The sequence below is a fragment of the Burkholderia sp. RF4-BP95 genome (genome assembly GCF_001521985.1).
GTDB lineage: Bacteria > Pseudomonadota > Gammaproteobacteria > Burkholderiales > Burkholderiaceae > Burkholderia > Burkholderia diffusa.
Map to the genome: position 1 here is coordinate 1 of NZ_LOSX01000010.1, position 57,108 is coordinate 57,108.

At 67.2% G+C, this 57,108-nt stretch carries 41 protein-coding genes, 1 tRNA gene and 4 pseudogenes; 33 read left to right on the forward strand and 13 right to left on the reverse strand.

Annotation, left to right across the window (positions count from 1 at the left end; all coding sequences use genetic code 11):
* From WS46_RS02430 to WS46_RS02445, 4 genes and pseudogenes are all read left to right on the forward strand, one after another.
* Positions 1 to 582 (forward strand): annotated as a pseudogene (locus tag WS46_RS02430) (AMP-binding protein); the annotation flags it as partial.
* 85 nt (positions 583 to 667) lie between these two features.
* Entirely contained in the window at positions 668 to 1,012 is a 345-nt protein-coding gene (locus WS46_RS02435) for a DUF4212 domain-containing protein (protein ID WP_059535728.1), read from the forward strand.
* A gap of 3 nt (positions 1,013 to 1,015) precedes the next feature.
* Complete coding sequence (locus WS46_RS02440) at positions 1,016 to 3,031, forward strand: sodium:solute symporter family protein (protein WP_059689162.1); 2,016 nt, start codon at positions 1,016 to 1,018, stop codon at positions 3,029 to 3,031.
* A gap of 158 nt (positions 3,032 to 3,189) precedes the next feature.
* Positions 3,190 to 3,280 (forward strand) — tRNA-Ser (locus WS46_RS02445).
* 66 nt (positions 3,281 to 3,346) lie between these two features.
* Here the strand turns inward: WS46_RS02445 and WS46_RS02450 are convergent.
* The gene (locus WS46_RS02450; protein ID WP_059689163.1) at positions 3,347 to 4,714 is read right to left on the reverse strand and encodes a hypothetical protein; all 1,368 of its coding nucleotides are present in this window, start codon (positions 4,712 to 4,714) and stop codon (positions 3,347 to 3,349) included.
* A 335-nt stretch (positions 4,715 to 5,049) separates the two neighbouring features.
* On the opposite strand from WS46_RS02450, the gene WS46_RS02455 reads away from it, so the two are divergent.
* The 10 genes and pseudogenes from WS46_RS02455 to WS46_RS02500 all read left to right on the forward strand — a co-directional run bounded on the left by WS46_RS02455 (position 5,050) and on the right by WS46_RS02500 (position 22,749).
* Positions 5,050 to 7,992 carry a type VI secretion system Vgr family protein gene (locus WS46_RS02455; protein WP_059689164.1) on the forward strand — a complete coding sequence of 981 codons (2,943 nt, stop codon included), beginning with the start codon at positions 5,050 to 5,052 and terminating at the stop codon, positions 7,990 to 7,992.
* The gene (locus WS46_RS02460; protein WP_059689165.1) at positions 7,982 to 9,232 is read left to right on the forward strand and encodes a hypothetical protein; all 1,251 of its coding nucleotides are present in this window, start codon (positions 7,982 to 7,984) and stop codon (positions 9,230 to 9,232) included. The genes WS46_RS02455 and WS46_RS02460 overlap by 11 nt, the downstream gene beginning before the upstream one ends.
* Positions 9,217 to 10,017: a hypothetical protein gene (locus tag WS46_RS02465; RefSeq protein WP_257129909.1), complete on the forward strand. Its 801-nt coding sequence runs from the start codon at positions 9,217 to 9,219 to the stop codon at positions 10,015 to 10,017. The genes WS46_RS02460 and WS46_RS02465 overlap by 16 nt, the downstream gene beginning before the upstream one ends.
* Before the next feature lie 93 nt (positions 10,018 to 10,110).
* Positions 10,111 to 12,759: pseudogene (locus WS46_RS02470) on the forward strand (type VI secretion system Vgr family protein); the annotation flags it as partial.
* 43 nt (positions 12,760 to 12,802) lie between these two features.
* The gene (locus tag WS46_RS02475) at positions 12,803 to 14,023 is read left to right on the forward strand and encodes a hypothetical protein (protein ID WP_059689168.1); all 1,221 of its coding nucleotides are present in this window, start codon (positions 12,803 to 12,805) and stop codon (positions 14,021 to 14,023) included.
* A gap of 156 nt (positions 14,024 to 14,179) precedes the next feature.
* On the forward strand, positions 14,180 to 15,163 hold the full coding sequence (locus tag WS46_RS02480; RefSeq protein WP_059689169.1) for a hypothetical protein: 984 nt from the start codon (positions 14,180 to 14,182) through the stop codon (positions 15,161 to 15,163).
* A 105-nt stretch (positions 15,164 to 15,268) separates the two neighbouring features.
* Entirely contained in the window at positions 15,269 to 18,046 is a 2,778-nt protein-coding gene (locus WS46_RS02485) for a type VI secretion system Vgr family protein (RefSeq protein ID WP_059689170.1), read from the forward strand.
* 122 nt (positions 18,047 to 18,168) lie between these two features.
* Positions 18,169 to 19,038 (forward strand): DUF4123 domain-containing protein, encoded by an 870-nt coding sequence (locus WS46_RS02490; RefSeq protein WP_257129910.1) that lies wholly within the window; start codon positions 18,169 to 18,171, stop codon positions 19,036 to 19,038.
* Between the two features lie 12 nt (positions 19,039 to 19,050).
* Positions 19,051 to 21,900, forward strand: coding sequence for a T6SS effector BTH_I2691 family protein (locus WS46_RS02495; protein ID WP_059689172.1), 2,850 nt, complete (start codon positions 19,051 to 19,053; stop codon positions 21,898 to 21,900).
* Between the two features lie 129 nt (positions 21,901 to 22,029).
* Positions 22,030 to 22,749, forward strand: a complete 720-nt coding sequence (locus WS46_RS02500; RefSeq protein WP_156443063.1) for a putative type VI secretion system effector — start codon at positions 22,030 to 22,032, stop codon at positions 22,747 to 22,749.
* On the opposite strand, the gene WS46_RS35010 is transcribed toward WS46_RS02500, so the two are convergent.
* Positions 22,729 to 23,433, reverse strand: a complete 705-nt coding sequence (locus WS46_RS35010; protein WP_156443064.1) for a hypothetical protein — start codon at positions 23,431 to 23,433, stop codon at positions 22,729 to 22,731. The two genes, WS46_RS02500 and WS46_RS35010, sit on opposite strands and share 21 nt — an antisense overlap.
* A 97-nt stretch (positions 23,434 to 23,530) precedes the next feature.
* On the opposite strand from WS46_RS35010, the gene WS46_RS02505 reads away from it, so the two are divergent.
* Positions 23,531 to 24,151, forward strand: a complete 621-nt coding sequence (locus WS46_RS02505; protein WP_059535722.1) for an HAD family hydrolase — start codon at positions 23,531 to 23,533, stop codon at positions 24,149 to 24,151.
* A gap of 44 nt (positions 24,152 to 24,195) precedes the next feature.
* On the opposite strand, the gene WS46_RS02510 is transcribed toward WS46_RS02505, so the two are convergent.
* A complete protein-coding gene (locus WS46_RS02510) occupies positions 24,196 to 25,308 on the reverse strand; it encodes a fatty acid desaturase (protein ID WP_059689174.1) in 1,113 nt (370 codons plus the stop codon).
* Between the two features lie 226 nt (positions 25,309 to 25,534).
* Between WS46_RS02510 and WS46_RS02515 the strand changes: the two genes are divergently transcribed.
* Positions 25,535 to 26,572 carry an AraC family transcriptional regulator gene (locus tag WS46_RS02515; RefSeq protein WP_059689175.1) on the forward strand — a complete coding sequence of 346 codons (1,038 nt, stop codon included), beginning with the start codon at positions 25,535 to 25,537 and terminating at the stop codon, positions 26,570 to 26,572.
* 69 nt (positions 26,573 to 26,641) lie between these two features.
* Here WS46_RS02515 and WS46_RS02520 read toward each other — a convergent pair whose 3' ends face one another.
* The 5 genes and pseudogenes from WS46_RS02520 to cysD all read right to left on the reverse strand — a co-directional run.
* Positions 26,642 to 27,691 carry a beta-propeller fold lactonase family protein gene (locus WS46_RS02520; RefSeq protein WP_059689176.1) on the reverse strand — a complete coding sequence of 350 codons (1,050 nt, stop codon included), beginning with the start codon at positions 27,689 to 27,691 and terminating at the stop codon, positions 26,642 to 26,644.
* Positions 27,678 to 29,039 (reverse strand): MFS transporter, encoded by a 1,362-nt coding sequence (locus WS46_RS02525; RefSeq protein ID WP_059689177.1) that lies wholly within the window; start codon positions 29,037 to 29,039, stop codon positions 27,678 to 27,680. The genes WS46_RS02520 and WS46_RS02525 overlap by 14 nt, the downstream gene beginning before the upstream one ends.
* A gap of 278 nt (positions 29,040 to 29,317) precedes the next feature.
* Positions 29,318 to 30,505, reverse strand: coding sequence for a helix-turn-helix transcriptional regulator (locus WS46_RS02530; protein WP_059689178.1), 1,188 nt, complete (start codon positions 30,503 to 30,505; stop codon positions 29,318 to 29,320).
* Between the two features lie 122 nt (positions 30,506 to 30,627).
* Complete coding sequence (gene cysN, locus WS46_RS02535) at positions 30,628 to 32,541, reverse strand: sulfate adenylyltransferase subunit CysN (RefSeq protein WP_059689179.1); 1,914 nt, start codon at positions 32,539 to 32,541, stop codon at positions 30,628 to 30,630.
* Positions 32,541 to 33,461, reverse strand: a pseudogene (cysD, locus tag WS46_RS02540) (sulfate adenylyltransferase subunit CysD); the annotation flags it as partial. The pseudogene cysD and the gene cysN, both read right to left, overlap by 1 nt.
* A 190-nt stretch (positions 33,462 to 33,651) precedes the next feature.
* Between cysD and WS46_RS02545 the strand changes: the two are divergent.
* The 4 genes from WS46_RS02545 to WS46_RS02560 are packed head-to-tail and all read left to right on the forward strand — an operon-like array spanning position 33,652 to position 37,787.
* Complete coding sequence (locus tag WS46_RS02545; RefSeq protein WP_059689181.1) at positions 33,652 to 34,761, forward strand: DUF1214 domain-containing protein; 1,110 nt, start codon at positions 33,652 to 33,654, stop codon at positions 34,759 to 34,761.
* Positions 34,758 to 35,951 carry a sulfotransferase gene (locus WS46_RS02550; protein WP_059689182.1) on the forward strand — a complete coding sequence of 398 codons (1,194 nt, stop codon included), beginning with the start codon at positions 34,758 to 34,760 and terminating at the stop codon, positions 35,949 to 35,951. The genes WS46_RS02545 and WS46_RS02550 overlap by 4 nt, the downstream gene beginning before the upstream one ends.
* Positions 35,952 to 35,991: 40 nt before the next feature.
* A complete protein-coding gene (locus WS46_RS02555) occupies positions 35,992 to 36,783 on the forward strand; it encodes an SDR family oxidoreductase (protein ID WP_059689183.1) in 792 nt (263 codons plus the stop codon).
* Between the two features lie 17 nt (positions 36,784 to 36,800).
* Positions 36,801 to 37,787, forward strand: coding sequence for a hypothetical protein (locus WS46_RS02560; protein WP_059689198.1), 987 nt, complete (start codon positions 36,801 to 36,803; stop codon positions 37,785 to 37,787).
* Positions 37,788 to 37,856: 69 nt separating this feature from the next.
* Here the strand turns inward: WS46_RS02560 and WS46_RS02565 are convergent, their stop codons facing one another.
* Positions 37,857 to 38,336: an SRPBCC domain-containing protein gene (locus WS46_RS02565; RefSeq protein WP_059689184.1), complete on the reverse strand. Its 480-nt coding sequence runs from the start codon at positions 38,334 to 38,336 to the stop codon at positions 37,857 to 37,859.
* A 318-nt stretch (positions 38,337 to 38,654) separates the two neighbouring features.
* Between WS46_RS02565 and WS46_RS02570 the strand changes: the two genes are divergently transcribed.
* Entirely contained in the window at positions 38,655 to 40,133 is a 1,479-nt protein-coding gene (locus WS46_RS02570) for a deoxyribodipyrimidine photo-lyase (protein ID WP_059689199.1), read from the forward strand.
* Positions 40,134 to 40,184: 51 nt separating this feature from the next.
* Here the strand turns inward: WS46_RS02570 and WS46_RS36330 are convergent, their stop codons facing one another.
* The 3 genes from WS46_RS36330 to WS46_RS02590 form a co-directional block, all read right to left on the reverse strand.
* The gene (locus WS46_RS36330; protein ID WP_059689185.1) at positions 40,185 to 40,307 is read right to left on the reverse strand and encodes a hypothetical protein; all 123 of its coding nucleotides are present in this window, start codon (positions 40,305 to 40,307) and stop codon (positions 40,185 to 40,187) included.
* The gene (locus WS46_RS02580) at positions 40,298 to 41,530 is read right to left on the reverse strand and encodes an MFS transporter (protein WP_059689186.1); all 1,233 of its coding nucleotides are present in this window, start codon (positions 41,528 to 41,530) and stop codon (positions 40,298 to 40,300) included. The genes WS46_RS36330 and WS46_RS02580 overlap by 10 nt, the downstream gene beginning before the upstream one ends.
* A gap of 308 nt (positions 41,531 to 41,838) precedes the next feature.
* A complete protein-coding gene (locus tag WS46_RS02590; RefSeq protein ID WP_059689188.1) occupies positions 41,839 to 42,780 on the reverse strand; it encodes a LysR substrate-binding domain-containing protein in 942 nt (313 codons plus the stop codon).
* Positions 42,781 to 42,899: 119 nt separating this feature from the next.
* Here WS46_RS02590 and WS46_RS02595 point away from each other — a divergent pair, with 119 nt between their 5' ends.
* Positions 42,900 to 43,943 carry an alpha/beta fold hydrolase gene (locus WS46_RS02595; protein ID WP_059689189.1) on the forward strand — a complete coding sequence of 348 codons (1,044 nt, stop codon included), beginning with the start codon at positions 42,900 to 42,902 and terminating at the stop codon, positions 43,941 to 43,943.
* 100 nt (positions 43,944 to 44,043) lie between these two features.
* On the forward strand, positions 44,044 to 44,796 hold the full coding sequence (locus WS46_RS02600; RefSeq protein WP_059689190.1) for a 4'-phosphopantetheinyl transferase superfamily protein: 753 nt from the start codon (positions 44,044 to 44,046) through the stop codon (positions 44,794 to 44,796).
* A gap of 21 nt (positions 44,797 to 44,817) precedes the next feature.
* Here the strand turns inward: WS46_RS02600 and WS46_RS02605 are convergent, their stop codons facing one another.
* The gene (locus WS46_RS02605) at positions 44,818 to 45,738 is read right to left on the reverse strand and encodes a glutamate/aspartate ABC transporter substrate-binding protein (protein ID WP_059689191.1); all 921 of its coding nucleotides are present in this window, start codon (positions 45,736 to 45,738) and stop codon (positions 44,818 to 44,820) included.
* Positions 45,739 to 45,964: 226 nt separating this feature from the next.
* Here WS46_RS02605 and hutH point away from each other — a divergent pair, with 226 nt between their 5' ends.
* The 10 genes and pseudogenes from hutH to WS46_RS35015 form a co-directional block, all read left to right on the forward strand.
* Positions 45,965 to 47,488: a histidine ammonia-lyase gene (gene hutH / locus WS46_RS02610; RefSeq protein WP_059689192.1), complete on the forward strand. Its 1,524-nt coding sequence runs from the start codon at positions 45,965 to 45,967 to the stop codon at positions 47,486 to 47,488.
* A 4-nt stretch (positions 47,489 to 47,492) separates the two neighbouring features.
* Complete coding sequence (gene hutC, locus WS46_RS02615; protein WP_044847652.1) at positions 47,493 to 48,188, forward strand: histidine utilization repressor; 696 nt, start codon at positions 47,493 to 47,495, stop codon at positions 48,186 to 48,188.
* A gap of 40 nt (positions 48,189 to 48,228) precedes the next feature.
* Positions 48,229 to 49,917 carry a urocanate hydratase gene (hutU, locus tag WS46_RS02620; protein ID WP_059535688.1) on the forward strand — a complete coding sequence of 563 codons (1,689 nt, stop codon included), beginning with the start codon at positions 48,229 to 48,231 and terminating at the stop codon, positions 49,915 to 49,917.
* 2 nt (positions 49,918 to 49,919) lie between these two features.
* Entirely contained in the window at positions 49,920 to 50,531 is a 612-nt protein-coding gene (locus WS46_RS02625; protein WP_059689193.1) for a HutD family protein, read from the forward strand.
* Positions 50,532 to 50,535: 4 nt separating this feature from the next.
* Positions 50,536 to 51,759 carry an imidazolonepropionase gene (gene hutI / locus WS46_RS02630; protein WP_059689194.1) on the forward strand — a complete coding sequence of 408 codons (1,224 nt, stop codon included), beginning with the start codon at positions 50,536 to 50,538 and terminating at the stop codon, positions 51,757 to 51,759.
* A 23-nt stretch (positions 51,760 to 51,782) separates the two neighbouring features.
* On the forward strand, positions 51,783 to 53,159 hold the full coding sequence (locus WS46_RS02635) for a formimidoylglutamate deiminase (RefSeq protein ID WP_059689195.1): 1,377 nt from the start codon (positions 51,783 to 51,785) through the stop codon (positions 53,157 to 53,159).
* 58 nt (positions 53,160 to 53,217) lie between these two features.
* On the forward strand, positions 53,218 to 54,015 hold the full coding sequence (gene hutG, locus WS46_RS02640) for an N-formylglutamate deformylase (RefSeq protein ID WP_059535682.1): 798 nt from the start codon (positions 53,218 to 53,220) through the stop codon (positions 54,013 to 54,015).
* A 735-nt stretch (positions 54,016 to 54,750) separates the two neighbouring features.
* Positions 54,751 to 55,557 carry a gamma-glutamyl-gamma-aminobutyrate hydrolase family protein gene (locus tag WS46_RS02650; protein ID WP_059689200.1) on the forward strand — a complete coding sequence of 269 codons (807 nt, stop codon included), beginning with the start codon at positions 54,751 to 54,753 and terminating at the stop codon, positions 55,555 to 55,557.
* A gap of 12 nt (positions 55,558 to 55,569) precedes the next feature.
* On the forward strand, positions 55,570 to 56,907 hold the full coding sequence (locus WS46_RS02655) for a glutamine synthetase family protein (protein ID WP_059689197.1): 1,338 nt from the start codon (positions 55,570 to 55,572) through the stop codon (positions 56,905 to 56,907).
* Positions 56,908 to 56,935: 28 nt separating this feature from the next.
* Positions 56,936 to 57,108, forward strand: a pseudogene (locus WS46_RS35015) (aspartate aminotransferase family protein); the annotation flags it as partial.

A 57,108-nucleotide genomic window follows, 5' to 3' on the forward strand; every position in this document is an offset into this window, starting at 1 on the left:
AACGGGCAAGGCGGCATTCTCGTCGTCAAGCGTCCGTGGCCGGCGATGATCCGCACGATCTGGGGCGACCCGGAGCGTTTCAAGAAGAGTTACTACCCGGAAGAACTCGGCGGCACGCTCTACCTCGCCGGCGACGGCACGGTGCGTGACAAGGACACCGGCTACTTCACGATCATGGGCCGCATCGACGACGTGCTGAACGTGTCGGGTCACCGGCTCGGCACGATGGAGATCGAGTCGGCGCTGGTTTCGCACGAGCTGGTTGCGGAAGCGGCGGTGGTCGGTCGCCCGGACGACACGACGGGCGAGGCGGTGGTCGCGTTCGTGGTGCTGAAACGTTCGCGTCCGGAGGGCGAGGAGGCGGCGGCGCTCGCGAAGACGCTGCGCGACTGGGTCGGCAAGCAGATCGGGCCGATCGCGAAGCCGAAGGACATCCGCTTCGGCGACAACCTGCCGAAGACGCGCTCGGGCAAGATCATGCGGCGCCTGTTGCGCTCGCTCGCCAAGGGCGAAGCGATCACGCAGGACACGTCCACGCTCGAGAACCCGGCGATCCTCGAGCAGCTCGCCGAAGTGCGCTGACCGCGCCTGTTGCGCACGTTGCGCGCACGAGCCCCTGCGCGGCAATCCCGATTGCCCGCGCAGGGGCTTTTTGCTAAATAACGGCATGACCGTTCCGTCCCGTCCGGCGCCTGCCGCGCCGCCGCCCGTTCCCGAGCCGCTCGCGCGTGCCCATGCGCGCTATTGGCGTTTCAACGTCGTGCTGATCGTGGTGCTGATGGCGATCGGCTTCACGGTGTCGTTCGTCGTGCCGTTCTTCGCGCCCGCGCTCGCGGGCATCCGCTTCGCCGGTTTCAGCCTGCCGTTCTATGTCGGCGCGCAGGGCGCGATTCTCGTGTATCTCGTGCTGATCGTCGTCTACATCGGCCTGATGCAGCGCGCGGACCGCGTGCTGCGGCGCGCGTACGACGAACATGCGGCGCAGGCGGGCAATGCGCACCATGCCCGCTGATCCATGCTGACGCATCGACTGATTCGCGCGTACGCGCTTTACACGCTCGGCTTTCTCGGGTTCGTGCTGCTGCTGTGGCGGATCGAGCGCGCGACCGGTTCCGGCGTGTGGATCGGCTACGTGTTCCTGTTCGTGCCGATTGCCGTGTATGCGGTGATCGGGCTGCTGTCGCGTACGTCGGATCTCGTCGAATACTACGTGGCCGGGCGGCGCGTGCCGTCCGCGTTCAACGGGATGGCGACGGCGGCCGACTGGCTGTCGGCGGCGTCGTTCATCGGTCTCGCCGGCTCGCTCTACGCAACCGGCTACGACGCGCTCGCGTACGTGATGGGGTGGACGGGCGGGTTCTGCCTCGTCGCGTTCCTGCTCGCGCCGTACGTGCGCAAGCTCGCGCGCTACACGATTCCCGATTTCCTCGGCACGCGCTTTTCGAGCACCGCCGTGCGCGCGCTCGCGGCCGGCGCCGCGATCCTGTGCTCGTTCGTCTACCTGGTTGCGCAGATTCAGGGGATCGGGCTGATCGCGACGCGCTTCATCGGCGTCGACTTCGCGATCGGGATCTTCTGCGGGCTCGCGGGCATTCTCGTGTGCTCGTTTCTCGGCGGGATGCGCGCGGTCACGTGGACGCAGGTCGCGCAGTACATCATCCTGATCAGCGCGATCCTGATTCCCGTGTCGCTGATCGCGATGAAGAACGGCCTCGGACCGGTGCCGCAGTTCAATTACGGCAAGCTGATGGAACGCGTGGCGGCGCGCGAGGCGCAACTGCGCGACGCGGCCGAGGAGCAGCAGGTGCGCGATGCGTATCGCCGGCAGGCCGCGGTCGTGCAGGCGCAGCTCGATCGCTTGCCCGCATCGTATGCGGACGCGCGCCGGCAACTCGTCGACCAGCTTGCTGACCTGCGGCGCCATAACGGGCCGCTGCGCGAGATCAATCAGCGCGAGCGCGAGCTGGCCGACTTCCCGCGCGACCCGACGGCGGCGCGCGTGACCTGGACCCAGGCGCGCGACGATCTGCTGGCACGCGCCGAGCCACCCGTGCCGATGCACGAGCCGTTTCCCGCGGCGAACGACGACGACCGCAAGCCGCGCGAGCGGAATTTCCTCGCGCTGCTGCTGTGCCTGTCGCTTGGCACCGCGAGCCTGCCGCATATCCTCACGCGCTACAACACGACGACGTCGGTGGCATCGGCCCGGCGTTCGGTTGGCTGGACGCTGTTCTTCATCGCGCTGTTCTACCTGAGCGTGCCGGTGCTCGCGGTGATGATCAAGTACGAGATTCTCACCAGCCTCGTCGGGCGGCCGATCGCCGAGCTGCCCGCGTGGGTCACGCAGTGGCACCACTTCGAACCGGACCTGATCAGCGTCGTCGAGGTGATTCGCGACGGCATCGTGCACTGGTCGGAAATCCAGATGCAGCCGGACATGGTCGTGCTGGCCGCGCCGGAGATCGCGGGGCTGCCGTATGTCGTGTCGGGGCTGATCGCGGCCGGAGCGCTGGCCGCGGCGCTGTCGACCGCGGACGGGTTGCTGCTGACGATCGCGAATGCGTTGTCGCACGACGTCTATTACTGCATGGTCGCGCCGGATGCGTCGAGCCAGCGGCGCGTGACGATCTCGAAGGTCTTGCTGCTTGGCGTCGCGCTGTTCGCGTCGTATGTCGCGTCGCTCAATACGGGGAAGATTCTGTTTCTGGTCGGGGCGGCGTTTTCGCTCGCGGCGTCGAGCTTCTTTCCGGTGCTGGTGCTCGGGGTGTTCTGGAAGCGCACGACGACGCGCGGGGCGATCGCCGGGATGGTGACGGGGTTGGCGGTGTGCGTGTACTACATCGTGTCGACGTATCCGTACTTCACGCAGCTGACGGGGTTCGCCGGGCGGACGTGGTTCGGCATCGAGCCGATCAGTTCAGGCGTGTTCGGCGTGCCGGCGGGGTTCGCGGTGGCGATCGCGGTGAGTTTGCTCGATCGACAGCCGGATGAATATACGAGGGCGCTGGTGGATTACATTCGGCATCCGTGAGTGGCGGTGAGTGCGGTGGTGGCACCTACGTCGGTGCGACATTCCCCGCGAGTGGGGCGTCCGGTACGTCGTCTATTTTGGGTCGTAACCCAGGGCGGCGGCGTTTATCAAGGGAGTGGCGGGACGCCGTGGAAGTTTGCTATACTCTCGCTCTTCCCGGAGAGATGGATGAGTGGTTTAAGTCGCACGCCTGGAAAGCGTGTATAGGTTAATCGCCTATCGGGGGTTCGAATCCCCCTCTCTCCGCCAGAATTCAAATGCCCGCGCAAGCGGGCATTTTTGTTTCCGTGGCGGGTTTGTTACCGCACGGAATGCTTAGGCGGTCAGCGCCGAATCGATGATGGCATCTGCCGGCGGCGTGACGAGCAAGGCGGCTTGCGACAGCGGGTCGGCCAGCGTTACGACGAAGGCCGGTTGTGACGCCTTCAGGCAGTGCTGGGCGGCCACGGCGACCGCCGCTAGCGTGAGAACTGCCCCGCTGTGCCCGTTGGCCAGCCCGAGATGCAGATCATGTCCGCTCCTGTCTGCGGCGGGCCATGTCGCGCTAATTGCGCTGGCGATTTCATTGCGCTGGCGAGCGCTTTGGCTGACGTCGCTGACCAGCGCACAGTTTTTCATTTTTACATTCGCATCGTCAGCGAGTCTCCGCGCGTCGTCGAGGAGCCGCTCGATAGGCCGGTCGTTGTGTTTCGTGGCGAACGCGATGCGATGTATGCCCGGTGCGGGAGCCGATTCCCCATTTCCCGGCGGAGCGACCAGCAGTGCACACGCGCCTTCGCCAGGGACGATTCCATCGACGTGGTCGCGGCCATACAGATTGCCCAGACGATCGAGGACATTCACGGCGCTTTCACTCAACCATGAATCGCAAGTCAGTACGATGTGCCGGTTCGGAAGCAGGTTGTGGTTGAGCGACCGGTTCAACTCATCGAGCACGGCCAGCGCCTCTGCCGGGTGCGTGACGATGTGCGTCCGTGCGGCGGCCACCGTTGAATGCCAGCTTGCGCGGGCGGCACGGCCGTCGAGCCACGAGACGAGTATCGGCGCGACCTCTCGCCAGCGCGCGGGCAACAGCACGTGCAGTTCGACGGGCGGCACGGTATCCGCGGCGCTTCGCATTGCGCCGCCGGCCGTGGCGTGGCGAGACAACAAATCGTCGAGCGCGCTGCCGGCCAACATCAGCGCGCGCCAGTGTTCGTCGTCCAGTTTTCCGGCAGATCCTGGGGGAAGCAGACTTTCGTCAAATTCGTCGAGCGAAATCGTGCTGTCCTCCCGCGCAAAGATGCGGCTTCCATCGGCTCGCTTCAATCGATCATGGAGATCGACCAGTGTGCCTCGGCGTGCGGCTGTCGCGACGTCGTCGATCGTGTGTCCGGCCGGGACGCGCAGGCTGCTGTCGAGCACGAAAAGGGTGGTGGCCGATTCGCCATCGTCGGCGGGGGGCGAGTTTGCCGCCGCGGCTGGCGGCTCGGACGCGCTCGACACAGGTGCACGCATGGTGCCGGTACGCAGGCCGACAAATGCGGTGATCACGAGCAACGGCAGGGCGATGCCGACCAGTACAAGATCGCGCGTACTGGGCGTCCTTCCGGCAAGCCACCAGTAAAGCAGTGCGATGGCCCATACCGACAGGAATAGAACAACGACGCCGAATGCATAGCGCACGGTAGGGCGCTGACTCATGCTTGAACCCCGTGTTTTGAACCCTTCCCTCCGCCGCGGGTTCGCGATCCATTCGCACGCTGGCCGCGGGGCCTGCTAAGCAACTGAACGATCGCGCCGGGCGACGTTGCCGGGAGCATATGACCCGGGTCGTCCGCAACCCACCATCCTGGGATCCAATCGTTCTGCGAATGGCAGACCATTTAAAATTAATTGCCGGGATTGAGGCGGGTGTGATTTATTTGGTAAAAATTACTGAACAAAAGATAACTGTACCGGATTTGGCTACATGATCCTTGTATTGTTGTAACATCGCAAGCAAACAAATCACGTTCCGGGAAAGTGGTGAGGGCCGCATGGACGTATTGACGTCAATCACGACATTATTCAGCGCCAATCGCCTTTATTCTCTTGAAGGTCCAGGCGCGATCGCGTCGCTTCAAGTCGAGCGCTGGACCGGGCGGGAGCGGTTGTCCGCGAATTTCGTCTGGGATGTCTACGCGTTGGCAAGCGATCCCGCGCTCGACCTGGAAACGATGCTCGGGCAACGTGCCGCGGTACATACGGCGTTGACCGACGGCAGTATCGCGACCCGCAGCGGCCTCGTCGCGGAGGCTGAATGCATCGGTTTCGACGCGGGTTTGGCCCGCTACCGCCTGCAGTTGGTACCTTGGCTTGCCGCGCTCGAGCATGGGCGTGACCAGCGTACATTCGTCAATCAATCGGTAGCCGATATTCTGGACCGGATATTCCGGGAATATGGCGATATCGCGCGCTGGCGATATACCGCCGACGCAAACCAGCGAATTCAGGCGGTGGGGACTCGCGATTACGTCGTTCAATATCGCACGCACAGCAATCTCGATTTTGTCCTGCACGTTCTGGCCGAGGCCGGGTTGGGTTTTTGCTTCGTCGAGGACGATGACGCGCCCGCCGGCCACACGATGATGGTTTTCGACGACAGCGCGCAATTGCCGGAAGACGATACGTCGACGCGTCGCGGTGGCGTGCCGCAGCGCATGAGCGGCGCGACGGTTGAACCGGATGATGCCATTCTCGGCATGGGGCAATCGTTCACGCTGATGGCCGATCGCGTGACGCTGCTCAGCAGCGATTACCGCGGAAATCAATCAGTCACGAGTTCGGCGAGTCTAGGTAACGCCGATGGCGCACGGGAACTGTATGACGACGTCGGCCCCGAGGCGTTTGACGGCTTTCGCCAGGCCGACGATGCCGCGCGGCGGCAGGCGGATGCAATTTTTTCGCAGGCGCGATTCTGGACAGGCTACAGCACCGTTCGCACCGCGCGATGCGGTCGGAACGTACGCGTGGCCGGCGCGGCATGGCGTCAGCATTTGCGCGATGAAGGCGCGGTACAGGATACGTTCCTGCTGACCGACGTCGCGCATGTCGGTGTCAACAATCTGCCCGAAACCGTGCTCGAGGCGCTCGAGCACCGGCTGGGGCCGCTGCGGTTACCTGACGTCGATGCGCGTACGCTGAAGCAGGCAGAAGCCGGGGGGTATGCGAATCGCTTCGAAGCCGTTCCGCGTGAACAGGTATGGCGCCCTACGCTTGACGACGGGACCGGCCAGCGGTGGAATCCGGCACCGACAGCCATCGGGGCGCAGACCGCAATCGTCGTCGGTGCGCGGGGGGAAGCCGAGCCCGGTGCGAACGTTCCGGTCCATACGGACGGGCAGGGACGTATCCGGTTGCGGTTTCACTGGCAGGCCGAAGGCGACAAGGGTACGTACCCGACGCGCGCGATGCAGCGTCTTGCCAGTGACGGACATGGCTTGCAGCAGACTCCCCGCATCGGACAGGAAGTGCTCGTGCAGTTTCATCATGGGCTGATTCATCGCCCGATCGTCCTCGGCGGCCTGTTCAACGGGCAGGGAGAAGGCGGCGATAAGCCCACGCCGGGCGGTGCCGTTGCGCAGCCGGCCGACGCTTCCGTTTATGCGCAGGCGACCGATCTCGCGGCCAGCGGGCAAGGTAACGTGGCCGGCGGCAATAGTCCAATGTGGCATGGCGTGGGTGGCGGGGCGGACCGCCATGCGCATGCCGGCGCGCTGTCGGGCTTCAAGAGCCAGGGTTTCGACGGCCAGGGTGCAAACCAGCTCGTCACGGACGACAGCGATGGCATGGGCCGCTTGCAGATGAGCACCACGCATGCGGCAACGCAACTCAATCTTGGCCATTTGCGTTATCAGGCGGACAACTATCTCGGCAGCTTCCGTGGACAAGGCTTTGAAGTGCGCACGGATGCGTATGGCGCGTTGCGCGCGACGCGAGGCGCATTGCTGACGAGCTATGCACTGCGCTCCGGTCAGCCGGCGGGGGAGGCGTCGGCGTTGCGGGCGCTTTTTTCGCAGCAGGCCGTGCTGGCGGAATCCCTCGACCGTGCGGCCGGGGAGCACGGCACCGTGCCACTCGCCGTGCAACGCGGTACGCGGCAGTCTGCCCGGTCGCGGCTCGACGCCGGGACCGCGCCGCTCAAGTCGCTGGAGCGAAGCCTGAAAACGACCGTCGGTCAGGACGGTTTTTCGCAGGCGCTCGGCGATGCGAAGGAACGGGCAGTCGGCAAACCGCTTCCGCATACGGGTGATGCCCTGGTGGGCGTCGCTGCGCAGGGCGGGCAGGGCATGCTGGCCGGACAGGGACTGCAATGGGTCGCGGGCGAAACGCTGACGCTCGGCAGCGGTGCCGACACGAACTTCGCGGTCAATCAGACGCTGCGGATTCACAGCGGACAGGGCGTCGGCTGGCTGGCCGGTGCGCGTGCCGCGAACGGCGCCGGCCTTACCGTGGTTTCAGGTCAAGACAACCTCGATCTGCAGGCGCAGCACGATGCGCTGGCGGTACGGGCGAAAGACGCCCTGAAGGTGGTGTCGGCCAACGCGAATGTCGAACTGACGGGCAAGACGACCGTGAATCTGGCAGTCAGCGGCGGCGCGCACATTACGATCGAAGGTGGCAACGTCACGTTCGGGTGTCCCGGCAAGCTGGTCATTCACGCCGCACAGCATCAGTTCGCCGGAGCGACCGATTTTCCCCGGGAGCAAGGGAAGTGGGGCGATCTCGGGCAGTACAACGAGTACTATCATCTGCACGACGCCGCGACGGGCGAACCGTTGAAGAACCTGCCGTACCGCATGGTGGGAGACGGCGGCGAAAAACTGGAGGGCATCAGTCGCGCGGCGGATGGACGGACGGCCACGTTTTCCACGCACTCGTCGTCGAAGCCGGTACGAGTCGAATACACGGGTAACGAGGACATCGACCATGGCTGGTGATCCCGTCGTCACGAAACCCGGCCCCAAGGTGCTGACGCAGACCAACAGCACGCAGAAGGAAATGCAGGACGGCCGTCCCACGCCGGTGGAGTTGGTGAAGCTGGTGAAATACGACATCAACGTTCGCTCGTTTCATCCCAACAAAAAGTTCGAGCCACTGGGTTTCCGGTTTCACGGCGACAATCGCGGCTTTTCCCTGGAAGAGAGTTTTCATGCGATTTATCCTGCTCGCCGGGCCGGGCGCGTGACTTCTCGGGTATGGCAGGTCTTCAGCCTGGATTTCGCGCAGGGTTCGCTCGCCGCCTTCAAGCAGCGACTGACGGACTCGGTGTTCACGGCGTCGAACACGTCGTCCGGTCCGACCGTGTTTTCGGATGGTCCGGAGCCTTACGTCGACCCGCTTTATCGGCCGGAAGGAAAAGCAACGGCGAATGCGTTTTCCCAGGAGCACGCCGGGGAGCAGGTCGCCGACATGAATTTCGTGTACGACGGGAAGAATTTCGCGTTCAGGGGTTCCCGTTTCTCGCTGCGCGAAGCAGGGCGCACGGTCGTTCCGTCGCTTGACGTGCACGGCCACCTCAATATCAAGATCGAGCGGGTGCGCAAATGGATGGATATCGTCATCCTGATCGATGGCGACGGATTTCCGAACTGCGAAGCCTTCATCGAGGACCCTGCGGGGAACAAGCTGTTTCTCGGTACCCATGTCCGGATCGGCACGCCGGCCACTCATCTGTTCGGCGACAATCGCCGGATCATGTTTGCTAACGTGATGCGGGTGGAATTGACGACCGAAGGCAATTTCGGCTCGCGGATGTGGCTTTTCGCCCAGGTACTCGGCGGCACACCCGATCGTCGGGACGACTACCCGGCGGAGCCGGACATCAAGGCGCCTGCAGGATCGCCGACCGTGCGGATGAGTGATGGCACCCAGTATCCGATGGGCGACATGCCGCCGCCGATCATCCTGCCCGGGATGGACCAGGTTGCATGGGCCGCGGATCCGATCACGAAGATCGGCGACGGCGTGAGCGGCGGCTTCGAGGTGCCGATGCATATTTCCGCCTATGAAGACGTCGGTCAGGTATGGCAGCGACTGCGAGACAGCGTGAAGAGCCCGCCCGTCACGCGTCATCTGACGGTGTCCGCGTGGAACGACTATCACCTGCATCGCGATCCGAACGAGGGCCGGTCGAAAGACGGCGAGGATCTGGATCCATCGTTATGGAAGAGGAAATAGTGTCGTCGAACAAGCCCGGACGCTTTTCGCGTGCCCGCTACGTATTGCTGGCCTTGTGTATCGCGGTTGCCGTTGCCGCCGCGTGGCCTGGTTTTGGAAGAGGTTCCCGTATGCCGCTCATTTTTCTGATTCCGTCCGATTACGTCGGTCCCGTCGTCGCATTGTTCGACCAGAAGGACGGTATCGACCTGGTTCATGCCAGTGATGGTTATGAAGTCAGCGTGCCCGCGAACGGCATTGTCAAGGTGAAGGGGCATCCGACTTTCGAGCGGGGCGGCGGCTATCCGTACAGCAGCATCGTGTTCCTGCTGGTGGACCGGGACGGGCGCCGGCACCCGTTGCGGGAGGCGATCAATCCGTGGCAGGAGTACGACAAGGACGACAACGCGCACTGGCTGGTGGGGATACGTGATGCACAGGGCAATCTGCGCAAGATCCCGCTTTCGAACGCGGGCGGGTTCGTATTCGACGATTTTTCGGAAGCTGAGAAGAGCGAGAAGATGGTTTTGTGGCACGACACGTGCCAGGACCGTGTGTTCAGCCCCGACTACCCGGCTTATCAGGCCGGCGAAAAGACGGCACGGGAACTGAACATTCCACCGTGTGGGGAGTTCGTCGTCGGCTCGGTCAATCATGTCCGTACGTGGCCGGAGTGGATGTTTTTACGCGGGAAGGGGAAGCAGGAGAAGCTGGGCATCCGGAATCCCGCGTATCGGTCCGTTCAGCAGTTGGTGGACGAGGCCAACGAACGCAACGCGAAGAAAAAGGCACTTGGCATCGAGTAGATCGGCGCCGGTCAATGCATTGACGCTCGGTCGGCAACCACGGCGAGCGAACGATTCGAACAAGCGGAATCCGCATGAGGGCAGGGGATTGAAATGGACGTCGTTGCGGCATTGAAGGGCTATTCACAAGCCACTCGCCACATCCAGATCGATACGGTCATGGCCGGAGCGTTCGCGGTCGAACGCTTCCACGGCCGCGAGGCAGTGAACGAATCGTTTCGCTTCGAAATCGATGTGCTATCGAGCGAACCGTTTCTCGATCTCGGTCCGCTGATCGGCAGTGCCGCGCGCCTGCGCCTCGCGACGGGGGCGGGCGAACGCAGTTGGAACGGCTACGTCACCCACGCGGCCTATGCCGATACAGACGGCGAGATCACGCGTTACCGGCTGACCTTGGAGTCGTGGCTCGCATTGCTGCATCTGCGTCGCAATTGCCTGTATTTCACTGATCTCGACCCGATGGGCATTTGCGATCGCGTGTTCGGCGACTATCCTGAAGCGCACTGGCGATACGACGTCAGCGATGCGCAGCGTACCTACGCGCTGCGTGGACAGTATCGCGAGACGGACTTTGCGTTCGTCCTGCGGCTGCTGTCGGAAGCCGGCCTTTCGTTTCACATCGAGCATGCTCAGGAAGCCAGTGGATCGAAGCCGTCCGGCAATCATACGGTCGTGATCGCGGACCACCGCGCCGAACGGAAGAACGGCACGTCGATCGGCTATCAAATTCAGGACGTCGGCGATCCCGACGGCGTCATCACGCAATTCACGGAACGCCACCAGTGGGTGCCCGACAAGGTCGTCGCGACGAGCTGGAAGGCAAGCGAAGTGCAGGCGCTGGCGGGTCACGCCGCGGCTGCAGCGGATGCGGATGCCCCGGTTCTTCCGGTGCGCGAAGTGTTCGACGGCCAGCGGGCCGGCCGTTTCGATACGTCGGCGCAAGCGCAGCGCTATGCCGAACAGCGGCTCGACGCGCTGCGCCTGCCCAAGACGATTCACTACGGCGCAGGTACGGCGCGCATGCTGGAAGTCGGCAAGACCCACACGCTGACCGGCTATCTGAACCGCTCGCACACGTTCGTGCCGCTGTCGATCGAACATGAGGCGGTCAACAACCTCGGGGCCGAGATCGGCGAACTGCTGAAGCGCGGGGAACTGACGGCCGGGCACTATCGCAATCGCTTCGTCGCCGTGCCTGATGGCGTGCCGATCATTCCGCCGCTCGTCGAGCGTCCGCTCGTGCACGGCGTGCAGACCGCGATCGTGGTGGGTGAGCCGAGCGCAAGCGTCAGTAGCACACGCGATCATCAGGTGCGTATCCAGTTTCCCTGGATGCGCGGTACGACACCGCTGCCAGGCGGGCTGACCGATACCGCGAGCCGGTCGAATCCGGCCGGGCATGCGCCCGGGGATCACCGGTCTGGGGTGCTGGCGCGAATTGCCGAGCAGGCGGCCGGTCCGAATTTCGGGCATGTCTTTACGCCGCGTGTTGGCGCGGAAGTCGTCGTGGGTTTCGATTCGGGCAACATCGACCAGCCCGTCGTGCTCGGACAGGTCTACGGCGGGCGCGTGAAGCCGCCTTTTGCGGCCGGCGATGGCAGTGGTGCCAATCATCCCGGCACGCTGACCGGTCTTCAGACTCAGACGCTGGACGGACAGCCGGGCAGCCGCTGGGTGATGGACGATGCGAGCGGCCAGTTGCGCCACGAACTCGGTAATTCGGTGGCCGATAGCCGCCTCGCGCAGGGCTATCTGATCGACCAGCAGGCATCGACACGTGGTGCGTATCGGGGAGAAGGCTTCGAGCTGTCCACGCAAGGCTGGGCGGTCGCGCGTGCCGGCGAAGGGATGCTGGTGTCCAGTACGGCCCGATCCAACGCCAGCTCCACGCAAATGGATCTGGCGGAAGGCGTCGGCCAGCTTGCGCGGGCCGTCGAGACGGCAAAGGGGCTCGACGCCGCAGCGACCGAGGCAAAGGCGGAAGGCCTCGGTGGCAACCCGGCGCAGGCGGATTTCCTCAAGGCGATCGATCCGGCCCAGGACGGCAAATACACGGGGGCAGTAAATGGTCAGGCCGCGACCAAGCCCGTGGGCAAGCAGCGCAGCGGCGGCGATCCGGTCGAGCGGTTCGCCACCGCCGCCGTCGTATTCGATTCGCCGGCGAATCTCGTCCTGTCCACGCCGAATAGTGCGGTGGCCTATGCGGCGGAACACGTACACCTGACCGCGCAAGGCGATGCGCACGTCGCCGCCGATGCAACGGTGGCGGGCATTTCCGGCGACGCTGCGAGTTTCTACGCGGCGACGGGGGGCGTGAAGATCATTGCGAACCACGGCCCGGTGACAATGGAGGCACATACGTCCACGATGGAGATAGTGGCCGACCAGTCGGTCCAGGTTTCATCGGCCGAGGACCGCGTCGACGTACTGGCGAAGGACACCATCGTGCTGCAGCAAGGCCCGAACAGGATCACGCTCAGCGGCGCGGATATCACGGTCGAAACACCGGGGCAGTTTCAGGTGAAGTCCGGATCGCACGTATTCGTCGGCCCGCAAAGTGCGCCGCCGAACCTTTCGCCATTGCCGGATTCCCGCGAACGTGCGTTCGACGAAGGTTTCATCCTGAAGGATCGCGACAGTGGCAAGCCGGCCGCGTTTCGGCCGTACCGGATCACGTTGGCGAACGGCGATGTTCAGCATGGCGTGACGGATGAACTGGGACACACGCATGTGGTGAAGACCCTGGCTTCCGAAATTCTCAAGATCGACGTCGAGGGCTGACAGCGTGGCGGACGACTTCAAGACGGCGGGGCGTTCACCGACGACGCCCGTCGATAACAAAAAACGCAAGGAATTGCTGGTCGAAAGCGATCTGCTCGAGATCCAGATCAACAACACGCCGGGCGTCGACGACGACTACGTACAGGTGAAGTGCGACTCGCCGGGCTGTCGCCATCGTGTGCGGTGCCGGATCCGCACGCGCAAGGCTGGCTCGGGGAACGTGCAGGTCGTGCTGACGAATCCGGACGGGCGCCTACGTTTCGCGGACGAGACTGACAAGACGAAATCACTCGAGGTGCCCGGCGACGGCTCCTGGGCTGACTTCGAGATTTCCGGCGAACAGGGCAGCAAGGCACTGAACGACGCAGTCATCGAGGCGCACGAGGCGACTGAAGACGGAAAGGTGCTGGCGAAGAAGAAGCTGACGGTGTTCTGGTTTGACGAGGCGAAGATCGACCTGACGGTCGGCGGGCCCTATGGGCTTGACGGGAAGACGATAACGGTGCCCGACGGATATGCGATCAAGCACTCGGCCCAGGCCCGGATTCGACCGGAGGGCGTGAATTGTGCTGCACCGCAAATTTCGGTTCTCAAGATCGGGGTCATGCAGAACGATCGTACGGTCGGACCCGGCGTCGAGACGATATGGGGCTCGCCGGAGATTTCGTGGGATCCGTGGATTGCGCCTGGCACTACCGTAATTGCGTCTGCCCAGTCGCGTGTTTCCAACATGTTGCCGGTCGTCGCCAACGACACTTCGCCGGCCAGCGCACCGCTGTATGACCAGCCGAAGGACCCGACGGCAAACCCCGACTCACTCAAACCGCCAATCGGTTGCAAAGGCGGTGCGCCAACGACGAGCTCCGACGCTCCTGCAGTCGATCTTAACGAGATCCTTGATATTGCTGCAAAAACGGCTTCCGGCGCGGTCGTCGGGAGGATCACATATTCGCAATGGCGCAGGACGCTGATCCACGGAAAATTCCTCTGTTGGGTCGTTGTCTTCAATACGTCGACGAATGAGTTTTGCACGCTCCGACAGAGGGCCTGGACCGTGGAAATCGATACCGACAAGGGCGCCGGACAGCGAGCGACGGCGGAGGCAAGCGACTCGCCGGTCAGCATCCTGCCGGTGTTGTGGCCGATCGCCAACGAGATTGTCGGTGCGCCCGCCAATCGACACGTGGAACCCTTCGGCACCGAGACGGTGACGTTTCGGAAATAGCATGGCAGCGGTCTGGCACGGCGTCATATACGTGCCGGCACGTCGTACGGATTGACACGATATCGAGGTAAGGAAGATGGTGGTCAATGATCGGTTGTGGTTGTCTCCGGGGTCGGAAATGACTGATGTTTCATCCAGATCTGCCTGGAGGGCGCAATGATGCCAGTTGATGCAAACCCCTTCGACTTCAAGGCGGACTTCGCGCTGATCGCGCAGGCGCGTACGGTGCACGATACGGCGACGCTGAATCTGTCCGATTACTACACGGTGAACCAGGCGCCAAGCTGGGCCGTGGCGGAGTTGAGTCCGAAGAAAGGCAGCGGCGGTCTCGTATCGCCTGGCGTGATGGTTCAGGTCGGCGACAAAACCTTCGTACAGCCCGAAGAGGCGGGGGCGGTGGTTCAGATGAAAGGCGTGTGGCGGGCCGTTGCCAAGGCGGACGCGTCGGTGCCCGCCGGGCGCGACTACGCGTGGATTCAGCCGCAACGCGTACGCATGCGCAGTCTGTCGCCGGACGATTTTTACTCGCCATTCATTTCCGGCGGCACGGTCGTTTTCCAATGGGACGCGTCGGCGCCGGATGACGCGCGATTCGTCGCCACGCGGATGATCTTTCCCGCATGGCAGCAGGACGTTGCGGATGCAATCAAGTCGGCGCCGCAACTCGAAATGGAACTCGCGAAGATCGGCGGCGGCCGGGCGGCGCTCGATACGGTCGACCGGCTGCTGGCGTCCGGCAACGATGTGTCGTCGATTCTGGCATATCGGGCGCTGCTGCGCGTGTCCGACCCGGACTTCGTCGCCAAGCACGCTGAAACGGCGCTGAAGACGACCGATGTCAATAAGCTGTCGATCATTGCATATCTGACCCTGGCGGCGTCGCAAGAGAAGGACCGTGTGCGGCTCCTCGAAGTATTGAAGTCGACGATCGACGAGACGACGGACGCGAACCGGCTGTTGGCCGTTGCCTACGGTGCGTTCGCCGTGTCGGTGTTCGATCGTCGTGATCGCGAGGCGGTGAGCGGGGCGCGGAATACCGTACGCCTGCTGCGGCAGCGTACGTCGGCACTGCACGTCGCGATGCAAGACAAGGCGCCGTGGTCGCAGATTTTCATGAAGATGGGACTGGATGACCAGTAACGGACACTTGGACTACGGCGTCGCGGCCTGCCGTGTGGCTGCGGCTTACGGACTGCGCGTCGACAACGCTTTTGACGCGACGGCCAACCTCAAGGTGTAGAAACGATGGCAACGAGCAAGGACATCCTGCAGGCGCTGCTTGGCGGCTGGACACAGCGTGAACGGTTCCTGCAACTGACGACGCCGCTCGGCAAGGATGCGCTGGCGGCCGAGTGTCTGGACGGTTGGGAGGCAATCGACGGCGGCGGTTTCCGCTTCCAGATCACGGCACTCACCGACAACCCTGCATTGCCGATCGCCCGGCTGGTCGGCGGCCCGGTGCTCGTCGAATGGCCGACCACGGACGGTGGCGGCCAGCGGCGCCCGTTCCATGCACACGTCGCCGCGGCCGAACTGGTGGGCTACAACGCCGGCCTGGCGCGCATTCGTCTCGTGCTCGAGCCCTGGCTCGCGATGCTGCGGCAGCGCGTCGACAGCTACAACTTCAACGATGCCAGCGTCATCGACATCAGCGAGCAGATTTTCGGCTATTACACGCGCGGCGCGGTCGTGCCGGCGTGGCGATGGGCGTTGGCCGATAGCGAGCGCTACCTGCGGCGCAGCTTGACCGTGCAGGCCGGCGAGTCCGATTTCGAGTTCCTGTCGCGGCTATGGGCCGAAGAAGGGCTTTACTACTGGTTCGAACACGCCGGCGATGCGCAGGCAAAGACGCTCGGCGGCCATACGCTCGTACTGGCGGACTCCAACGAATGCTTCCTGCCACGCGAACCGGAGCATGTGCCGTTTCATCAGACGGGCGAGAGCGACCCAGCCGGCGGCATTCGCCATTTTGCGCCGGCACGGCGCTGGCGTATCGGCCGCGTTTCGCGTGCAAGCTGGGATTACCGGCGTCTGTCGGCACGTCCTGTGGCGGCATATGCGAGCGGAGCCGTGGTGCCTGGTGAGGATCGCGATGTTGCCGGCCCCTACGCGTACCAGACTGCCGCAGTTGGCGAGCAGCGCAGTCAGCAGCACCTCGACGCGCAGCGAGTCGATGCGGCGACGGGCACGGGTACGGGGACACGGCGGGATTTGCGGCCGGGACTCCGGTTCACGGTCGGAGACCATCCGACCGTGAACGCTTCCGACGCGTTCATATGTCTGCGCGTGCAGCATCATGCTCGGGCCAATGTGGCCGCCGACATCCGCAGCGCGATCGAACAGCATCTGGGCTCCGTTCCCGCGATGTCCGACACGGGGAATGGCGGCCTTGGCCTCGATTTGGCGTGGGACGGGGATGGATCTGAAGAGGATTTGGCGGTGGAGGATGACGGGGTGTACCGAAACCGCTTTTTGGCCATTCCGGCCGATCGGACCTACCGGCCACTACTGGGACATGGTCATGGCAGCAGCTTGCATGCGGTCGCGATCGCACACGGCGCACAAAGTGCGATCGTGGTCGGCAGCGGCGACCCGGTTCATACGGAGCGGGACCACCGCATCCGCATCCAGCACCACGCGCAGCGTGGTGAGAATGCCGCGAGTCGCGAGCCGCATCCGCACGCAGCGAATGCGCCGGCGAATCGGAACGCCGGCACGTGGACCCGTATGTTGACGCCGGTGGCCGGAGCGAACTGGGGCGGCGTGACGATTCCGCGCGTTGGCCAGGAAGTATGGACGGAGCTTCTGGAAGGGCAGCCCGATCGCCCCGTTGCAGTTGCCGCGCTCTATAACGGACAGGGCAAAGTCGACGCGCAGCACAACGCATTGGTCGGCGGCCCGAGCCGAAGCACGAGCAATGCCGCGGCATGGTTCGCAGGCAACGATCATCCTGCGGTACTGACGGGTTTCAAGACGCAGGACCTCGGACAGAGCCAGACTGGCACTGGCGGCTATCGACAGTTCCTGCTCGATGACTCGGCGGGCCAGTCGCGTGCGCAGTTGTACACGACCGACCGGAACAGCGGGCTGACGCTCGGCCACATCAAGCACCAGCAGGACAACCGGCGTCTCGCCGATCGCGGTTATGGAATCGAGCTTGCTACCGACGCCTCGGGTGCGCTGCGTGGCGGCGCGGGTCTGCTGATCACGACGGCGACCGGCACGAATCAGATGGATGCACGCGCGCCGGGCGTGGACCTTGCCGAAGGAATGCAGCGCGTGCGGGATCTCGCCGAAGCGGCACAAAGCCAGGGGGCCGGCGTCGGTGCGTCGGGACGGGAGCCGGACCGGTTGGAGGCTGTCGCCGGGCTGAAGCAGAGCCGCGACGCGCTCGAGGCGACCCGCAGCGGCGGCGCGGCGACCGATGGCATCGGAGGCGGCGGCGGGAGTGCCGTCGCGTGGAGTCACCCGCACCTCGTCGTGCACGGTGCCGACGGTATCGCGGCCGTTTCCGCGCGCAGCCATATCTGGGTGTCCGGCAAGGAGACGGTGCTGAGTGCGGGTCAGGACGTGCAGGTGACGGCCGAAGGCAAGACCAGCGTGATCGCGAATCATGGCATGTCGATTTATACCCAGGGCCATGCGGCGAGCGGTCGGTCGGTCGAGAACTCGGGCATTGCGCTGCATGCGGCGTCGGGCTCGGCGAGTCTGCGGGCGCAGAACGGCGGGACGTTGGCCGCCGCCGCACAGCGCGCGGTCACGCTTGCCAGCGTCGACGCCGACGCGATGGTGCAGGCGAAACAACGCCTGCTGCTGACGGCAGCCGATGCGTTTCTCAAGATGGAGGGCGGCAATATCGTGGTCGGCGGACCAGGGAAAGCCGAATTCAAGGCGAGCAGCCATGTCATGACCGGTCCGCAGAGCGCGTCGGGAGATGCGCCGCTGGCCGGAAGCCGCGCGAAGGATTGTCCGCAGACGATGGGCGATATGATCGCGTCGAGCGCGGCCTGTGCGGATTTGTGATGCGGATCGATAGCGAATACCACGCGGTGCACGAACCAGCCGGATCGGAGCAAGCGCAACCGCGACCATCGGTCGAGCAGTTGCACGAGCAATGCGCGGCGCTCGGGTTGTCGCATTGCCTGTTGCTGACCGGGCCGGCGATATTGCATCCGTTCAGCCCCGAAGAAATCGATGTGCTGAAGACGATCGGCGAGTCGGTCGTCGAGGTGCCGATATGTCCGGAGCGTTTGTCGCCCGACTACTGGCCGTCGGTGATCGAACTCGATCTCGACCATCCGACTGCCGCCGAGATGTGCCGCCGCGTGCTCGAGCGGACGGTGGACGACTGGTCGCCGAACGCGCTGGCGGAAGGGCGTGGCCATCGCATGGGTGCTTTCCTGTTTACTGCCGAGCGCACGGATTCAGTCGTGCGGCATTTGTCGAACATCTTCGTACAGCAGCGTGCCGATGGTCAGGGGCAGCGATTGCTCGCGCTTGCCGACCCGGCCGCATTCGAAGGGATATGGCGAGTCTGCGACGCGGCGCAGCGGCGGGTTCTGCTGGGTCCGGTTGTGCTGTGGCGCACGCTGGGGCGCTGGGGCGAGTGGATTGACTGCCGTGCACCGGACGGAGATCGCATCGATGGCGAACGCGAACCGTTCCCGCATTTCGACGACGGCCAATGGACGAAGTTGTTCGACGTGCGCCCGATCAATCGAGCCTGGGCGCACAGGCGCGCGGGTGGGCAGGCGGTACAGCCGGACGATTTCGCGAAATTGCCCGAGATGCTGACGCGGGCACGCGCGTACGGATTGAGCGATCCGGAGGATCTCGAACTGTTTGCGATCCATACGATGGAATTCGGCGTGGATTTCGATCTGCATCCGCTTGTCCAGCGCGCGTTGCGCAATCGGCCTGCAGACGCGTATTACAGCCTGGCCGTCTCGGATCTGACCGAAGCCGACTGGGCGGCGATTCGTGAAACGCGGCCGACCGGGCGAGCAAATCAATAAGAAGGAAAGAACATGTCGGAAACCGCCGATCGTTGTGCGGTCTGCCAGTTGCAGGGGCTGGCGGTGTATTTGCCGCGATACGCTGTCGTGCCGAAGGCATTTGCCGCGCCGGCTTTGGGCCCGTTCAGCGGCGCCGGTATCAAGGAGGTGTCGCTGACCGAGAGCAAGTATGCGCTTCGCCAGTTGCGTGAAGGATTCGTCTACTTCCTCTACGAGCGCGGCCCGCGCGGCAAATTCCATTGGGAGGTCTACGCCAGCGCGGCTGACGGCACGCTGACGAAACTGCTCGACCCGGCCGTCGCGAGAAGTGCAGAGGCGCCGAAAGCCTGCTCGCGCACCGGGCACAATGCACTGCGTGTGCAATACGTGGTCATCGAGAAGCCCAAGGAGTGCGGCAAGGTATGGGTCGCGTTCAGCGAGCGGCCGTGGAGCGACGCCACCATCAAGCGCTACGGCGCCGACAGCCCGGAGGCGGCGGAAGTGCGTCGGAATCGCATGCAGGCTATCGACCCGGCAGCGTGGGTAGCCGCCCCGAAACCTGGACCACACGTCGCGCCGCTCACTGCGGCGAACTTGCAGCACGTGATCGAATACGCGGGAGATGTCGCGGAAACACCGCTCGAAGTCAGCAGCCTGCCGTACGATTTTCGTCCGGAAATCAGTCGCGGCGCGACCGGCGCCTGTCGCGACAACGTGCTGAACCTATGCACGACCCGTTACCCATGGGCGGTGCGTCAGGGCATCTGGAACAAGGTCGCATCGGCACAGCTCGTCAAGGTTGCACAGGCGAGTTCGGTGTCGGATGGTGCGCCCTGTCAGCCGATGATGCTGGCGCTGTGGGACGCAGTGGGGATCGCGCACGAACTCAACGGATTTCGCAACGACGCGGTGTCGTGGCTCGATCGGTACGTTGTCGAACGTGCGCTTCAGATCACGGCACTGCGCGACATCGATACGGCGAAGGAGGCGCTCGAGAAGGGGGCGGTCGACAGCGAGTCACGTTTCCAGTCCGAGACCGGACAGGCGACGACCGCCGGACTGAAGGACAGTGCGGCGGCGCTGCGCAAACGTGCCGCCACGTTGCCCGAGGGCCCCGAACGCACGCGCTCGCTGCAGACGGCGGACGACTACGACTATCTCGCGAAGAACGGACTGGGCGGCCCGTACGTGGCACAGGTGCAGTCGTTCCGCTCCGACGCCGAGCGTCTGGCGTGGCGTCAGAAGACCGACGCGACGATCGCCGACATCAACCGGACGAAGCAGAAACGCCTGAAGGACGCGCATGACGACGCGTGGCCGCGTTATGAGGCCAAGCTCAAGCGCGCGGACATCGAGGCATTTCGCAAGAAGTACGCGGAAATACAGGACAAGGTGCAGGCGTTGCAGGAGGCGCGCACGGACGACATCGGTCACTGGCTGAAGGCGGGGCTTTGGCTGGCGACGCTCGGCGACTGTCACGACTCGGATTTTTTCGACGGCATTGCGTACGAGGTTGCGGTGGGCACGGCGATCTTCGGTCTGAATTCCTCGCCCAAGGGACGGCACCTCGTCGATTCGCTTGTCGCACTGCTGGACGCAACGAAGATCGAGAGCATCGTGTGGCGCGCGATTGCGATGAACCAGAAGGACGGGCGCGTGCAATTGACGCAGGCGTTGCAGAGCGCGCAAAGCGCCAAGGAGACGCCGCTGCAGGGCAACGTGGACAAGATCGCGTCGGTTGCCGCGAGCATCAAGACGGTCGTCGGCTATTACAAGAAGCTCGCCAGTCTTGCAGTGGAAAAGGACCAGAAGAACATCACGCCGGTCGGCAAGTTGATCAGGGCACTCGAGATCGATCAAATTGCAATGACCGCGGGCGATTCGATTTTCAGAAAATTCCGTGTCAACCAGGGCGCGGACTTCGTCGGGGAAAAGATCATCCAGACCATTTTCCTGCAGCGCGCGGGCATCAGCGATGTCGATACGCTGAATCTCGTCAGGAAGCAGGCCGAGCTGGAGGGATTGAGCCGCAAGGAGGTCTTGAACACGATGCGCGTCGCGCACGGGTTTATCCAGGGCGAAGAAGCGTTGGGCGGCATGGGCAAGGCGTCGCGGTCCCGCGCGCTTTCCGAGGCATGGAACCAGCTCAAGCTGACCGAGGAGGGTAATGCCCAACTACGCTCGGCGCGCGTGACCGTCGTCACCAGCCTTCTCGAGGCGGTGAATTTCTACAAGCTGATGGTGATGCCGCACGACGAAAACACCACGCTCAATCTGATCAGCTCGGGGGCCTCGCTATGCTCGGGTCTTGTTGATATCAGCATGGCGCCCTTCTACGCGACGCTACAGAAATCAACGAGATCGCAGGCGTGGAAACTGGTCGGCGGCGGGTTAGGCTCCGCAGGCGCCTTCATCGGTGCGTGGATGGACGGCAAGTCGGCTGCCGAAAGCCTGACGAAGAAGCAGAATACGGTGTTCTTCCTGACGACAATCAAGGTCGTGGCCGGCGCCGCGACGGGCACGGCGGTGTTCATCAGCGCCGTCGGCAAGTCAGGCCCGCTGTTGAAGCGGGTGGCCAGTCGCTACGGTACCCAGGTCATTGTCGGCGTGGTCGAGGGGCTGGCCGAACGCGCCGCGGCGTTTGCCGCCTTCCGTGCGGTGGGTATGCTGCTTGGTTGGGAGGCGACGGTTGTATTGCTCGTTGTGCAAGGGTTGATCTGGTATTTCACCCCCAACGTGCTGGAGGCTTGGTGTACCCGATGCGCATTTGGAACCGGGTTGGAGAAAGATTTCTTCATCGAGCGTGAAGTCCCGCGCTATACCGACCGGGACGTGAAGAAGCAGGTCGACGAATTCGGCAAGGCCCTGGCGGGCGTGCGATGACGAATTCTCCGTTCGATGGGGGGTGGGACATCGAGTGGGGACGTCAAGAGGACTCCACTGCCGGGTGTTTTGCGTGGCGCGATGTGTCGAGAAAACACTTGGACGAACACGGACGACAGGTATTTCAATATGCAGAATCAAATCGGACGGGCCACGCTTGTGCGCGGTCGGATGCAGAACCTGCGGCGTACGAAGACCACTCGCGACTTCATGCGTACCGAGGCCGATAAAGTGGCGACCGGCGTGGGGGCTGTGGGAATCGGGCTTTCGGGAATGACGGGTCTTGCAACCGGCATTGCCATTTCGGCGGGGAGCAGTAACGAAGAGGTGGATAAGGTGTCGTTCGATGTGGGCGACACGCATGTCGAAGGCTGGCTGTGGCGGTGTCCGTTCCGGGAGAACGACGAAGTCGAGGTCGTGGCCGAGCCGGCAGCGACTGGCGCGACATGTTTCGCGGTGCGCCGGGTCGATGACGGGCTGATCGCGGTCTACCCTCACTGTACGAGCGGAAAGCGAGCGTATATCCGCAAGTCAACCAGGATCTGTTTGACGATCTTGGCGTTCTGGGCGGCAGGCATGGCCTACGCGTTTTTTGTTGCGGCGCCCGAACAATCGATGTTCGACAAGTTTTTCTACACCGGCATATCTGTTCTCTTCGTTGCGTTGCTGCTGTCGTTTTTTGCGATTTCGGCCTACCGCAAGGACCGGCCGTTCATCGCGATTTCGGAGCGCATGTTCGAGACGTTCGGCTGGGCTGACCCGGCCGTGATCGACCTGAAACGGACGTCGAAGGGGAAGAAGCGTGACGGCGACGGCCCCAGTTATGGACTACGGATCTTTCGCTACTGACGGGCGCAACGCGGTTCCAGTGCCCGCGTGGAGGAATGCGCGACGTATCGCCCACCGGCAACCGAGCGGTGCGGCAATCGTGCGGTCATTGATCGTCCGTCTGGTCCCACACTCCAAATCATGACGATCTCCGTGCTGCTCGCATTTGCCCTGATCCTGTCCGTCGGCGGCGTGCATTCGGTTCGCATGTGGAAAGCGCAAGGCCGTCGGCGCGGCTACAACCGCGGCCTCGGCGATTTCGTGCGCCCGTACGGCGGCGCGGTCTGACTGGCGGCAGCCCGGCGTGCGGAACACCGCGGCGCTGGGCCGGAAGCAGCGATGACGAATCCGTCCGACGAGCCGAAGCGGCTCGAGTTCGATACGACGCCCGAGCGCACGCCCGGGCGTCTTGCGTTCGATGCGCCGCCCGGTGCGCCGGCCGCGCGCGTGCCCGAGCCGCAGGCGCTCGACTTCGGGCCGGCACCCGCGGCCGACAAAGGCGTGCGCGTGCCGCCCGCCGAAGCGGTCGGCCGCGCGCTGTTCGGCGAAGCAAACCACCCGCAGCTCGACGCGTGCTTTCGCGCCGCGCAGGCCAGCTTCCCGAATCTCTATCCCGACTACGCGCCGCGCATCGAGCGGCACATTCGCCGCACGGCCGCAGCGCTGAGCGAACGGCACGGTATGGCCACGTGCGTTGCGCCGCATGCGGCCGCTGGCGGGGCCATGCTGCGTCTCGCCGTTTCACGCACGGCACCGCGAGTCTGCTATCTTCCCGGGCATCTCACCGCTTTCCCGCCTCCCCATGACCGACCGCATCGTCGCCGCATTCGATTTCGACGGCACCATCACCACCACCGACAGCTTTCGCCATTTCGTCCGCTACGCGGTCGGCACGCCGCGTTTCGCATGGGCCGGGCTGCGCGCGTTGCCGTGGATCGTCGCGATGAAGGCCGGGCTGCTGTCGCGCGGCGATGCGAAAGCGAAGTTCGCGTGGTTCGCGCTCGGGCCGATCCGCGAGGACGCGCTCGACGGATTGGCGCGCAGCTTCGTCGACGGCTACCTGCCGAACCTCGTGCGCCCGGACATGCTGGAACGGGTGCGCGAGCATCAGGCGCGCGGGCATGAAGTCGTGCTGGTCAGCGCGTCGCCGTCGCTGTATCTGGAGAAATGGGCGAAGACGGCCGGCATCGACACGGTGCTCGCGACGCGCCTCGCGTTCGAGCGCGGCACGTTCACCGGACGACTGAACGGCGAGAACTGCTGGGGCCCGCAGAAGGTCGTACGCTTGCGCGGCTGGTGGGGCAATCGGCTGCCGGCGAAGCTGTTCGCCTACGGCGACAGCCGCGGCGACAAGGAAATGGCCGAACTCGCGAACTGGGCGTGGATCCGCGGGCAGGGGCCGATGCCGCCGATCGGCGACTGATGGACTGACGGGACCGGCGCGGCGGGCGACGCCGCGCGCTGCCGTCAAGCGTTGGCCCGCCGCGTGCCGCGCACACCGCGAACCGGACGATACGCGCCCCACCGATTCGCACGCCTGAACGTACCGACGTCGTTGAACCGCACGCCGACTTCACGCAGTGCCTGATGCGCGGTGCGCGCGGTCAGTTGCCGGATGTAGAACGGATCGCGCACCACGAAGTGATGGATCGCGTGCGTGCTGCCGAAGTTGAAGCAGAACAGCTGGAACGGCAGCATCCACCATGGATTCAGCACCTGCGTCTGCTGGATCACGTTGCGCGAATCGATGTCGCCGAAGTAATGCATGTTCGAGCTGACGAAGTTGATGCAGAAGCTGCGCACGAAGTTCGGCCCGAGCCACACGACCGCGAGGAAATCGACGACGTGCATCACGCGCTCGACGACGGCCGGCACGGTCACCGCATAGCCGAGCGCATGCAGCGCGAACAGGCCGGCGTGATAGACGATGAACGCGTGCCACAGCGCGTAGTACAGGTGACCGATCGGCATGTAGGACGACACCTGCTCGATGCGCAGTTGCACGCGTTCGGCCGCATCCTGCACCGGCTGCGCGGCCACGTATTGCTTGACCTTGCGGCGCATCGCATGCGGCCGCAGCACGACGGCGAGCATCCCGTCCGCGATCATCAGCAGCCGCTTCACGCCCCAGCGTTCGCCGTTTGTGATGCCGAATTCCTCGAGATCCGATTCGCCGCCCGACACCTTGTGGTGATGCAGGTGCATGCGCCGGCGCGTCCACGGGTTGATCGTGCCCGGCCGCGTGAGCCAGCACAGCGCCATCATCAGGTGATAGGCCCACGGCGTCTTCTTGAAGTACATCAGGTGGATCAGGTCGTGCTCGAGCTCGTGGATCAGCGACGTGACGAACGCGGCGAGCGGCAGCGCGACGTACCACGCGATCGCGCCGCGCGCATACAGCCAGGCGATCGCGAGCATCGCGCTCACCGACACGGCCATCACGGTCGCGCCGACGAGATTCTGGTTGTCGAGCAGCGGAAAGCGCGCGCGGATCGCGTCGCTCGCGGCGTTGACCTCGCGGCGGACGTACGCGACCTTGTCGGCGTCGTGGCGAAAGACGGTTCGTGCAGATTGGCTCATCGACCGGAATCCGTGCGGAAAGAGTGGGGCGCAATGCCGATGTGACAAGCATAGGTGCGCGTCGTGGCGCATGCGAGGGCCGCCGGTGCCAATGATGGTGTCATTTCGGGCCACATGGGCCCGCCCGCCGGCCCGCGCTGCGGCGTCATGCGGCTAGAGTGCCGCCGTGGTGTCATTGCGGGCCAGCGACGCTACAATCCGCCGAAACCGCTCCGGAGTCCGCCGCATGGCCCTGTCCGTTCCGGATGCCGCGCGCCAGCTGAACAAGGCGACGGTATCGTCCGCGTATGCGCTGTTCATGCTGATGCTCGCCGAGGAGCGCGGCATCGACGGCGGCCGGATTCTCGCCGGGTCGGGCGTCGAGCGCGACCGGCTTGCCCGGCCCGACGCGCGCATCACGCCGCTGCAACAGGCGGCGATCGTGTTCAACCTGCTCGAGGCGACGGACGACCCGTCGATCGCGATCGAGATCGGCCTGCGCAGCAGTCTCACGAAATCCGGGCTGATCGGCTTCGGGCTGATGAGCTGCGCGACGCTCGGCGAGGCGATCGCGCTCGGGATCCGCTATCTGCCGACGCGCGTGCCGTTCTTTTCGGTGCGACTCGCGCAGCTCGACGGGATCGTCGATATCGACGTGCTCGAGGCGTTTCCGCTCGGCCGCCTGCGCCAGTTCGCGGTGGAAAATTTCCTGGTCGAGACGGCGATCCTGTTCAACTCGCTGCTCGATCCCGCGCCGGGTCGCACGCTGCAGTCGCGCGCGGAGCTGCATTTCGAATGGCCGGAACCACCGTGGTTCGAGCGCTATCGCGCGCGGCTGCCGCGCTGTCATTTCGACGCGAGCGCGAACCGCATCCGCTGCGACGCCGCGCTGCTCGACGAGCCGATCGGCACCGCGAACGCGCAGACCGCGCAGATGATCGTCCAGCAATGCGAGGCAGAACTCGCGCGCCTCGGCTATGCGGAAAGCATCGTCGAGCGCGTGCGCAACCTGCTGATCTGCGGCGACGCCGGTTATCCGTCGGTGGACGAAGTCGCGCGCGAGCTGCACGTGTCGGCGCGCACGCTGAAACGCAAGCTCGCGGAATTCGGCACGACCTATTCGGCGCTGCTCGACGAGATCCGGCTGCGCGATGCGCTCCGGTTGCTCGAGGGCACGCGTCTGCCGGTCGACGAGATCGCGGCGCGGGTCGGCTACACCGACCGCGCCAATTTCACGCGGGCGTTCAAGCGCTGGACCGGCGTCGCGCCGAGCGAGCGGCGCTGACGACGCTCAGGGCGGCGCGGGCCGGTGTCGGTCGTGCGCCCTGCATCGATCCATCGGTCATTCGACCCGTCAGACGATCGCAACCCAGTTCGCGCCGCGACCGCCCGGCACGCGCGCATGCAACGACAGCGTGCCGTCGCCTGGCGCGATCGCATAGACCGACACGTATTCCGACTGCTCGCCGCACGCGACGAGCCAGCGTCCCGACGGATCGATCGCGAAGCCGCGCGGCTGCGTTTCGGTGGCCGTCGCGTGCGCGGGTTCGAAGGTGCCGTCCGGATGGCGGCGATAGCAGAGCAACTGGCTCGACGTGCGTTCGCTGACATACGCGAAGCGCTCGTCGGGCGTCAGGTGGAGATCGGCGGCCCACACGGCGGGTTCGGTCGGCGCGGGCGGGCGCGCATGGCCTTGCGCGAGGTCGGCGACCGCCGGGTGGCGCGCGCTGACCTGTGCGTCGCCGAGGCGGCCGCTGTCGACGTCGCGCGGGAAGGCCGCGAGCGTGGCCTGGAATTCGCTGACCGCGACGAGCGTGCGGCCGTCGCGCGCGAAGCGCAGGTGACGCGGGCCGAAGCCGCCCGGCACGCGCGTTTCGCCGTGCTCGACCGCGCGCAGGCCGCCGGCATTCTCGACCAGCGCGAACGTGAAGATCCGGTCCGAGCCGAGCGAGCTCACGTATGCGAACCGATTGTCCGGCGATACGACGACGGCATGTGCGTTCGCGATGCCGTCCGCGACCTGCAGCGGCTCGCCGTCGCCGTCGCGCACGCGCGCGGCGTCGTAGAGGCTCAGCGCGTTGCCGCCGTACGACGCGCCGAGCAGCCAGCGGCCGCTGCGATCGAGCGACAGGTACGCGTGGCTCGCGTCGATCGCGGTCGCGCCGATGCGGGCGAGCGCGCCGGTGCCCGTCGCGACGCGGAATGCGACGATCGTCGGCGCCGCGCCGCGCGTCGCGACGTACAGCCGCGCGCGATCGGGCTGCACGGCGACCGGCATCGCGACGTCGCCGGCCGGGTAGCGGGCGAGCGGCGCGAGCGCGCCGTCGGACGTGAGCGAGAACGTGGCGAGGTCGCCGTCGACGGCATTCGAGACGACGACGGTCAGGCGGTCAGTGTTCGGCATGACGGAGCATGGTGGTGTTCGTGAAGGACTCGTCGGCCGGCAGGCCGCGCGGCGGATCGCTGCGCCGATGCGTGCGGGCGAACAGCGCGGCGACCGCGGCGACGAGGGAGGCGATCGCGAGCGCATACAGGCCGCCCGTGATCGAACCCGTATGTTGCTTCAGATAGCCGAAGGCCGTTGGCGCGACGAAGCCGCCGAGGTTGCCGACCGAGTTGATCAGCGCGATCACGGCGGCGGCCACGCGCGTGTCGAGGTAGCCCTGCGGGATCGGCCAGAACAGCGACGCCGCGGCCTTGAAGCCGAGCGCGGCGAAGCAGATCGACGCGAACGACCAGACGGGATCGTGCGACGTCGACGCGAACAGCCCGCACGCGGCGAGCACGAGCGCGAACGACAGCCAGCGCTGCGGATGCTTCCACTTCGCGGACAGCACCGCGAAGCCGTACATCGCGCCGATCGCGATCATCCACGGAATCGTGTTGTAGAGGCCGACCTGGAAATCGGTGAGGCCGCCCATCTTGCGGATGATGGTCGGCAGCCAGAAGGTGGCCGCGTAGATCGTCAGCTGGATCGAGAAATACAGGAAGCAGAACAGCATGATCTGCGGGTCGCGCAGCAGCGTGGCGGCGGATACGTGCACTTTCGAGCGCACGTCGCGGGTCGCGCGTTCTTCATCGAGCGCGTTCTGGAGCGCCGCGCGTTCGTCGGCGGTGAGCCACGTCGCGTCGCGGATGTGCGACTTCAGCAGCAGCCAGCTCGCGCCGCACAGCGCGACCGAGAACATCCCTTCGATCAGGAACATCCACTGCCAGCCTTGCAGGCCGAAGCCGTGGATCGACAGCAGCGCGCCGGTGACGGGCCCGGACAGCACCGACGCGAACGCGGAGCCGCCGAGGAAGATCGCCATCGCCTTGCCGCGCTCCTGCGGCGGCAGCCATTGCGACAGGTACAGCACGACGCCGGGGAAGAAGCCGGCCTCGGCCGCGCCGAGCAGGAAGCGCAGCACGTAGAACGACGTGTCGTTCCACACGAACGCCATCGCGGCGGCGACGATGCCCCACGTCGCCATGATCCGCGCGAGCCAGATGCGCGCGCCGTAGCGCTGCATCAGCAGGTTGGACGGCACTTCGAACAGCGCGTAGCCGACGAAGAACAGGCCGGCACCGAGCCCGTACGCCGCCGCGCCGATACCGATCGACGCTTCCAGGTGGCGATCGACGAAGCCGACGTTCACGCGGTCGATGTAGTTCGCGATGAACATGATCAGCACGAGCGGCAGCACGTGCCATTTCACTTTCGAGACGGCGGACGCGAGCGGGTCGCGGCCGGGCAGGGCAGGCGTGGTCAAGGGAGTCTCCGGTCGGGCGGCGGACGAGGGCGGCGGCCCGCGTCGGCGTCGGGTGGTGATCTAAGTAGTATGTCGTCGTATGACATGGTACGCCTGAGAACCTGCGATGGCGTCGCGGGTTTACCCGGAAAATGCGCAAATATTGGGCGATATCATGAGGACATCGTCAGCCCTTATCACATCCGATGACGTATGACATGGGGCGGCCAGACGAACGACAACCGGCGCTCGGCGGGCTGCTTCGCGCCGCCAGCGGCGTCACCCCGGGGGCGGCGCCGCTACGCCATCGACACGACGCTGTTCAGCAGCATTTTCACGAGCACGGCCTGGCGCGTGGCGCCCGTCTTCGCGAAGATGCCGCGCAGATGCGCGCGGGCGGTGTTCTTCGTGATGCCGGTGGCGGCGGCCGCTTCGTCGAGCGTCAGGCCGTCGACGAGCAGCAGCGCGATCTCGGTTTCCATCGGCGTGAGGCGAAACAGCCGGTGCAGCATGTCGCGCGAGGTCTGCGGCGACGACGCCGGATCGCGGACGAACACCGCGACGGCCGGCCGATGCTGGCGGTCCTCCGCGCCGCGATAGGGCGCGAGCGGGCGCAGCAGCACGTTCAACGGCATCGCGCCGCCGGGGCGCGACAGCGTGGTGGCCTCGATGCGCCCGAGCGCGCCCGTGCGGAAATGCTCGAGCGCGGCCTGCAGCGCCTTCTGCAGCCGGCGCTCGTCGAGCGGGCACGACGCGTGGAGCCGCTCCTGGCGCAGGCACAGTCCGTCCTGCTGCGCGATCAGCCGTTCGGCGATGCGGTTGTGCTTGATCACGCGGCCGTCCTCGTCGAGGATCGCGGTGCCGACGTCGAGCCGGTCGACGGTGCCCGCGTACAGCGCGCGCTCGGCGTCGAGCACGTCGAGCGCCGCATGCAGCTCGATCGCGCGCTGCAGGTGGGGCAGCAGCGTCGCGACCTGCGCGCGTTCGGCCGCGTCGAAATCGCGGGCATGATGCGCGCGGCTCACGAAGAACGCGCACTCGACGCCGCGCTCGCCGCGCAGGTTCGCGCCGAGGATGAAGCGCAGGTCGAGCGGCTGCAGGTACTGCCGGTAGAAATCGTGCGCGCGCCAGCGGGCGGCGCCGAACAGCCCGTCGGCCGTGAACACCTGGCCGGGCGGCTGGTCGAGAAACGGGCACAGCGCATAGAACTGCTCGCTGTACGACGGCTCGCCGGGCAGCAGCGGGCCGTCGGCCGATGCGTTGATGATGAGCCCGCGCCGCGAGCCGCCGGGGTTGCGCAGCACGAGCGTCGTGAAGCGCGCGTCGAGCCGCACGCGGATCGCTTCGAGAAAGCCCGCCCACGGCGTCGCTTCGGACAGGCCCTGATAGACGAGCCCGAGCCACGCGCTGAGTTCGCGGGCCGTCCATGCCGCGTCGTCGAAACCGTCGTGCGCGGCCGTGTCGTCGGGCGCCAGCGCGATCCGCATGCTCGAGTTCTCCTGGGGCGGGGTGAATGCGTCCGACCCAGCATACCGGCCGGCCGGCGGCCCGCGTCATCCGAACGGAGTAGACGACGCGGGCCGTGCCCGTGCGACGCGGCCGGCGAGGGTCAGGCGACGCGCTCGCGCAGCAGGTACGCGACGATGCGGTCCGCCGCCGCTTCCGGCGACTCGGCCACCGTGTCGATGCGCAGTTCCGGCTGCGCGGGCGGCTCGTACGGCGAGTCGATGCCCGTGAAGTGTTTCAGTTCGCCCTTGCGCGCCTTCTTGTACAACCCCTTCGGATCGCGTTCCTCGGCAACCGCGAGCGGCGTGTCGACGAACACTTCGACGAACTCGTCGGCACCGACCAGCGCGCGTGCCATGTCGCGTTCCGCGCGGAACGGCGAGATGAACGACACGAGCGTGATGAGCCCGGCATCGAGCATCAGCCGCGCGACTTCGGCCACGCGCCGGATGTTCTCCACGCGATCGGCCTCGGTGAAGCCGAGATCGCGGTTGAGCCCGTGCCGCACGTTGTCGCCGTCGAGCAGGTACGTGTGCTTGCCGAGCGCATGCAGCCGCTGCTCGACGAGGTTCGCGATCGTCGACTTGCCCGCGCCGGACAGCCCGGTCAGCCATGCGATGCGCGGTGTCTGCGCCTTCTGCGTCGCGCGCGCGTCGCGGTCGACGTCGACGGCCTGCCAGTGCACGTTGTGCGCGCGGCGCAGCGCGAAGTGCAGCATCCCGGCGCCGACCGTGTCGTTGGTGAAGCGGTCGATCACGATGAAACCGCCCGTGTGACGGTTCCGGTCGTACGGATCGAACGCGACGGGCCGGTCGAAGCTCAGGTTGCACACGCCGATCTCGTTCAGCGCGAGCGTGCGCGCGGCGAGATGCTCGCGCGTGTTCACGTCGATCTTGTACTTCGGCGTCGCGCAGGTCGCGCCGACCGTCTGCGTGCCGAGCTTCACGAGATACGGCCGGCCGGGCAGCAGCGGGTCGTCGTGCATCCACACGAGCGTCGCCTCGAACTGATCGGCCACCTCCGGCGGCGCGTCGGCGCGCGCGATCATGTCGCCGCGGCTGACGTCGATTTCGTCGGCGAGCGTGAGCGTCACCGCTTCGCCGGCACGCGCGACGTCGGCTTCGCCGGCCGGCGTGATCACCGACGCGACGCGGCTTTCCCGGCCGGACGGCAGCACGCGCACGCGTTCGCCGACGCGCACTTCGCCGGACGCGATGCTGCCGGCATAGCCGCGGAAGTTCAGATGCGGACGGTTGACCCATTGCACCGGCAGGCGGAACGGTTCGTCGCGCGTCACGCGCTCGACGAGCGGCAGCGTGTCGAGATGCTGCATCAGCGGCGGACCCGCGTACCACGGCATCCGCGTGTTCGACGCGATCATGTTGTCGCCGCGCAGCGCGGACATCGGAATGCTGACGATCTCGTCGAGACCGAGCTCGGCCGCGAACGCGCGATAGTCGGCGTCGATGCGCTCGAACACCGCGCGATCGTAGTCGACCAGATCCATCTTGTTGATCGCGAGCACGACGCGCCTGATGCCGATCAGCGCGACGAGATGGCTGTGGCGGCGCGTCTGCGTGAGCACGCCCTTGCGCGCATCGATCAGGATCACCGCGAGGTCGGCGGTCGACGCGCCGGTGATCATGTTGCGCGTGTATTGCTCGTGGCCGGGCGTATCGGCGACGATGAACTTGCGTCGCGCGGTCGCGAAGAAGCGGTACGCGACGTCGATCGTGATGCCCTGTTCGCGCTCGGCCGACAGGCCGTCGACGAGCAGCGCGAAATCGAGGTCGCCGCCTTGCGTGCCGACTTTCTTCGAATCGGCTTCGAGCTGGGTCAGCTGGTCGTCGAACAGCATGTTCGATTCGTAGAGCAGGCGACCGATCAGCGTGCTCTTGCCGTCGTCGACGCTGCCGCACGTGATGAAGCGAAGGAGGTCCTTCGTCCGGGCATCGTCGGCATGCGGGACGGGAGCCGGGTGCGCGAGCGCCTCGGGCGCGGTCAGAACGTGTGCCATCAGAAATATCCCTCCTGTTTCTTCTTTTCCATCGAGCCGGCCGAATCGCTGTCGATCAGGCGTCCCTGGCGCTCGGACGTGCGCGTGTCGCGCATCTCCTGCAGGATCTCGTCGAGCGAGCTCGCGTCGCTGTCGATCGCGCCCGTGAGCGGATAGCAGCCGAGCGTGCGAAAGCGCACCTTGCGCAGTTGCGGCACTTCGCCTTCGCGCAGCGGCAGGCGTTCGTCGTCGACCATGATCAGCGCGCCGTCGCGCTCGACCACCGGCCGCTCCTTCGCGTAGTAGAGCGGCACGATCGGAATGTCGTGCAGCCGGATGTATTGCCAGACGTCGAGCTCGGTCCAGTTGGAAATCGGAAACACGCGCAGGCTTTCGCCGCGGCGCTTGCGCGCGTTGTACAGCGACCAGAGTTCGGGCCGCTGGCGCTTCGGATCCCAGCGGTGCTGCTCGGAGCGCAGCGACACGATGCGCTCCTTCGCGCGCGATTTCTCCTCGTCGCGGCGCGCGCCGCCGAACGCGGCGTCGAAGCCGTAGTGGTCGAGCGCCTGCTTGAGCCCTTGCGTCTTCCACACGTCGGTGTGCACGGCCGAGCCGTGCGTGAACGGATTGATGTCGTTCGCGACGCCGTCGGGGTTCACGTGCACGCGCAGGTCGAGGCCGAGACGCTCGGCGGTCGCGTCGCGAAACGCGATCATCTCGCGGAACTTCCACGTCGTATCGACGTGCAGCAGCGGAAAGGGCGGCTTCGCCGGGTAGAACGCCTTCATCGCGAGATGCAGCATGACCGAGCTGTCCTTGCCGATCGAATAGAGCATCACCGGGTTTTCGCTTTCCGCGACCACCTCGCGCATGATGTGGATGCTTTCGGCCTCCAGTCGCTCCAAGTGGGTCAACATCGTTCGTCTCCTTGTTGCATGCCGGCGCCGCGCGACATGTGCGGCGTTGCGTGCATGACGCCAACGGTATCGAGCGACGGCGGTGCCGCTCTTCGTCCGGGTGGACTAAACCGCGGCACGGCGGCGCAGCGGATCTTTCCTTAGTCCACCCGGACGAAGTGGCGCGTGGAGCGCTCGCTTAAGGTGAGCGCTCGACCACCGGCGGAGACGACACATGACGGACGACACACGTGCCACGCAACTGCTTTCGGGCCAGACCTGGGCCGATTTCTGCGACACCCTGAAACGCAGCGGACAGCAGATCATGCGCGCCGAGGCGCCGGGCGATCCGCTCACGCGCGCGGAAGGGTTCCGCTACCTGAGCCGGCTGTTGCGCATCGCGCTCGAAATGCACGTCGAGTTCGCGGACGGCGCATGGCCCGGCTTCTTCTCGCCCTCGCACGAGACCGCGAAGATCGGCGCCGACAATCCCGACAACCTGTACCAGTACGCGCGCCTCGACGGCCGCTGCGACTATCGCGTGACGGGGCGGCGCGGCACGGTCGCGTACCTGAGCTTCGGCACGCAGAAGGGCGGCTACGAGACGGACGGCAAGATGCTGCAGACCGGGTTTCTCGATGCGAAGCAGCTCGAGATCGCGCCGGACGGCAGCTTCGAGATCGTGCTGAGCGCGACGCCGCACGCGGGCAACTGGGTACGCATGGCGCCGGATACGAACGCGCTGCTGGTGCGCCAGACCTTCCTCGACCGGCGCGCGGAGACGCCCGCGCAACTGAAGATCGAGCGCATCGGCGCGCACGAGCGCCCGGCGCCGCTCGACCCGCTCGTGCTGCAGGGCGGCCTCATGCGCGCCGCGCGGTTCGTCGAGCAGACGTCGAAGCTGTTCGCCGACTGGGCCGCGAGCTACGGGGCGCACGTGAACGCGCTGCCGCCCGCGGACCAGGCGCTGTGCCAGTCGGTCGGCGGCGATCCGAACATCTACTACTACCACTCGTGCTGGTCGCTGGCCGACGACGAGGCGCTCGTGATCGACGTCGACACGGTGCCCGACTGCGACTTCTGGAACGTGCAGCTCAACAACTACTGGATGGAGTCGCTCGACTACCGGCACTTCGACATCTGCGTGAACAAGCACGGCGCGCGGCTGAATGCCGACGGCGGCGTGACGGTGGTGGTCGCCGCGTCGCGGCCGGGCGACGCGAACTGGCTCGATACGGCCGGGCATCGCACCGGCACGATCTGCTGGCGCTGGGTCGGCGCCGCGCGGCCGGTGCATCCGCGCACGCGCGTCGTCAAGCTCGCCGCGCTGAAGGAGGCCGCATGAACGCGCCGCTCGACCGGACCCGCACGCTGCTCGATGCCGATGGGCTGATCGCCGAGGCCGTGTCGCGCGCGGGCGGCCTCGCCGCGTTCGGCGACGGCCCGTATCGCGAGGCGCTCGACGTGATGTGCGCATCGCTGATCGACGAGGCGCGGCTCTCCGCGCGCGGCGCGGAGATGATGCGCGAGAAGCTCGTCGGCCAACTCGCGAACCGGCTCGTCGTCGAGGATTACTGCCGTCGTCATCCGGAGATCGCCGACATCGAGATCGACGATCCGCTCGTGATCGTCGGCCTGCCGCGCACCGGCACGACGCTGCTGCAGCGGCTGCTCGCGGTCGACCCGCGCTTTCATTCGGCCGCGTGGTGGGAAACGCGTTATCCGGCGCCGCTCGCCGGCGAGACGCTCGACGCGCCGACCGTGCGCATCGCGCGCGCGCGGTCCGAGGTCGCGACGATGATCGACTGCATCCCGCAGATCCTGACGATCCATCCGCTCGACGCGATGCTCGCCGACGAGGAGTTCATGCTGATGGAGCATTCGTTCGTGTGCGCGATGGATTCGTACGCGAACGTGCCGGGCTATACGGCGTGGCTCGCGAAGCAGGACCTGACGCCCGTCTATACGTATCTGAAGCGGATGCTGCAGTTCCTGCAGTGGCAGAAGGCGCGGCGCGGCGTCGCGCCGGCCGAGCGCTGGCTGCTGAAGACGCCGCAGCACCTGCATGCGCTCGACGTGCTGTGCCGCGTGTTTCCGCGCGCGCAGGTGGTGCTCACGCATCGCGATCCGGCGCAGACGATTCCGTCGATGGCGAGCATGGCGCACACGCTGTGGCAGATGTACGCGGACGACCCCGATCCGCGCACGGTCGGCGCGCAGTGGAACGCGGGGATGGCGCGCGCGATCGACGCGGCGATGGCGGCGCGCGACGCGCTGCCGCCCGAGCGGTTTCTCGACGTGCGTTTCGAGGACACCGTGTCGAATCCGCTCGGCGTCGCGCAAGCCGTGTACGGCTTCGCCGGCATGCCGCTCGATGCACGGCAGCGCGCGGCGATGACGGACTGGATCGCGCGCAACGGCCGCGACAGGCGCGCCGCGCACGACTATTCGATCGCGCGCTTCGGCTTCACCGATGCGCAACTGGCGCACGACTTCGCCGCGTATCGCGCGCGGCACCTGCGGGCCGCCGGCTGACGGCGCGCCCGCGAGACCAACGACAACCAGGAGACAACCCATGTTGCTGAAGGACAAGATCGTCGTGATTTCCGGAATCGGGCCGGGGCTCGGCGTGAAGCTCGCCGTCGAGGCGGCACGCGAGGGCGCGCGCGGCGTGGTCGTCGCGGCACGCACGATGGAAAAGCTCGACGACGCGGAAACGCGAATCCGCGCACTCGGCGTCGCGTGCGACGTGCTGAAGGTGCGAACCGACATCGCCGAGCGCGCGCAGTGCCGGCAGCTCGCGACGCAGGCGGTCGAGCGCTTCGGCCGGATCGACGCGCTCGTGAACAGCGCGTTCGTGCACGGCACGTTTCCGGAGGCGGTCGAGGAAGCCGATCTCGATGGCTGGCGCGCGGTGTTCGACACCAACGTGTTCGGCACGATGACGCTCACGCAGGAAATCGTCCCGCACATGAAGCGGCAGAAACGCGGCGCGATCGTGATGATCAACACGCAGGCGACCCGCAAGCCGTTTGCAGGGGAATCGGGCTACGCTATGTCGAAGGGCGCGCTCGCGGTTGCGGCAAAATACCTGGCACGCGAGCTCGGCGTGCACGGGATCCGCGCGAACAGCATCCACATGGGCTGGATGTGGGGCGTGCCGACGCAGACGTATTTCCGGCAGGCCGCAGCCGAGTACGGGATGACGGAGGAGGAGATCATCGCGCCGATCGCGTCGAACATCGCGCTCGCGAAGCTGTCGACCGACGACGACTGCGCGCGCGCGGCGCTGTTCCTCGCGTCGGATTACGCGAACGCGGTGACCGGCGCGACGCTGGACGCGAACGGCGGCGACTTCATGCCCTGAGGACGGAGCGACGGATGATGCAGGAACGGGAACCCCGGCGGGGACGACATTTCTTCGCGTTCAACGGCGACGCGGACGGCCTGTGCGCGCTGCAGCAACTGCGGCTCGCGGAGGGCGAACGCGGCACGCTCGTGACCGGCGTGAAGCGCGACATCAGGCTGCTCGAGCGAATCGACGCGCGAGCCGGCGACCGCGTGACCGTGCTCGACGTGTCGCACGACCAGAACCGCGACGCCTGCGCGCGGCTGCTGCGCGACGGCGCGGCGGTCCGCTACTTCGACCATCACTTCGCGGGCGAGCTGCCGGGCGATCCGCGCTTCGACGCGTATATCGACACGGCCGCCGACGTCTGCACGAGCGCGCTCGTGAATCGCCATCTCGGCGGCCGCCATGTGCGCTGGGCGATCGTCGCGGCGTTCGGCGACGAACTGCCGGCGCTCGGCGACGCGCTTGCGCGCGAATACGCGCTCGACGAGGCCGAGCGCGGCACGCTCGCCGAACTCGGGCTCTACCTGAACTACAACGCATACGGCGACTGCGTCGACGATCTGCATTTCGATCCGGCCGTGCTGGCCGATGCGATGCTGCCGTGCGCGGATCCGCTCGACTTCGTGCGCGGCACGCCGGTGTTCGCCGCGCTGCGCGACGGCTATCGCGACGACATGGCGCGTGCATGCGCGCTCGCGCCGCTGCGCGACGTGCCGGGCGCGACGCTGATCAGGATGCCGGATCATCCGTGGGCGCGGCGCGCGACGGGGATGCTCGCGAACGAGCGGATGCGCAATGCACCGCATGCGGCGCTCGCGGTGCTGTCGCCGCGTGCGCAGGGCGGGCTCGTCGTCAGCGTGCGCGTGCCCGACGGCCGGCCGCTCGGCGCCGACGAATTCTGCCGCGGTTTCCCGACCGGCGGCGGACGCAAGCGCGCCGGCGGCATCAACCATCTGCCGGAAAGCGAGTTCGACGCGTTCGCCGAGCGTTTCGAGGCGGCCTTCCGTCTCGACTGAACGCGGGGGCCTGCGACGCGCACGCCGTGCAGCGATGCCACGGCGCGCGCGGACATCGGCCGTTCTCCCTCACGCGCTTTTGCGCCGACGTGACGCGTGCAGCGCTTCCGCGCGCCGCTTCACGTCGCGCGCGCACTGGTCGAACCCCTGTTTCACCCAGCCGCCGTGCTCGCGCATGATCGTTTCCGCGTTGATGCCGAGAAACTGATCGGTCGTGAAGTAGCGGCAGCGTTCGGCGCCGTCGGCTTCGACGTACTGGTCGCGGCGCGCTGCGTCCTTGTTGTCGTCGGTCGGGCGCTGCTCCCACGACAGCAGACGCTCGGACTCGCACGCGACGAGGATTTCGTTGACGGGAATCACCGTCTCCGTGCCCGGAATGCGCACCTGCATGTACACGAAGTCGCCGATCCGGCCGGTCGTTTCGAGGCCGACGCAGAAGGTGTTCCATTCGCCGTAGCGCGGGAAGTCGGTCAGCACTTCCCAGACGACGGCAGCGGGGGCGTCGATCGCGACGGTGATCGAGGTGACGAGATTGGCGGGTTTGGTCATGGCGGGTATCGGGTGAGATTGACGGTGAGGACGGGACCGCGGGCGCGCCCGGGCGGATGCGCTGCGCGATACGCGTGGCCGACCCGCGGCCGGCGCGTGCCGCGCATCGCGGCGAACCCGACATCGAGCGTAGGCCGGCGCGTGCGGCGAAGAATCGTCGGAATGGACTAAGGCGTTTCACCGGGCTCGCGATCCGGCGGGGCGGCGGCGTCGGTACGCGACGCGTTTGCGCGCGCCGTCCGCGCGTCGGACATCGACATCGCGCGACCATGCCGCGACAATACCGGTCACTCTTCCGTTTCCTGCCCCGAGGTGCCCGTGCCAGCGAAGTCGTCCGTTGCTCCTGCCGTCGTGTGGTTCCGCGACGATCTGCGCGTGACCGACCAGCCCGCGCTGACGCGCGCGGTCGCGTCGGGCCGGCCGCTCGTGTGCGTGTACGTCGACGATACGGGCGAAAGCGCGGGGCGCGCGCTCGGCGGCGCGGCGCGCTGGTGGCTGCACGGGGCGCTCGCCGGACTCGACGCGGCGCTCGCGCGTCATGGCGGCCGCCTGCTGCTGCTGCGCGGCGATGCGCCGCGCGAGATCGAGCGCGTCGTGCACGACACGGGCGCGGCGGCCGTGTACTGGAACCGCCGCTATGCGCTGCCGCAGCGCGATGCCGATGCGGCGTTGAAGGCGTCGCTGAAGGCGCGCGGCCTCGAGGTCGAGAGCAGCAACGGCAGTCTGCTGAACGAACCGTGGGACGTGCTGACGGGCGCCGGCACGCCGTTCCAGGTGTTCACCGCATACTGGCGCGCGGTGCGGCGCGATCGCACGGTGGCGGCGCCGTTGCCGGCGCCCGCAAGGATCGCGTTTCACCCGTGGCCGGCCGGCGTGCGCGAACGCGCGTTGGCGCTCGACGCGCTCGCGTTGCGTCCGGGCGCGCCGGACTGGGCGAGCGGCCTGCGCGACGCATGGCCGGCACCCGACGAGGCCGGCGCGCATGCGCGGCTCGACGCGTTTTCGGTCGAGTCGCTGGCCGGCTATGCCGATACGCGCGACCGGCCCGATCGGCCGGCGACGAGCCGGCTGTCGCCGTTCCTGCGCTTCGGCAACGTGTCGCCGCGTCAGGTGTGGCATGCGGCGCAGGGGGCCGCACAGGCGGGCGGCGCGGCCTGCGCCGCCGGCGCCGAGAAATTCCTGAGCGAGCTCGGCTGGCGCGAATTCAGCCACGTGCTGCTGTATCACTTCCCGGCGCTCGCGACCGACAACTTCCGCGCGCAGTTCGACGCGATGCCGTGGCGCGACGATCCCGCCGCGCTGCGCGCCTGGCAGCGCGGGCTGACCGGCTATCCGCTCGTCGACGCGGGGATGCGCGAGCTGTGGGCGACCGGCTGGATGCACAACCGGGCGCGGATGGTCGTCGCATCGTTTCTCGTCAAGCATCTGCTGATCGACTGGCGGGCCGGCGAGCGCTGGTTTTACGACACGCTCGTCGACGCGGACGTCGCGAACAACCCGGCGAACTGGCAATGGGTCGCCGGCTGCGGCGCCGACGCCGCGCCGTATTTCCGCATCTTCAATCCGGTGACGCAGGGGCGGAAGTTCGATCCGCAGGGTGCCTACGTGCGCCGCTGGGTGCCGGAACTCGCGGGCCTCGACGCGGCGACGATCCATGCGCCGTGGGAGGCGTCGCCCGTGGAACTCGCGGCGGCCGGCGTGCGGCTCGGCGTCGACTATCCGGCGCCGATCGTCGATCACGACGGCGCGCGGCGGCGTGCGCTCGATGCGCTGGCCACGCTGCCGAAGCGTCACTAGACGTCGCGGGGCGCAGCCGTCACACCCGTGCGCGCGGTGCGGCTTGCCATGTCAGTTGCAGAACGCCGCGTGCTCGAGCAGCGCAAGCGCGACGCCCGCATCGAAGTAGGCCGCGCCGCACCACGCGACGAACGCGAGCGCGCCGACGGCCAGCGCCGCGCGCATCAGGCCCACGCGGCCTTGCCCGGCACCGGACGCGCGATGCGCGCGTCGTCGATCGGCAGGTGCAGCAGCGCGGCCAGCACGCCGAGCGCGATCGAGCCGATCCAAAGCGGCAGATACGAATGCGTCGCGTCGTACACGAGCGCGCCGAGCCATACACCGAAGAAGCTGCCGAGCTGGTGCCCGAAGAAGACGAAGCCGAACAGCGTCGCGATGTAGCGCACGCCGAACACCTGCGAGATCACGCCGTTGGTCAGCGGCACGGTGCCGAGCCACGTGAAGCCCATCACGGCCGCGAACACGTAGACGCTCGCGGGCGACAACGGCGCGGCGACGAACGCGGCCATCGCCAGCGCGCGGACGAGATACAGGACGGACAGCACATACTTGCGCCGCAGCAGGCCGCCGAGATGGCCGCATGCGTAGGTGCCGGCCACGTTGGTCAACGCGATCAGCGCGAGCGCGACGCTGGCATGGCGCGCCGGCAGGCCGTGATCGAGCAGGTAGGCGGGCAGGTGGGTCGCGATGAACGCGAGCTGGAACCCGCAGGCGAAGAAGCCCGCGTTCAGCAGCCAGAAGCCGCGATGCGCGAACGCTTCGCGCACCGCCGCGCCGATCGACTGGTCGGGGCCGTCCGCGCGACTCGCGGCCTGCGCGGGCCGGTCGCGCACCAGCACGGCGAGCGGCGCGAGCAGCCCGGCGACGAGCGCGAGCGCGACGAACGCATGCTGCCAGCCGATGCCGCCGATCAGCACCTGCGCGACCGGCACCATGCAGAACTGGCCGAGCCCGCCGATCGCGCCGGCGACACCGAGCGCCCAGCCGCGCCGGTCGGGCGGAAACAGCCGGCTCAGCGCGCCGTAGATCGACGCAAAGGCCGACCCCGACAGCGCGACGCCGATCACGAGCCCCGCGCCGACCGTGAATACGCCGGCCGACGCGGCGAACGCCATCGTGACGAGCCCGGCCGCATACAGCAGCATGCCGGCGACGATCACGCGCACCGACCCGAAGCGGTCGGCGATCATCCCGGTGAACGGCTGCGCGATGCCCCAGATCAGGTTCTGCAGCGCGAGCGCGAGGCCGAACGCTTCGCGCGACCAGCCGTGGTCGAGCGTGACGGGAGCGAGGAACAGCCCCTGCACGTGGCGGATGCCGAGCGCGGCGCCCATGATGAGGCCGCCCGCGAGCACCGGCAGCCAGCGGCGCCGGGTGTCCTGTTCGATCGGGGTCATGCGGGTCTCCGGATGAATGCGTGCGGCACGACGCCGCGTTCGATCCGATTAGACGATCCGTTCGCGGCGCGCTCAAGCGATCATTCGGTCGCGTTCGCATGCGCGTGGGGAATGCGACGCGGTTCGGACGCGATGCCGGCGGCGAAGGCCGTACGGGCCGGATGCGTGGAGTCGCTGCGACGCATGCGGCCGGCGTGATACGCGGCCGATGCGGTGTAGTCAGGGCGTCCGTGCATCGCCGGCGGCTGCGCGCATCCCGTGCGCGACGCCGCATCGGCATCGGTTCGATGCGGAAATTCGCTCGCGGTTTACCGCTGCGCCACGTCGTACGCGCGAATCGCAGCGTCGCATTCGGCCGCTTCCGCGAGAATCCAGTCGCGCACGTCGGCGACTTCGCGGCGCGGCGCCGGATCGTGCCGGAACAGCCAGTAGCCGTACGCATCCGACAACGCTTGCGAGTGCGGGCCGAGCACCGCGAGCCGGCCGTCCGCCAGCATCGGCGCGACGAGCGCGAGCCGCCCGAGCGCGACGCCCTGGCCGGCGATCGCGGCGTGGATCACCTGGTCGTACTGGTTGAAGCGCAGCACGCCCTTCGGGCGCGCGTCGCCGAGCCCGGCCGCGTGCAGGTGCGCGCGCCATTGCAGTGGCGTTTGCGGCGGCCCGTCGAATTCGAGCAGCACGTGGTCGGCGATCGCGGCCGCGTCGGTGACGGGGCGCGCGGCCAGCGCCGGGTGCGCGACCGGCACGACGACTTCGTCGAACAGGTGAAGCGCGCCGGCCGGCGCGCGCTCGCGCGGGCAGTAGCGGATTCCGAGGTCGATGCCTTCCGCGCGCAAATCGAGTACCTTGTCGTTCGCGGCCACGCGCAAGTCGACGTCCGGCAGGCGCGCCTGCAGGCGTCCGAGCCGCGGCAGCAACCACAGCGCGGTGACGCCGATGCTCGCGGTGATCGTGACGGGCTGGCGCTCGCGCGCGGCGGCGAGCGACGCGACGGTGTCCTGCAGGGTGAGCAGCGCCGCGTCGGCGGCGCGAAACAGCCGCTCGCCTTCCGGCGTGAACGCGATCTTGCGATAGCCGCGCTGCAGCAGCGCGACGCCGAGGTGCGCCTCGAGCGCGTGCACCTGGCGGCTGACCGCCGACTGCGTGACGCACAGGTCCTGCGCGGCGAGCGTGATGCTCATGCGGCGGCCGACGGCGACGAAGCCGCGCACGAGGTCCAGCGACGGGAGACGGACGAGCGGCGTTGACATGCGTAGGGCTCATGCGAACGGAGCAGCAAGATTGGTTGAGAACGCCGGGCGCGTCAAGTTCAATGGAGGCTGGCCGATCGGGCGGGCGCCGGGTGACGCGGCACCGCACAGGAGACAGGATGACGATTTCGAACGAAGCAGCCGGGTCGGATCAGGCGGCCGGGCGCGCGGCGGGTGCGTTGCCGCCGGAGGCCGTGACGCTGACCGCGGCCGACGGTTACCAACTGCGCGGCTACGTGTGGCGGCATCGCGGCGGCGGCGCCGCGCGGCCCGTGACGGTCGTCAATTGCGCGACGTCGGTGCGCTGCGACTATTACTTCCGCTTCGCGGCCTGGCTGTTCGCGCAAGGGCGTGACGTGCTCGTCTACGACTATCGCGGGATCGGCGGCTCGCGCCCCGCGCGGCTCGCGAAGCTGCGCGCGAACTGGCTCGACTGGGGGCGGCTCGATTGTGAGGCCGCGCTGCAGTACGCGCGCGACGCGTTTCCCGGCCAGCCGCTCGACGTCGTCGCGCACAGCATCGGCGGCTGCGTGCTCGGGCTGGCGGCGTCGAACGCGTACGTGCGTCACGCGGTGACCGTCGGCGCGCAGTATGCGTACTGGCGCGACTATCGGCCGGAAGAGCGGCGGCGCATGTGGTGGAAGTGGCATGTCGCGATGCCGGCGCTCGCGGCCGTGTTCGGCTACGTGCCCGCGAAGCGGCTTGGCTGGATGGAGGATACGCCGCGTGGCATCGCGCTGTCGTGGGTGCGTTCGCAAGCGCGCTTCGAGGATGCCTACACGCATGGCCCGCTCGCCGAAACCGCCGCGAGCCGCGCCGCGCTGCCGGCGCGCTTCGCGCGGCTGCCGGCGCCGATGCTCGCGATCGGCCTCGACGACGACGGGTTCGGCACGGTCGACGCGATCGAGCGGCTGGTCGGCTACTACACGGGCAGCGACGTCACGCATCTGCGGATCGCGCCGCACGACATCGGCGTCGACGCGATCGGCCATTTCGCGTTCTTCCACAGCCGCTTCGCCGACACGTTGTGGCCCGTCGCGCTGTACTGGCTGCAACACGGCGCGTTGCCGGCCGATGCGCCGGGCCGCGTCCACGCGCGCCATCCGGCGCAGCGTGCGCGGTTGGCGGCGAGCGGCGCGCCGGGTGTCGTCGCGCACGGGTGACCGCGCACGCGCGTGCGACCCGGCCGTCGCGTCGATGCGGCGGCCGCGCCGCGCGATCGATTAACATCGGACGTTTCATTCGACTGGCTGCCCCGTGCCGATGTCCATTCCGCCCGATTCCGAGATTCCCGCCGACCTGTCCCGCGCGTGGCGCATGCACCTGCTCGACGTGCCGCCGGCCGCGTCGCGGGCCGGGGTGCAGGTCGCGCGCATCGATTTCGACTGGCACGTGCCGCTCGCGTCGCCCGCCTATGCGGCGCTGAGCGATGCCGAGCGCGCGCGTGCCGGGCGCTACCTGCGGCATGAGGATGCGGTGCGCAGCGCCGCGACGCGCGCCGCGCTGCGCGATGTGCTCGGCGCGACGCTCGACGTGGCGCCGAAGGACATCGCGATCGTCGTCGACGAGTCGGGACGGCCGTCGCTCGACCCCGCGCATCGCGCATCGCTGGATTTCAACGTGTCGCACGCGGGCGATCACGCGCTCATCGCGTGGACCGGGACGGGCCGTGTCGGCGTCGATATCGAAAGCTGCAATCGGTCGACCGACTGGCGTGCGCTGACGCGCGAGGTGTGCGCGACCGCCGAGGCCGCGTATCTCGACGGCCTGCCGCTCGCCGCGCGTGCCGACGCGTTCATGCGCGTGTGGTCCGCGAAGGAAGCGTTGCTGAAGGCGCTCGGCACCGGCATCGTCGGCGGGCTGCGCGCGTTCGCGGTCGTGCCGCCGCGCGATGCCGCGACGCCCGCGACGACGATCGTCGATCCGGCCGCGCCCGCGGCCGGCGTGGCCGCGTTCGACGCGGGCTGGCTCGACGCGGCGCCCGGCTACGCGGCGTGCGTCGCGTGGACGCGCTGAACCCGTTTCAGCACGCGACGCTCACTCGAGCGGCACGTCGTTCGGCGCCGCGTAGCGCGCCTTGATCACGTCGCTCATCGGGAAGTCGAACGCGAGCCCTTTCGGCGGCACCGGCTTCATGAACCACTTGTCGTACAGCGCGTTGATCTCGCCGCTCTTCATCAGCTGCACGAGCACGCCGTCGACGAGCGCCTTGAACTGCGGATCGTCCTTGCGCAGCATGAACCCGTACGCTTCCGACGACTGCGGCGTGCCGACGATCGTCCAGTCGACCGGCTTCGCCGCGAGCTGACGCACGCCGGCGAGCAGCACGTCGTCCATCATGTAGGCGGCCGCGCGGCCCGATTCGAGCGTGAGGCGTCCTTCGCCGTAGTCCTTCGCGCTGATGATCTGCATGTTCATCTTCTTCTCCTCGTTCATCTTGCGCAGCAGGCGTTCGGACGTCGTGCCCTGGTTCGTCACGACCGTCTTGCCGGCGAGATCGGGGAAGTCGCGGATGCCCGAGCTCGTGCGCGTGAGCAGGCGCGTCGTCGCGACGAAGAAGGTGGTCGAGAACGCGACCTGCGCGTGGCGCGCGGCGAGGTTGGTGGTCACCCCGCATTCGAGATCGACCGTGCCGTTCTGCACCAGCGGGATGCGGTTCTGCGACGTGACCGGGACGAAGCGCACCTGCAGGTCGGGCTTGCCGGTGCGCGCCTTCACGGCGGCGATCACGCGGTCGCACAGGTCCTGCGAGAAGCCGATCACCTTGCCGCTCGCGTCGACGTAGGAGAACGGCACCGACGTCTCGCGATGGCCGATCGAGATCAGGCCGCCTTGCCGGATCTTTTCGAGCGTGCCGGACAGCGGTTCCGCGGCGAGCGACGCGCCGCACGCGAGTGCGCACGCGGCGGCGAGCAGGCTGCGGCCGAGGAGGGCGGTCAACCGGGGCGGGATGGTCATGGCAGGTCTCCGTGGGCGGATCGTGGGAAAGTGTCGATTCGTATGTTGCCAAAGACAAAATAATTGCAACATATGTTAATTCAGGAGTCCGTCGGGCAACAGCGGCGGGCCGCGCCGGACATCAGGGAAACTCCCGAGTCGAAATCGTGAAAAACGGGGTTGTCTAGACAAGTTGCGATGGCTACACTGCAATCCATCACGAACTTGTCTAGACAGGATTGCTCACATGATTACGTTGACCCCCGGCCACCTGACCCTCCCGCAACTGCGCAAGATCGCTCGCGAATCCGTGCAGCTCAAGCTCGACCCGGCGAGCTTCGCGAAGATCGACGCAGGCGCGAAGGCCGTCGCCGACATCGCGGCAAAGGGCGAGCCGGCATACGGCATCAACACGGGCTTCGGCCGTCTGGCCAGCACGCACATCCCGCACGACCACCTCGAGCTGCTGCAGAAGAACCTGGTGCTGTCGCATGCGGTCGGCGTCGGCGAGCCGATGGCGCGCTCGTCGGTGCGCCTGCTGATGGCGCTGAAGCTGTCGAGCCTCGGCCGCGGCCACTCGGGCATCCGCCGCGAGGTGATGGACGCACTGATCACGCTGTTCAACGCCGACGTGCTGCCGCTGATCCCGGTGAAGGGCTCGGTCGGCGCATCGGGCGACCTCGCGCCGCTCGCGCACATGTCGGCCGTGCTGCTGGGCGTCGGCGAAGTGTTCATTCGCGGCGAGCGCGCCAGCGCGCTCGACGGTCTGCGCGTCGCGGGCCTCGCGCCGCTGACGCTGCAGGCGAAGGAAGGCCTCGCGCTGCTGAATGGCACGCAAGCCTCGACGGCGCTGGCGCTCGACAACATGTTCGCGATCGAAGACCTGTACCGCACCGCGCTCGTCGCGGGTGCGCTGTCGGTCGATGCGGCCGCCGGCTCGGTGAAGCCGTTCGACGCTCGCATCCACGAACTGCGCGGCCATCAAGGCCAGATCGACGCGGCCGCGTCGTACCGCGACCTGCTCGAAGGCTCGCCGATCAACCAGTCGCACCGCGACTGCGACAAGGTGCAGGATCCGTACAGCCTGCGCTGCCAGCCGCAGGTGATGGGCGCGTGCCTGGACCAGATGCGCCACGCGGCCGACGTGCTGCTGGTCGAAGCGAACGCCGTGTCGGACAACCCGCTGATCTTCCCGGATACCGGCGAAGTGCTGTCGGGTGGCAACTTCCACGCCGAACCCGTCGCATTCGCGGCCGACAACCTCGCGCTCGCCGCATCGGAAATCGGCGCGCTGGCCGAGCGCCGCATCGCGCTGCTGATCGACGCGACGCTGTCGGGCCTGCCCCCGTTCCTCGTGAAGGACGGCGGCGTGAACTCGGGCTTCATGATCGCCCACGTGACGGCAGCCGCCCTGGCATCGGAAAACAAGACGCTCGCGCACCCGGCGTCGGTCGACTCGCTGCCGACCTCGGCGAACCAGGAAGACCACGTGTCGATGGCGACGTTCGCCGCGCGCAAGCTCGCCGACATCGCGGACAACACGAAGCACATCCTCGCGATCGAACTGCTGGCCGCCGCCCAGGGCGTCGACCTGCGCGCGCCGCACCACACGAGCCCGAAGCTCGCGCCGGTGATGGAAACGATCCGCAGCAAGGTCGCGCACTACGAACTCGACCACTACTTCGCACCGGACATCGCCGTGATCGCGAAGCTCGTCGGCGAGCGTGCGTTCGCGAAGATCGCGCCGTTCTCGTTCGCATCGGAACAGTAAGCCCATGAGCGCGCCGGTCTACCAGGAGATCAAGGATTTCATCCTGGGCCGCATTCACGCCGGCGAGTGGGCGGAGGGCGATCAGGTGCCCTCCGAGAACGAACTGGCCCGCGAGTTCAAGGTCGCGCGCATGACCGTCAACCGCGCGTTGCGCGAGTTGACGGCCGAGCAGGTGCTGACGCGCATGAAGGGCGCCGGCACCTACGTCGCGCGGCCGAAGTACGAGTCGACGCTCGTCGCGATCCGCAGCATCTCGGAGGAGGTCGACGCGCGCGGGCATGCGTACCGCGCCAGCGTGCTCGGCCTCGAGACGATCCGCGCCGACGAGGCGCTCGCCGACGAGATGCAGATGGCCGTGCGCGCGAAGCTGTTTTATTCGCAGGTGTTGCACTTCGAGAATGACGAACCCGTCCAGCTCGAAGAACGGTGGGTGAATCCGGCGGTCGCGCCGGATTATGCCGAGCAGGATTTCACGAACACGACGCCGAACCTGTATCTGATGCGCGCGGCACCGCTGCAGCGCGTCGAGTACCGGATCGAAGCGGCGGCCCCGGCGCCCGAGCGGCGCGAGCAGCTGCGGATGGACGACGTCGAGCCGTGTCTGGTTTTACATCGGCGCACCTGGTCGCAGGGCGTCGTCGCCTCGGTGGCGAATCTGTGGCACCCCGGCAGCCGTTATCGCTTCACCGGGCATTTCTGATTCCTATTTGAATATTCACTTTCCCTCGGGAGCAGCCGTCATGAACCATCCGAAACACATCGATCCCCGTCTCGATCCGACGCGCACGATCCGCGCGCCGCGCGGCAGCGAGAAGGTCTGCAAGACCTGGCTGGCCGAAGCGGCCTACCGGATGATCCAGAACAACCTGGATCCGGAAGTCGCCGAGCATCCGCACGCGCTCGTCGTGTACGGCGGCATCGGCCGCGCGGCGCGCAACTGGGAATGCTACGACCAGATCCTCGCGTCGCTGAAGGATCTCGGCGAAGACGAGACGCTGCTCGTGCAATCGGGCAAGCCGGTCGGCGTGTTCCGCACGCACAAGGATGCGCCGCGCGTGCTGCTCGCGAACTCGAACCTGGTGCCGCACTGGGCGACCTGGGAGCACTTCAACGAGCTCGACCGCAAGGGCCTGATGATGTACGGCCAGATGACGGCCGGCAGCTGGATCTACATCGGCAGCCAGGGCATCGTGCAGGGCACCTATGAAACGTTCTTCTCGGTCGCGAACCAGCACTTCAACGGCGACCCGTCGGGCCGCTGGATCCTGACGGGCGGTCTCGGCGGCATGGGCGGCGCGCAGCCGCTGGCGGCGACGATGGCCGGCTTCTCGATGATCGCGGTCGAGTGCGACGAGACGCGCATCGACTTCCGCCTGAAGACGCGCTACGTCGACAAGAAGGCGACGACGCTCGACGAGGCGCTCGGCATGATCGAGGAAGCGAAGCGCACCGGCAAGCCGGTGTCGATCGGCCTGCTCGGCAACGCAGCCGACGTGTTCACGGAGTGCGTCGAGCGCGGCATCACGCCGGACTGCGTGACCGACCAGACGAGCGCGCACGACCCGATCAACGGCTACCTGCCGCAAGGCTGGAGCGTCGCGCAATGGCGCGAGACGCAGAAGGTCGATCCGGAAGGCATCGTGCATCCGGCGAAGCAGTCGATGGCCGTGCAGGTGCGCGCGATGCTGACGCTGCAGGAGCGCGGCGCGGCCACGCTCGACTACGGCAACAACATCCGCCAGATGGCGCTGGAAATGGGCGTCGAGAACGCGTTCGACTTCCCGGGCTTCGTGCCGGCCTATATCCGCCCGCTGTTCTGCGAAGGCAAGGGCCCGTTCCGCTGGGTCGCGCTGTCGGGCGATCCGGAAGACATCTACAAGACCGACCAGAAGGTGAAGGAGCTGATCCCCGACGATCCGCACCTGCACAACTGGCTCGACATGGCACGTGAGCGCATCGCGTTCCAGGGCCTGCCGGCACGGATCTGCTGGGTCGGCGTGAAGGATCGCTATCGCCTCGGCCAGGCGTTCAACGAGATGGTGAAGAACGGCGAACTGAAGGCCCCGATCGTGATCGGCCGCGACCACCTCGACACCGGTTCGGTCGCGAGCCCGAACCGCGAGACGGAATCGATGAAGGACGGCTCGGACGCCGTGAGCGACTGGCCGCTGCTGAACGCGCTGCTGAACACCGCGGGCGGCGCATCGTGGGTGTCGCTGCATCACGGCGGCGGCGTCGGGATGGGCTTCTCGCAGCACTCGGGCGTCGTGATCGTCGCCGACGGTACCGCCGAAGCGCACGAGCGTCTCGGCCGCGTGCTGCTGAACGACCCGGCCACGGGCGTGATGCGCCATGCGGATGCCGGCTACGAACTCGCGCAGCAGACGGCCCGCGAAGCCGGCCTGAAGCTGCCGATGCTCGGCCGCTGAGCATGACGGCGCTCGATCAGGCGCCGGTGCACGCAACGATGATCCGTGCGGCGGATCTCGTTGCGTCGCCGTGGAAGAACGGCGGCGGCGTGACGCGCGAAATCGGCGCGTTCCCGCCGGGCGCCGCGCTCGACGCGTTCGCCTGGCGCGTGAGCGTCGCGGACGTCGGCGCGGCCGGGCCGTTCTCGCGTTTCGACGGCATCGACCGCACGCTCGTGCTGCTTTCCGGTGCGGGCATGACGCTCGCGGAAGCGGGCGGCGCGCGCCACGTGCTCGACGCGCCGCTCGCCCGCGCGGATTTCGCCGGCGAAACGGCGATCGATGCGACGCTGCACGACGGCGCCACGCGCGACTTCAACCTGATGACGCGCCGTTCGGCCGCGCGCGGGACGGTCGACGTGTGGCCCGAAGGCACGCACCGCGTCGAGCGCGCCGATACCGTGCTGCTGTTCTGCGCGACCGGCGCCGTCGGCATCGACGTCGACGGCGCGCACTATGCACTGCAGGAAATGGACACGCTGCGGCTCGACGGGCCGCAGCGTGCGTTTGACGTCGTCGTGAGCGGAGGCGGCGCGCTGCTCGCCGTGTCGCTCGCCGTCGGCGAACGAGACTGAACGCATGAAACCGATTGTCTGGCATCACCTGAGGCTGTGTCCGCACGGCCATCCCGACGAAACGATCGACGACGCGGCGATCGCCGTCGACGAAACCGGCACGATCGTGTGGCTCGGCGCGTTTTCCGCGCTGCCGCACGGTTATGCGCACTGGCGGCGGGAAGACCTGCACGGCGCGTGGGTGACGCCGGGCCTCGTCGACTGCCATACGCACCTCGTGTACGGCGGCACGCGCGCCGACGAGTTCGCGCAGCGTCTCGCCGGCGTCAGCTACGAGGAGATCGCGCGGCAGGGCGGCGGGATCGTGTCGACGGTGCGCGCCACACGCGCGGCCGACGAGACGGCGCTGTTCGTGCAGGCGGCCGCACGCCTGCAGCCGCTGCTCGCCGAAGGCGTGACCGCGATCGAGATCAAGTCGGGCTACGGGCTCGACCTCGCGAGCGAGCGCAAGATGCTGCGCGTCGCGCGCCAGCTCGGCGAGCGCTTTCCGGTCACGGTGTACACCACGTTCCTCGGCGCGCACGCGCTGCCGCCGGAATACGCGGGCCGCGCGGATGACTACATCGACGAAGTGTGCGGGCGGATGCTGCCGGCGCTCGCCGACGAAGGCCTCGTCGATGCGGTCGACGTATTTTGCGAGCGCATCGGCTTCTCGCTCGCGCAGACCGAGCGCGTGTTCGAGGCCGCGACGCGGCGCGGCCTGCCGGTGAAGCTGCACGCGGAGCAGTTGTCGAACGCGGGTGGCACCGCGCTCGCCGCGCGGTATCGCGCGCTGTCCGCCGACCACCTCGAATTTCTCGACGAAGCCGGCATCGAGGCGATGAAGGCGGCCGGCACGGTCGCCGTGCTGTTGCCCGGCGCGTATTACTTCATTCGCGAAACGCAATTGCCGCCGATCGAGCTGCTGCGCAAGCACGGCGTGCCGATCGCGCTCGCGACCGATCACAACCCCGGCACGTCGCCGCTCGAATCGCTGCTGCTGACGATGAACATGGGCTGCACGCTGTTCCGCATGACGGTGCCCGAGGTGCTGCAGGGCGTGACGCGCCATGCGGCCGCGGCGCTCGGCCGCGCGGATCGTCACGGCGCGCTCGAGGTCGGTCGCCAGGCCGATTTCGCGGCCTGGTCGGTCGGCTCGCTGTCGGAGCTCGCTTACTGGATCGGCCGGCCGCTGTGCGAGCAGGTCGTGCGCGGCGGTACGACGGTGTTTCGCCGGATCAACGGCTAGCCTTGCAACAGACGAGACTCACGATGACCGAAATGACGCTGTTCGCGGACCATGCCCGGCTGCCCGATGGCTGGCGCCGCAACGTGCTGCTGCGCTGGGACGCGGCCGGCACGCTGACCGACGTGACGCCCGATGCCGACGCGCCGGCCGGCGTCGCGCGCGCGGCAGGGCCCGTGGTGCCCGGCATGCCGAACCTGCATTCGCACGCGTTCCAGCGCGCGATGGCGGGGCTCACCGAATACCGCGCGAATCCCGCCGACAGCTTCTGGAGCTGGCGCGATCTCATGTACCGCTTCGCGCTGAAGATCACGCCCGACGCGCTCGCGGCGATCGCGCGCTGGCTGTACGTCGAGATGCTGAAGTGCGGCTACACGTCGGTGTGCGAATTCCACTACGTGCATCACGCGCAGGACGGCTCGCGCTATCCGCAGATCGCGGAACTCGGCACGCGCGTGATCGACGCGGCCCGCTCGGCCGGCATCGGCATCACGATGCTGCCCGTGTCGTACCAGTTCGCCGGCTTCGGCAACAAGCCGCCGCGCGACGACCAGCGCCGCTTCATCAACACGCCGGACGGGCTGCTCGAACTGCTCGACGCGATGCGCCGCGTCGCGCCCGAGCATGGCGGACTGCGCTACGGCGTCGCGCCGCACTCGCTGCGCGCGGTGTCCGAGAGTGGATTGCGCGTGCTGCTCGACGGCCTGCCCGACGACGCGCCCGTGCATATCCATATCGCCGAACAGACGGCCGAAGTCGACGATTGCGTGCGTGCTTACGGCACGCGTCCCGTGCAGTGGCTGCTCGATCGCTTCGACGTCGATGCGCGCTGGTGCCTCGTGCACGCGACGCACGTCGATGCAGCCGAAACGGCCGTGCTCGCGCAGCGTCGCGCGGTGGCCGGCCTGTGCCTGACCACCGAGGCGAACCTCGGCGACGGCGTGTTCCCGGCCGTCGACTTTCTCGCGCAGGGTGGCGTGATCGGCGTCGGCTCGGACAGCCATGCGTCGGTCGACTGGCGCTCGGAGCTGCGCCTGCTCGAATACGGGCAGCGGCTCGTGCATCGCGCGCGCAACGTGCTCGCGAGCGACACGCAGGCGCATGTCGCCGACCGGCTGTTCGACGCGTCGCTCGCGGGCGGCGCGCAGGCCAGCGGGCGGCGCATCGGTGCGCTGCGTGAAGGCTGCCGCGCCGACTGGCTCGTGCTCGATCCCGATCATCCGGCGATTGCCGAACACGACAGCACGGCGTGGCTGTCGGGCGCGGTGTTCGCCGAGCATGGCGACACGCCGGTGCTCGACGTCTACACCGGCGGCGAACGCGTCGTGAGCGGGCGCCGCCATCGCGACGAAGCCGTCGCGTATGCCGACTACCGCGCCGCGCTGGCGCAACTGCTGCGCTGAACGCGCGGCACCCGGCGCGCCGCGTGCGCGCGCCGGCAGACTCTTACGGTGATGCGACATGACTGAACAACCGGCTGTTTTCACGCTGAAGCAGGGCACGCTGCCGCTGCTGATCTCGATTCCGCACGCAGGCACCCACATTCCCGACGACATCGCCGCGACGATGACGCCCGATGCGCGCTTCGTCGACGATTGCGACTGGCATCTCGAGCGGCTGTACGGGTTCGCGGCGACGCTCGGCGCGTCGATCCTCGTGCCGTCGCACGCGCGTTACGTCGTCGACCTGAACCGTCCGCCCGACAACGAGAACCTGTACCCGGGGCAGGACACGACCGGGCTCGTGCCGGTCGACACGTTCGACAAGGCGCCGCTGTATCCGGCGAACGCGCTGCCCGGCAACGACGAGATCATGCGCCGTCGCGACCGCTACTGGCGCCCGTATCACGACGCGCTGCAAGGCGAGATCGCGCGCCTGAAGCGCGAGCACGGCCGCGTGCTCGTGTGGGAAGCGCATTCGATCCGCTCGCACGTGCCGCGCTTCTTCGAAGGCCGCCTGCCGGACTTCAACTTCGGCACGTCGAGCGGCGCGAGCGCCGCGCCCGGCCTCGCCGAGGCGCTGGCGGCATGCGTGAGCGCGCACGGCGGCTATACGGCCGTCGCGAACGGGCGTTTCAAGGGCGGTTACATCACGCGTCACTATGGCGTGCCCGCCACCGGCGTCGAAGCCGTGCAGCTCGAGCTGTCGCAGATCACCTATATGGAAGAGACGCGTCCGTACGCGTACGACGAAGCGCGTGCCGCGCGGATCGTGCCGCTGCTGCAGACGCTCGTCGAAACCGCGCTCGCGCATCGCTGAGCCGCCGGCGCGCGCCGCGTGCGTGGTGTGCGGCGGCGCGGTGCCGCCTTGCGCGACGGCCTGCCAGCGGGCACTGCACGCGCCGACGCAGCGCACAAAACGGCATCGACCGGTCGGGTCGATGCCGTTTTTTTTCGTCTGATCGATGTCGGGATCGATACCTGAAAATTTGACGCAATTTTTAGGTGATATAAGCTGAATGTCAGGAAGTCGTCACGCGCGCCGGCCGCGACGGCGTCGATCAGCGCCGCACCGCGCCGGAATCCGTTGCGAAACACCTTGCCGACGTGTCGCCGCGCGGCATTGCCGCCTCCGCTTCATCGCGACACGTGTCCTGTCTTCACCAGTCAGTCGAGTACGATCGTGAAAGCCGCCAGCCCTTCGATATGCCGGACCCGAAGTCCGTCGGCGGGCGCGCCGCCTCAGGCCGGGCCGATCCGGCATGCTGATCGCGGCACGCGCGCCGCCCTCATACGCGAGCCTCGTCTCTTCGCTGTGTCCCATCGCGGCCTGCGCCGCTTCAACCTCGTGACCGCGCACGTGTTCAGCGCGGTGCAGTGCGACGGCAGCGCTTCATTGTTGCCCTAGCGTCCGTTTCCGCTTTCGCATCGGGTCGCACCGTCCGTTGCCGCGCCGTTCGCGCGGCAGGATCGCGCATGGGCGCGTGCGGCGCGACCGCGCGTGGCCATCGCCCCGCGCGGATGCCCGCGTCGCACGTTCATCCTGGAGGCGATCATGCGACCGCGCCCGCTCGTAGCCGTCACCGCCGACCGCGTGATGCGCGGCGCCCATCCGAACCACACGGCCGGCGAGAAGTATCTCGTCGCGCTGGTCGACGGTGCCGGCGCGCTCGCCTTCGTGCTGCCGGCGCTCGGCACGCGCCAGCCGGTCGACGCGATCGTCGCGTCCATCGACGGGCTGCTGCTGACCGGCAGCTATTCGAACGTCGAGCCGCATCACTACGGCGGCCCGGCGAGCATGCCCGACACGCTGCACGATCCCGCGCGCGATGCGACCGCGCTGCCGCTGATCCGCGCGGCGATCGACGCGGGCGTGCCCGTGCTCGCGATCTGCCGCGGCATGCAGGAGCTGAACGTCGCGTATGGCGGCACGCTGCATCAGCGGCTGCATGCGAGCGCGGGCTTCCACGATCATCGCGAGCGCGACGGCGATCCGCTCGAGCGGCAGTACGGCCCCGCGCACCGCGTGCAGCTCGCGCCGGGCGGCCTGCTGCAACGGGTCGCGCGCGGCGCGCATGACGCGATGGTCAATTCGCTGCACGACCAGGGCATCGCGCGGCTCGGTGCGGGGCTCGTGGTCGAAGCGAGCGCGCCCGACGGGCTGATCGAGGCCGTCAGCGTGCGCGGCGCGCGCGCGTTCGCGCTCGGCGTGCAGTGGCATCCCGAATGGCGCTTCGCGGAACAGCCGCTGTCGCGCGACATCTTCGCGGCATTCGGCGCGGCGTGCCGCGCGCGCATGACACACCGCATTCATGCGGCCGGCGGCATCCTGCCGTCGCCGGCCGCATCCGACATCGACTGAACGAGGCCGATCATGCAACCCGAACTGAGCGAATTCCTGCGTCAGCACCGCATCACCGAAGTCGAGGCGATCATTCCCGACATGGCCGGCATCGCGCGCGGCAAGATCATTCCGCGCAACAAGTTCGAGTCCGGCGAATCGATGCGCCTGCCGCAGGCGGTGATGGTGCAGACCGTCACCGGCGACTATCCTGAAGACGGCTCGCTGACCGGCGTAACCGATCCCGACATGGTGTGCGTGCCCGATCCGTCGACGATCTGCCTGATTCCGTGGGCCGTCGATCCGACCGCGCAGGTGATTCACGATTGCGTGCATTTCGACGGCTCGCCGGTCGAGATTTCGCCGCGCTACGTGCTGCGCCGCGTGCTCGACCTGTACAAGGCGAAGGGCTGGAAGCCGGTCGTCGCGCCCGAACTCGAGTTCTATCTGGTCGACATGAACGCCGACCCGGACCTGCCGTTGCGTCCGCCGGTCGGCCGCACGGGCCGCGCGGAGACGGGGCGTCAGTCGTATTCGATCGAGGCCGTCAACGAGTTCGATCCGCTGTTCGAGGACATCTACGAATACTGCGAAATGCAGGGCCTCGACATCGAGACGCTGATCCACGAGGTCGGCGCCGCGCAGATGGAGATCAACTTCGTGCACGGCGACGCGCTGTCGCTCGCCGACCAGGTGTTCCTGTTCAAGCGCACGGTGCGCGAGGCGGCGCTGCGCCACAACATGTACGCGACGTTCATGGCCAAGCCGATGGAAAACGAGCCCGGCTCCGCGATGCATATCCACCAGAGCCTCGCCGATGCGCGCACCGGCCACAACCTGTTCGCCGACGAGGGCGGCGTCGTCTCGCCGATGTTCCACAGCTATCTCGCGGGGCTGCAGAAATACACGCCCGCATTGATGCCGATCTTCGCGCCGTACATCAACTCGTACCGCCGGCTGTCGCGCTTCATGGCCGCGCCGATCAACGTGCAGTGGGGCTACGACAACCGCACCGTCGGCTTTCGCATCCCGCAGTCCACGCCGGTCGCGCGGCGCATCGAGAACCGGATTCCGGGCGTCGACTGCAATCCGTACCTCGCATTCGCGGCGACGCTCGCGGCCGGGTATCTCGGTCTTACGCAGCAGCTCGCGCCGACCGAACCGATCGCGTCCGACGGTTACGACCTGCCGTATCAGCTGCCGCGCAACCTCGAGGAGGGCATCTCGCTGATGGCCGCGTGCGCGCCGCTTGCCGACATTCTCGGCAACAAGTTCGTGAAGGCGTATCTGGCGCTGAAGGAAACCGAATACGAAGCGTTTTTCCGCGTGATCAGCTCGTGGGAACGTCGCCATCTCCTGCTGCACGTGTGAGCGTGCGGCACCGACCTGCGGAGGCAACATGACAGAACGAAGCGAAGCCGTCGCCGCGCGCTCGACCGCCGAATACCGCGCGCTCGACGCCGCGCACCACATCCACCCGTTCTCCGACATGGGCGCGCTCAACCGCGCGGGCAGCCGCGTGATCGTGAAGGCCGACGGCGTCTACCTGTGGGACTCGGACGGCAACAAGGT

Bases quoted from the DNA above. Each gene is read 5' to 3' on its own strand.
- WS46_RS02435 (WP_059535728.1), top strand. From the start codon at position 668: ATGACCGTTCCGTCCCGTCCGGCGCCTGCCGCGCCGCCGCCCGTTCCC.
- WS46_RS02440 (WP_059689162.1), top strand. From the start codon at position 1,016: ATGCTGACGCATCGACTGATTCGCGCGTACGCGCTTTACACGCTCGGC.
- WS46_RS02450 (WP_059689163.1), bottom strand. From the start codon at position 4,714: ATGAGTCAGCGCCCTACCGTGCGCTATGCATTCGGCGTCGTTGTTCTA.
- WS46_RS02455 (WP_059689164.1), top strand. From the start codon at position 5,050: ATGGACGTATTGACGTCAATCACGACATTATTCAGCGCCAATCGCCTT.
- WS46_RS02460 (WP_059689165.1), top strand. From the start codon at position 7,982: ATGGCTGGTGATCCCGTCGTCACGAAACCCGGCCCCAAGGTGCTGACG.
- WS46_RS02465 (WP_257129909.1), top strand. From the start codon at position 9,217: ATGGAAGAGGAAATAGTGTCGTCGAACAAGCCCGGACGCTTTTCGCGT.
- WS46_RS02480 (WP_059689169.1), top strand. From the start codon at position 14,180: ATGATGCCAGTTGATGCAAACCCCTTCGACTTCAAGGCGGACTTCGCG.
- WS46_RS02485 (WP_059689170.1), top strand. From the start codon at position 15,269: ATGGCAACGAGCAAGGACATCCTGCAGGCGCTGCTTGGCGGCTGGACA.
- WS46_RS02495 (WP_059689172.1), top strand. From the start codon at position 19,051: ATGTCGGAAACCGCCGATCGTTGTGCGGTCTGCCAGTTGCAGGGGCTG.
- WS46_RS02500 (WP_156443063.1), top strand. From the start codon at position 22,030: ATGCAGAATCAAATCGGACGGGCCACGCTTGTGCGCGGTCGGATGCAG.
- WS46_RS35010 (WP_156443064.1), bottom strand. From the start codon at position 23,433: ATGCGGCGCAACGCACGTGGCCATACCGTGCCGTTCGCTCAGCGCTGC.
- WS46_RS02505 (WP_059535722.1), top strand. From the start codon at position 23,531: ATGACCGACCGCATCGTCGCCGCATTCGATTTCGACGGCACCATCACC.
- WS46_RS02510 (WP_059689174.1), bottom strand. From the start codon at position 25,308: ATGAGCCAATCTGCACGAACCGTCTTTCGCCACGACGCCGACAAGGTC.
- WS46_RS02515 (WP_059689175.1), top strand. From the start codon at position 25,535: ATGGCCCTGTCCGTTCCGGATGCCGCGCGCCAGCTGAACAAGGCGACG.
- WS46_RS02520 (WP_059689176.1), bottom strand. From the start codon at position 27,691: ATGCCGAACACTGACCGCCTGACCGTCGTCGTCTCGAATGCCGTCGAC.
- WS46_RS02530 (WP_059689178.1), bottom strand. From the start codon at position 30,505: ATGCGGATCGCGCTGGCGCCCGACGACACGGCCGCGCACGACGGTTTC.
- cysN (WP_059689179.1), bottom strand. From the start codon at position 32,541: ATGGCACACGTTCTGACCGCGCCCGAGGCGCTCGCGCACCCGGCTCCC.
- WS46_RS02545 (WP_059689181.1), top strand. From the start codon at position 33,652: ATGACGGACGACACACGTGCCACGCAACTGCTTTCGGGCCAGACCTGG.
- WS46_RS02550 (WP_059689182.1), top strand. From the start codon at position 34,758: ATGAACGCGCCGCTCGACCGGACCCGCACGCTGCTCGATGCCGATGGG.
- WS46_RS02555 (WP_059689183.1), top strand. From the start codon at position 35,992: ATGTTGCTGAAGGACAAGATCGTCGTGATTTCCGGAATCGGGCCGGGG.
- WS46_RS02560 (WP_059689198.1), top strand. From the start codon at position 36,801: ATGCAGGAACGGGAACCCCGGCGGGGACGACATTTCTTCGCGTTCAAC.
- WS46_RS02565 (WP_059689184.1), bottom strand. From the start codon at position 38,336: ATGACCAAACCCGCCAATCTCGTCACCTCGATCACCGTCGCGATCGAC.
- WS46_RS02580 (WP_059689186.1), bottom strand. From the start codon at position 41,530: ATGACCCCGATCGAACAGGACACCCGGCGCCGCTGGCTGCCGGTGCTC.
- WS46_RS02590 (WP_059689188.1), bottom strand. From the start codon at position 42,780: ATGTCAACGCCGCTCGTCCGTCTCCCGTCGCTGGACCTCGTGCGCGGC.
- WS46_RS02595 (WP_059689189.1), top strand. From the start codon at position 42,900: ATGACGATTTCGAACGAAGCAGCCGGGTCGGATCAGGCGGCCGGGCGC.
- WS46_RS02600 (WP_059689190.1), top strand. From the start codon at position 44,044: ATGTCCATTCCGCCCGATTCCGAGATTCCCGCCGACCTGTCCCGCGCG.
- WS46_RS02605 (WP_059689191.1), bottom strand. From the start codon at position 45,738: ATGACCATCCCGCCCCGGTTGACCGCCCTCCTCGGCCGCAGCCTGCTC.
- hutH (WP_059689192.1), top strand. From the start codon at position 45,965: ATGATTACGTTGACCCCCGGCCACCTGACCCTCCCGCAACTGCGCAAG.
- hutC (WP_044847652.1), top strand. From the start codon at position 47,493: ATGAGCGCGCCGGTCTACCAGGAGATCAAGGATTTCATCCTGGGCCGC.
- hutU (WP_059535688.1), top strand. From the start codon at position 48,229: ATGAACCATCCGAAACACATCGATCCCCGTCTCGATCCGACGCGCACG.
- WS46_RS02625 (WP_059689193.1), top strand. From the start codon at position 49,920: ATGACGGCGCTCGATCAGGCGCCGGTGCACGCAACGATGATCCGTGCG.
- hutI (WP_059689194.1), top strand. From the start codon at position 50,536: ATGAAACCGATTGTCTGGCATCACCTGAGGCTGTGTCCGCACGGCCAT.
- WS46_RS02635 (WP_059689195.1), top strand. From the start codon at position 51,783: ATGACCGAAATGACGCTGTTCGCGGACCATGCCCGGCTGCCCGATGGC.
- hutG (WP_059535682.1), top strand. From the start codon at position 53,218: ATGACTGAACAACCGGCTGTTTTCACGCTGAAGCAGGGCACGCTGCCG.
- WS46_RS02650 (WP_059689200.1), top strand. From the start codon at position 54,751: ATGCGACCGCGCCCGCTCGTAGCCGTCACCGCCGACCGCGTGATGCGC.
- WS46_RS02655 (WP_059689197.1), top strand. From the start codon at position 55,570: ATGCAACCCGAACTGAGCGAATTCCTGCGTCAGCACCGCATCACCGAA.